Origin of the sequence: Arcicella rigui (assembly GCF_034929435.1) — a bacterium.
GTDB classification, from domain to species: Bacteria; Bacteroidota; Bacteroidia; order Cytophagales; family Spirosomataceae; genus Arcicella; species Arcicella rigui.
The window spans coordinates 1-57,671 of the sequence record NZ_JAYFUM010000014.1; the positions used below are offsets into that span (position 1 = coordinate 1).

The window sequence follows — 57,671 nt, forward strand, 5'->3', positions numbered from 1 at the left end:
GTGTCATAGAACAGGAAATCGGTACCGAAGTACTTCGATACCGATTTACAGATTAAGAATAGCCATTTACAATATCCTATGGATAAGCTTTGCCCAAAATTCGGGATGACTCATGTTTACAGATTAAGAATAGCCATTTACAATATCCTATGGATAAGCTTTGCCCAAAATTCGGGATGACTCATGTTTATGTTTATTTACTTTCTTTAGTTATTAAAATCTACGTCTGGTCGATTTACTCTTATGTCTTTTTTCTTCGCAGCAGTGCTGTTTCCGATGGGTAATTGTAAGGTTAATTTATAGAATCGAACTTCTCTTCGGTTCATAGATTCTTGGAAAGAGCTTGGTTGGTCATATACCGTAATGGGTTTTCGGGAGTTGAAAACATCATTAATCGTAAATAAAACACTTGCCTTATTATTCATAAAACTTTTTCTGATAGCAAAATCCATCGCTTTGATTGACGAACGATAACCTTGTAATTGTGGTGCTTTGCTATCATAATTCATGTTCAATTGTGCCGAAATACTACTTGTTACTTTGTAGCTAATGTTCAATTTGCTATTGTAACGCCACATGGCTTTTTCATAATCTGCTGATTTCAATACCATATTGAATACATTCAAATTGGCTAAAAAATTAAGTTTTTTACCGATTGAAAAAGTTAAGGTATTATCAAAACCCGATTGAATATCTGCTTGAGCATTGATAAATGTAGTGATATAAACCGAAGGGTCGGTAGTAGAAGCCTGTACAATTGGCTTAATCGTATTGTCTTCGTAGATATAGTAAATGCTTGACAACCAGTTTACTTTCCCAAAAGCAGTATTATAATTCAGTTCAGCTGTATTGACAAATTCTGGCTGAATTTTCGGATTTCCAATCGTGATATTTTGTTTATCATTTGCCTGAATTCCTACAAATAATTGTCTAAAATTAGGTCTGCCTACTTTTCTACTAAAGTTCAAACCAATTTCTGATTCGGCATTGATTTTTTTACTGATAGACATCGACGGAAACAACGCTTTAATCAAATTATCGCCATTACTTGCAGGAAATTTATAACCGAAATTTGAATTTGGGTCAAGATTTGAAACACCCGTTAAACTCGATTGTTCAAATCGTAAGCCAGCCGAAAAACTAATATTCTTTTTCCATTTGGTAGAATACATTCCGTAAATGGCGTTGATGGTTTCGGTAATATTGGCATCTTGTGAATAATCTTTTTGTAAAATAAAGCTGTTACTTACTTCATCCAACTTTGAAAAAAGATATTTCTGGTCACGGATATAAGTATAGCTTCGTAGCCCTAACTCAATTTTTGTAGAATCGTTGAGCGGTTTCACATAATCCAATTGTCCTAAAATTTGATTACCAACAGTATTTCCTGCAATTACATCAGTTTCTGGAAAACCTGTTTGATTCTTACCATCGGCAGTCATGGAAGTAGTAAACCAATCAGCGGCATTTGATAAATTATTTCTGGTAAATGAACTGATAAAACTTAAAGATTTTCCTTTTTGTGCAAAAGTATGTTTCCAGTCAAATTCAAGTCCAATATTATTAAAAGTATTATGGGGTTGCGTATTTCTTCCGCCATAACTTAGCAATTGCTCATTGGCATCTAAATTTTGAAACTGTTGATTCGTCTGCGAATTATACTCGCCTTTTACATAAGTACCTGCCAGCGAAAGAGTATTGGCTTTATCAAGATTATAATCAGCCACCAAACGAATATTATGAAAAAGGTTGTTTAATGAAACATTAGTGTTTTGATTATAATAACTTGTCACCGAGCCGTCTGTGGCAAAATTAGTTCTGTAAGCATAGCTATTCAAAGGGTTTTGTGTAGCATTGAAATTGTATAAAGCCGACATATTCCATTTGCCTTGATTCAGGTTTAAATTCACCATGCCATCGTAGCGTGAATTATTCCCAAACCCAACACTTACAGTACCATTATAGCCAGCTTGACGATTTTTTTTCAAAATTAAATTCACAATTCCTCCTGAAGCCGCCGCTTCATACTTTGCCGAAGGGTTTGAAATTACTTCTACCGACTCAATTTGTCCAGCAGGAATTTGAGCTAAACTCAATTGTGTTGGCTTTCCATTGATATAAATGGTAGCCCCCATATTTCTAAGATTCGCCGTTCCGTCAGGATTAATCGTTAAAGAAGGTAAATTTCTAAGTAAATTTTCAGCAGTACCACCAACCGTCGTTAGGTTTCGTTCTACACTAAAAACCCTTTTGTCCATTCCCATCGAAGCACTATTTTTAGTCGCCGTCACGGTTACTTCCTTCAGCATTTTTGGTTCTGGTTGTAAAGAAATGATTCCCAAAGAAGTTTCTTCAGCACCGAGTTGAAGTACTTTTTCAAAATTCTGATAGCCAATAAATGAGATTTTTATTTTAAGATTTTCGGCAGGAAGGTTTTGAATAGAAAATTCACCAGCTTCGTTGGTATTCACACCTTTTAGTAAAATGTCTTCGCCATTAGCTTGGGTTTTTAATACAATAACAGAAGCAAAAGGCAAAGCTTGCTGATTTGAGCCATTGATGAGTTTTCCTGAAATATTATGTTTGTTCTGAGCAAAAGCGAAAACTGTACTCATCACAAGTAAGGCTGTGATTACTAATTTGTTCATATTTTGTGATATAAATGCTGATGTTTGAGAACAAAACTAATCAAGAATTCTGTAAGGAATTTGAAGTTGTGTTGAAATGAACTTTAGCAGCGACATAAAACAAAAGCTTATAGACGAGATAGAACCTGACTAAGTATAATTTCATTAGCAGTCATCGGCAAAAAATGTTTATTTTTGTTTTAAAAGAAACATCAAAATTATGAAGGCGAAGTATGTAAACCCATTTACAGATTTTGGATTTAAGAAAATCTTTGGAGAAGAAGCCAGCAAGCCTCTTTTGATTGATTTTTTGAATGCCCTTTTGCCTCAAGTCTATAAAATAATTGACTTAACATTCAAAAACACAGAACAGCTTGGGCAGACAGAAGATGACCGAAAAGCGATTAATGATATTTACTGTGAAAATGAAAGAGGCGAAAAATTTATTGTAGAATTGCAGAAAGCCAAACAAAATTACTTTAGAGAAAGAACCATTTACTATTCTACTTTTCCTATCGGAGAACAAGCAGAAAGAGGCGAGTGGAATTATCAGTTAAAGGCTGTTTATTGTATTGGTATCTTGGACTTTAAATTTGATGATTATAAAAATGATGCAGAAAAGCATGAAGTAGTTCATACCATAAAGCTCAAGAATCAAAACGGTAAAGTTTTCTATGATAAGCTTACTTATATTTATCTTGAAATGCCCAATTTCAAAAAAACAGAATCAGCTTTAGAAAACCGATTAGACCAGTGGTTGTACTTTATTAAGCATTTAGAAGATTTTCAGCATATCCCTGCCATTTTTAATGATGAGGTCTTTTCTAAAGCTTTTGAAAAAGCTGAATTAGCCAAACTTGGACAAGCAGAATTAGATACTTATGAACATAGTTTGAAAATATACAGAGATTTAAAAGGCGTTATTGACACGGCATTCGACGAAGGAAAGATTGAAGGGAAAAAGGAAGGAAAAGTAGAAGGAAAGAAAGAAGGAATTTTAGAAATAGCACTGAAGATGAAAAGTAAAGGACTTTCTTCAAAAGATATTTCCGAATTAACAGGACTGGACGAAAGTGAAATTGAGAAACTTTGAGCAGATCGTAAATTTGAAAGTATGGTAAGAATCAGATTTGTTCTAAGATAAAAAATTCTCTATCTGGTTAATACAAGTCAAAAATCTTATAGGATTCATGCTATTTTACCAAAAAAAATCCAACATGAACCTAAAGACTTGTTTAACTTTGAGCGTAGCTTTTGCTACTTTATGGGCTTGTAAACCTAAAGAAAAAGAAAACCCACTGCTTGGTACTTGGCAATTAGTGGCGGCAGAAACGATTGAAAAGGATACTTCATATTCTACTTTTAATCCCAAAATAGAAATGATTAAGATTATCAATCCCACCCATTTTGCTTTTATGAATCATTTAGTGAATCCTCCTAAAGATTCATCTAATGCTTTTTCAGCAGGTGGCGGAGTATATACTTTGGTGGACAGCGTTTACACTGAACACTTAGACTATTTTGTTGACAAAAACTGGGAACATAATACGTTTACTTTTAACGTAAAAATCCAAAATGATACTTTAATCCAAAAGGGCGTTGAGAAGATTGAAAAACTCGGAATCGACCACGTGATTATTGAGAAGTATGTGCGGGTGAAGAAATAAAAAAAGTAAGTAAGGTTGTTGCTAAATAAGAAACAACCTTACTTTTTTGAATCTAACTCTTGAATTCTCCAAATTGATTTAGCATCTTTTGCAAGGTCTCTTTGTCTTGCTGAAATTTTCTCTTCACTCCATGATTCATAATTTTCAGACAGTGAATTCGTAATTCTGCTATTACTCTTGTTGAAGAAATTGACTTTATCAGAATACCTCAATACATCAGCACCTTTGTTCAACTTCTTTTCCAATAATGTTAAATTCCCAATCCTATATACAGAACGATTTATAGATTCTTGACTCATTCCCCAAGACTCATCTGCACTTTCGGGTAAAATATGTTCAATCGTATATAAATCGCTTTCAGGGCTTATTTCGTTTTGATATTTATAAGCTTCAATTTTAGATAAAATATATTTTATAATTTTATGATTACGACTTGTATTTTTAAACTCTTTAGTAGAGAAGTCATTTTCAAAGTTTATATCTGAAATGTAAATTGGTTGAAAATCCTGCACTGAAAATTGTTTATTAGCATTTATCTTTAGTGCAATTGAGTTATAAACTTCCTCTTGAGCATTTGGATTGAGTCCCCCAATTATATTGTAGCGGAATGAAATAATTGAGCAAGTTCTTACTAATTTTTTAAAAGCACTCGTATCAAGATTTTTATAGCCAGCCATCAACAATGAATTTGTTTGTCTAATCTGAAATAGCTTTAATTCTCTCAAAGATTCTCTGATTTCAATATTTGTATTCCAAGTCACATCATCTGGATTCTGAATTGCAATATAAATATCAGCAGTGTCACGTAGGTTTCTAACCAAAGCAAATACTTTCTCTTTAGTTGAAATATTTGTTTTTATTGATTTAAAAAGATTCTTCTTTCCTACAGTTTTATTTTCACTATTCCAATAGTATCTAAGGTAGTCTTCAAACTTTTGTTCGCCTAATTTCCCTACAATGCTATTCCAAATATTTTCTAATTCTTCTATTTCAGAAATATGGGGATTTGTTTCATCTACAACCGAAAAAAGGTAGTTTTTTAATAAATCAGAGGAGGAGAGTTGTACACCTCTTGCATTTAACGTTTCAAATACTTTAAACGCATTTATTTGGTCAGTTACCTCAATAACAGTGAAGAATAACTTATCCACAATGTTGTCTATGAATGCAGCTAACTCTTCTCCAGTTTTAAAGTCCTTTTTAATTTTATCATAATACCACATTAAACATTCCCTCATGTGTTTTTCAGAGGAATTAGTATTTCTGAGGGGCAAATCCCTTAAAAGAACTAAATGTTGCTTATAATAATCTTCACTGTTTCTATTTAATTTAAGTTTGTTATTTGAAATAAGTGTTACTGGATCAACATAACCAATGTAACTATTTTGAAGATTTTCTTTACGTCTATGATTTTTCTCTGCATCAACTCCACTTTCAACTAAGTCTTTCAAACATTTTAAAGTTGCTAATATCAAGATACTCAATGTTGTCAATCGCTGTTGCCCATCTATAATGAGAAAGTTTTTATTATTTGAAGTCTGAAGTACGAGATAACCCATGTAGTGTTCAGTTTCTTCATTGGTTAGAAGGGATTTTATGTCTTGCCATAAATCGTCCCATTGTTCCGCCTCCCAAGTATAATCTCTCTGAAATTTTGGAATTTCATATCTCAAACCATTGCCCATTAATTGGCGGTAAGTTTTACTCGATGTGTCTTGAATTCCTTTCATGATTATTAATCTTTAATACTTTACCCTCTTTTGCTTGTAATCTTTAAAATAGCAATTTATAATGGTAATTTCGCTAAAATCCGCTACTGAGCGAGAAATTGATAAGAAAAGTTTACGATAAATTGTATTTACTTTCGGAAATCCCAAAGTACAACTTCCCAAAGTTCCGGATGCGTTGTATCGAAATATTCGTGGATGATTTCAAAACCTACTCTTTTATGTGCTGCCAAAGAACGAGTATTCCTTTTGGCAATTTCGGTAATACAAAGGTCAAATTTATCCGATAATTCAGTTTTGTGTTTGGCGTAAAGTCCATCAAAAATACCTTGTCCACGATAGCCTTCTGCTACGCAAATTTGTCCCATCGCATAATAGCGATAATCCTTCACTAATTTTCCTTCATACTCCAATTCATCCAACATGGTAAACATCGCCGTCAGTACAGGAATATCATATCTAAAACTCTCTGCCATTACTAAAGCATAGCCAACTACTTTATCTCCATCTTTGGCAATAATTTGTGGATAAGCCGCATTCATGCGAGAGAGTAAATCAAAATTATGAACCACCGTAACGAAGCCTTGGTCGTTGGCTACTTCTTCTGAAATATTTCTGGGTAAGTTTTTTTGTTGTAATGCTAATAATTGCCAGATTTCGTCGTCTGTACTAACCGTTGTGAAAATTACGCTCATTGTAAGGAATATTTAATTTAATCGTCTTGTCATTAATGCTTTTATTACTTCATAAAATTGTCGTGGAGCTAAAACTCGCCAATTGACAACGTCTAAAGTTCCACCGAAATTTAAGTAATAATCTAACCTAAATTTTGTCCATTCTTGTTGGACAAAATCTCTAAAATTACAGGCTGCTATCCAACCGTCTTCTACTTCTTCAAACCATTCTGCATAATAATCGTCTTCATAGCTTCCATGAAAATTCAGTACATTTTCGCCTACCAGAATAAACTGGTTGATTCCTTGATTCACGAGATGGTCGATAACATTTCGCTTAAACCACATAATATCGTTGTGCAAAGTATCATTCCATTCGCCAAACATTTCAATAATCACAAATCGTTGTTCGTAATCACAAAAAAGGATTTTACAGTATAAAGTCTCGGATTCAAATTCATCCCAAAATGGATGAATAAAGTATCCATAAATATCATGTTCGTAATAAGAAGTATTATAGAGACGCTCATAAAAGGGCGAACGTGGGTCTTTTGAAGCCACATACAAATTCTCCCAATTATAAAATGGTTCTATGTCTTGCATATTTAATTGTGATTGAGTGAATGGTGATTTAGTGATTATTTTTTTAATTGTGAGTTAGTGATTGTGTTTAAAATTGTGAATGAGTGAGTTGTGATTTAGTGATTGTTTTTTTTAATTGAAATCTGAAAGCCGACATCTGAAATCCGAAACCCGAAATCTAATAGCTTTTCGTCATATCATCAGGAATCACAAAAATGAAATCCGCTGAGTTTTTTACTTTTTCGCTTGGGTTTTCAATGTCGCTGGCTTCGATGGTATTAATGGTCATAATTTTCAAAGCAGGATTTTTTCTTTTCAAATGCCAAACGATGCCTTCAAAATTATTGGAATGATAACTTCCATTATAATGCAAAAAACACTGTTCTTGTTGCCAATTCTTTAAAATAAAATTCGCCATCGTAGCATCTTTAATAATTTGTGCTTTGGTAATATTCTCTGCCGAAATACTTGTGCCACCACTTCCGTGCATGCCGCCCATTTTCATCATTTCTGCGTAAGCAGGCAAAGTTAAGTCAACTTCAATCGGTAGCGGAGCAATGTTCTTTTTGGCATCTTCTGATAATTGATTCAGTGCATCTAAACCTCCTTTTGATACCATACTCGCATAGCGACGAGGAATATTAGTTGCCACAAAATTCAATTTATTTTTCAAGGCAAAATCCAATAAAGGTTTATAATCTGTTTGATAATTTTGCCATACTTTTGCTTCGGTTTCAAATTGTTTGGCGGTAATAAAACCCTTTAAGTACTCGTTCAAAACGGTTTGATTATCGGCTTCAAACATCTCTGCACCCAATACCAATTTTTCTTTTTTCTCTTTGTACAAGTCTTTCGTAACCTGTAATTCAAGCCAATGATTTAAAGAATTATCATGTAATTCACCAAAGAAAACAATGTCGGCTTCTGCCAATTCTTTGAGCATTTTTTGATAAGATGTCTCTTTTAAGCTTTTGTTGTACAACAAATAAGCAGGTTTGTCGGACGACAAAGCACAGGTAAAGAGCATCAAAATTATGGCAGATAAGTACGTTTTCATAATGGTTTTTGTTGGATGAATGTAATAAGAAAATTAAGTCGATACCTTAAAATTAAGGAAATTCATTGAAAATCCGACAGCCGAAATCCGACAGCCGAAAACTAAAAAATATTGCATTTCAATAAAACCCTTTTATTTTTTAATAAACTATGAAAAACACAAGAAGAGATTTCTTAAAAACTTTTGCTGCTACTTCGCTTACAGTTCCGATGCTTTCTGCTTTACAAGCGAATGCGGCTATCGCTCCCGAGAAAAAATTGGGCGTAGCTTTGGTTGGTTTGGGCTATTACGCTACTTATCAGTTAGCACCAGCTTTAGAAAAAACTGCTAATTGTCGCTTGGCAGGAATCGTTACGGGAACGCCTTCTAAGGTAGAAACTTGGAAGAAAAAGTATAAAATTCCAGATAAAAACATCTACAATTATCAAAATTTTGACCAAATTGCCGATAATCCCGACATTGATGTTGTCTATGTGGTTTTGCCAAACTCAATGCACCACGAGTTTACGCTTCGTGCAGCAAAAGCTGGGAAACACGTCATTTGTGAAAAACCGATGGCTGTTTCGGTAAAAGAAGCAGAAGAAATGATTGCCGCTTGCAAGGCTGCCAATGTTCAATTAGCCATTGGCTATCGTTTGCATTATGAGCCATTCACCAACGAAGTAATGCGTTTGGCAAAAGATAAAGATTTTGGGAAAGTTACTTTTATAGAAGCAAGTTTTGGTTTTCCTTTGCGTGACCCAAAAGCTTGGCGATTGAATCCGAAGCTTTCGGGCGGAGGCCCAATGATGGATGTGGGCATTTATGCACTGAATGCCGCTCGTTATGCCACTGGCGAAGAACCTATTTCGGTAACGGCTCAAACAGTAAAAACTCGTCCAGATATTTACTTGCCGGGCATTGAAGAAACGCTTTTCTGGCAAATGAAATTTCCGAGCGGAGCGGTTTCTAATCATACTACTACTTACAACAGTGGTTTGCAACGCTTGTATGTGGGTTATGAAAATGGCAATTTAGAAATGTCGCCTGCTTATGACTATGGGCCATTGAAAGGCAAAACTTCAAAAGGGCCGATGGATTTACCTATCGTCTATCATCAAGTACTTGAATTAGACGGTATTTGCGGAAGTATTCTTGAAAACAAACCGAATATCACGCCGGGTGAAGAAGGTTTAAGAGATATGAAATTGATTGAAGCCATCTTTAAAGCGGCTAAAACTGGGAAGGAAATTAAAGTATAGCTTTAAGCTGTTAGCTTTGAGCAGTGAGCTATGAGCCATGAGCTTTTTATTTGAAAATATAAATCTTATTGCTCAAGGCTTAATACTCAAAACTCATAACTGTGAGCTTTGAGCTACGAGCAATGAGCTTTTTATTTTTATTTGAAATTCTAAATCTCATTTTTTCATTCTATTTAAAAAAACTAAATCTCAAAGCTCATAGCTAAAGGCTCATAGCTAAAATAACCATGAACACAAACGAAAAATTAATCCATACTTTTTATGAAGCTTTTAAGGTAAAAGACTTCAAAACGATGGGAGAATGTTATCATCCCGAAGCAACTTTCAAAGACGAAGCCTTTGATTTGAAAGGTAAAGAAGTACCAGCCATGTGGCGAATGCTTTGTGGCGTTGGGGCAAGTGTGGTTGTAGAGTTTTCGGGTGTTGAAGCGGATGAAAATACTGGCAAAGCACATTGGGAAGCTTGGTACACTTTCTCGCAATCGGGCAATAAAGTGCATAATATCATCGACGCTACTTTTACTTTTAAAGATGGTAAAATCCTGACGCATCATGATAAATTCAGCTTTTATCGCTGGTCTTCACAGTCGTTGGGAATGATTGGAAAACTCTTGGGCTGGACTCCCTTCTTGAAAAAACAAGTAAGAGAAAGAGCGATGGGGAATCTTAAAAAATTTATTGCCAAACATCCAGAATATCAATAAAATGGAAGAAGTAGTTGAACAATTGCTCAATAGAATTGTAGAGGTAGAAAAATACTTTTCAGCTCATTCGGAAGCTGATTTAGCATTAAAAGTAAGTCCAGAAAAATGGTCAAAAAAAGAAGTGTTAGGGCATTTGATTGACTCCGCTCAAAGTAATATCCGCAGAATGGTCGTTGGGCAATATCAAGAAAATGCTCATATCATTTACCGGCAAAACGAATGGGTAAAAGCGGCTGATTACCAACATTATGATACAAAAGATTTAATACAACTCTGGGTACTATTGAATAAACACTTTTGTAGAGTATTGTTGAATTTACCCAAAGAAAATTATCAAACCATCACTAATTGGGGCAACGAAACTACGCCTATGTTAGGGCAAGATTTAGTAACGCTTGAATTCGTAGCCAAAGATTATATCCGTCATCTCGACCACCATTTTTTGAGTTTGGAATGAGGAGTTTGGAGTGAGGAATATTTACCAAATGCAGCTAAAGTGAGTCATTAGTCACATTTTGTTTCTTCCGATACAGCTAAAGTGAGTCGTAAGTCGCATTTTGATTCTTCTGATGCAGATAAAGTGAGTAATGAGTCGCTTTTTGATTCTCCTGATGCAGCTAAAGTGGGTCGTGAGTCACATTTTGATTCTTCTGATGCAGATAAAGTGAGTCGTGAGTCACATTTTGATTCTTCTGATGCAGATAAAGTGAGTCGTGAGTCACATTTTGATTCTTCTGATGCAGATAAATTGAGTCGTGAGTCACATTTTGATTCTTCTGATGCAGATAAATTGAGTCATGAGTCACATTTTGTCTCTTCTGATGCAGATAAAGTAAAATGATTTTCTTTGAATATTTAATTCCAAAAACGATAAAAACAATCTTAATACTTTATGCAATTAATTCCTTTTTTACAGAAAGGCTTCGCTACTTCGAGTAGCCGTATTGCCAAAATTGCTTCGGAAATGAAAGGGGATGAAGTTTTCTTTCGTCCTTACGACAAAGTAAACCATTTGGCTTGGGAGCTTGGGCATCTAACATTTATGAGAAATACCATTATCAAAATCTTAAATCCTGCTGAAAAGTTGAGTGTTTACGAAGGAGAAAAAGAAGCATTTGCTCCGGGTACTTCTTTACTGGCAAATGATGCCTATACTAAGATGGAAGATTTAATCAGCGTTTTTCAAACAAGAGGCGAAAGAATTATTACATTACTGACGGAGATTACTCCAGAACAATGGGAAGCTGAAAGTATTATTAAACTTCCTTTTGGTAAAACAGTGGGCGAGCAAGTCTCATTTTTCTTATTACATGAAAATACACATTATGGAGAAATGAGCTACCTAAAGAACATCATTGTTCGTTTAAGAAATTAAAAAAAGCGGTCTGAAATCTCATTCAGACCGCTTTGCTTTTATAGTTTACCGATTTTACCACTGAATAAAGAAAGTGTAATTCCTACAACAATCAATACAATACTTAGCGCTGCCTTCCAGCAAAAATTAAATAAGCTAATCATTTTAATTTGAAATTTATCCCAATATTAAATCCAATCTTATTGGGTTTGATTAATAACAAAGAATTAGAATCACTTTGTTGATTAAGCGAGTAGCTGTAAGTAGGTTCTATAAACAAAAAGGCATTGTCTCCAATTTGGCGAGTGATTCCATAAGCGATATTCGCAAAACCATTCAACGCCTGACCGCCACTGAGTCTATAAGCTCCTTCAACACCTACATTTATATAATGTGAAAGCGATTCCCCCTTCAAAAAAGTATATTGCAATTCTACTTTAGTGCCTAAATAATTGGCTGATTGTGCATATACTTTACTCACTTCTACAAAACTTGCATCAGCATTTCCATTATCTGAGGACTGAACTACCAACGAGTCGGTTCTTACTTGGTAGTTAAAACTATGGTTAGTTTTAGTAAAAGTAAGTCCTGTTCTGAGCTTCAATCTATCCGATAAAGTAAACACCAAACCAGCTTGTGCATAAACTCCCAAACGGTCGGCATCATCATTAACCACAATTTTGTGGACATAATTAGCATCATTTCCATTTGGAGTAATCGTGTAGTAATTAATCAAAGGCATCGCACTGGCATAAAACTCTACTGGCTTTGGTTCTTTGTAATAAGCAGTAGGTTTTGGCCCTCGGTAGCGAATTTTGGGTGATTTAAAATGATTTAGATAAGGATGAAACAATTTGGGTTGAAGTGCGGATACGAAGTGCTGAGAGGACACATTGTTGTTTTCTTGCGTCTGCCCTGTGTTTTCGTTACGAACACCACTGAATGTTTCGTTGTTTACACGCTCGTTGGGAGAGAATACATCGCCTCTTGGCGTTTTATTGCCTCCGCCACCAAAAAATTTCTGAGAATTTTTTGAAAGTACTGTCTGATGCTGTTGTTGTCTTTCTGTTGTTGAATTTGTTCTTTCTTTAGAGGGCTTAAGGGTTGATTTTTCAGTAAGGATTATTGCTTTATTCGATTCGGTTCTGATTTCATGGGTACTATTATCCGCCGAATTTGATTCTTCTAAAACTTCATTATTTTTTGAAGTACTTAAATCTTCTACGGCTTTACTTTCGTTTGGAGTAGTTTTTTCTTGAGCGGATTGTGGTACTGTATGATTTTCTTTTTCGGCTTTTTCAATTGAAGGAATGTCGTGCTGGTTTTTCATTGAAGAAACAACATAGAGCGACAACCCTGCCAATAAAAGCACGATTGCTACTGAGGCAAATTGCCAATAAGGTAATTTGCGAGTAGGAGTTACAGGAAGTTGAGGCTCTATTTTTTCCCAAAGTAGAGCGTCGGGTTCTGATTCAAAATCAGAAAATGTATCTCGAAAAATGTCCTCAAAAGGGTCTTTTTCGTTATCAATTGCGTTCATAGCTGACAATTCCCATTTGTTTTAATTGCTTTCTAAGCAGTTCTTTCGCTCGTGAGAGTTGCGACTTAGATGTATTCTCACTTACGCCCAACAGTTCACCAATTTCTGCATGATTGTAGCCATCAATGATATAAAGGTTAAAAACCATACGGTAGCCATCGGGTAGTTGATTGATAAGTTTTAGCAAATCTTCGCTTGAAAGATTCGCCAATAGGTTCGGGTAATCATCGTTGCTTAGTACAATATTTTCATAATCCGTATTTTGTTGAAATTTTAAATTAGCATGATAATAATTTATGGCAGTGTGAATCACAGTCTTGCGAACCCACGCCGCTACTGCTTTAGGGTTTTCGAGGGTATGTATATTATTAAATATCTTTACAAATGCTTCTTGGTAGATATCTTCGGCTTCATCTGGCGTGCGAGTATAACGCCGGCAAACACCCATCAACTTGCTTTTGTACAGGTTGTAAAAAGCAGTTTGGGCTTTGCGGTCGTTTTTTTGGCAGGCTTTGACTAATTCCTGTTCGTTTAGCATTTAGTGAGTTTTGAAAAAGTGTCAATAAAGATTAGTTGAATAAGGAATTTCTCTATAAAACTAACCTTTATTTCACTTTTATTTTTTAATTCTTACGGTAAAATTGGCCTTCAAGATGTCGTTGTTAGTAGTGGTTATCACATACTTAAACTGGTCGTTATATTCTTTTCCATCTTGCTGTTTTAGTTTATAGTAAATTTTCTTGTCTTGTATTCGTATCATTCCAAAAGTGGGTTTCGATTCAATACTGATTTCCTTGATAACAGTACAATTTGAAACATACAAAAAGTAAGGAATCTCTATTTCTGTATCTTTCACTTGGCTTGCTGATATTTCCATTTGCCCATTTTTTACATCAGGCTTACATTCTGGCGTATTTCTGATAATTACTTGCACAACCATCTTTTGCGGGTTAGCACCATTTTTATCATAAATCATATATTCAAATAAATCATTACCTTCTTTGTTTGCCGTTTGTGTGTACTCTATATCAGCATTGGCATTTACAATAGCTTTTCCAAATTGTGGCGGAATACTTATTTTTAGGCTTTTTCGGTCATAATTATCACAAATTTTATCGTTTTCGAGTACCTTAATCACCTTCGCAGTGGTATCGTTTTTATCAATGACAAGTATATCAGGGACAAGAATATTTCTACAAGTTGCTCCTTCGATATTGATTTTTACGCCTACTACTTTACACACTGGATTAGTGCCTTTTGTGCAGATTTGATAGAAAAAAATATCATTTTGCTCAAGGTTATTATTGGGTGTATAAAGTACTTTATTGTTTTGAATTACAGCCGTACCAAAAAGTGGTTGTTCGATAATTTTAAAACTCGAAGAATCTACAATGGCATTGCAATACCTGTCGTTAGCCAACACATCTAAGAGCGTAGAAGTATTTACTTTTACCGTAAATACATCTGGAATTGCCCCAGCATTACATGGAACTTGACTAATATTCGCCGCAATATGAATTCTCAGGGTATCACGCTTATCCTTAGCCGGATTTCCATTCATCATTTTGTAAATCAACACTTCTGTTACTTCACTTTTGGTGGAATCAGCTTTATACACTAAGTAACCTGTTTTTGAAAAGGTCATTTTCCCATACACAGGCGTGTTTTCCATCTTTATTGAAGCATATCCTGATGATTTCAACAAAGACTTTGTATCAATCGCTATAAAATTATTGGGTTGGCTATAAAAATCTTTATCTTGAATCAAAGTCACAGTAGAATCTATTGGTTTAATAGGTGGGGCAACTTCTTTTATTTCGTCGCAAGCCCATATTAAGCTCAATACTGTGATTAAAAATATTCCCAAAAATAGCTTCATATTGTTTTTTAGAGTTTAAGATTGGTCAGTAATAATACTGACCAACCATTTCACTCATAATTTACTATTTATCTCTTTTTGCTGCTACAAATTCACCGTCTTTATCAAAATAGACGTAATATTTGTTCGTACCAACGGTAACATAGAGCAAATAAGACTGAATAACATTATCTTTTAAATTAACGCTACCTTTTGTAAGCGACCAACCTGTATAAACTTTATTTAGGTAATCGGTAATTACTTGAGGTAATTCGCTACTTGTGATAGCTTTGTCTTCAAATTTAGGGAAATCAGGTGACTTCGGAGCGTTCACGCTGATAATCTTACCACTGCCATCAAAAGTAAGCGTTGTATATTTTCCACTTTTTGAAATAGCAACGATATAATTACTCACTACCGAGTCTTTCGTTACGACAACCCCTTTTTCAAACTTCCAATCTGCATAATTACTTGAAATATAATCTTTTATCACTTGTGGCAAATCAGATTCACTCAAATATTTATCACTCAATTTGGGTAGTTTAAGTTTTACTTCATTTGTTTTTGTTAAAACTCCATTGTTATCAAAGGTTAATTCGTAAAGTACTTCTCCTTTTTTGGCTGCTACGAAATAGGTTTTTGTAGCATCAGAATTTGTTTTGATAACCGCTCCTACAAAATCATAACCGCTTAATTGGCTTTGGATATTAGCAGGCAAATCTGTTAGCGTTGCCGAATAAGTTTTTGGCGTTTTACCAGATTTCTGTCCTTTCGGTTCTGTAAAAGTAGCCACCAAAGTACCTGTCGCATCAAAAAGTAAAGTAACTTTTTGGTCTTTGTATTCGATTAATACTTTGTATGAAACTGCTCCATTAGCATCTTTTCCAACGGCTATTTTCTCGAATTTATACCCTGCATAATTGGTATTTAAATAGGTTTTGATAGCTTCTGGTAAAGTTACTTTGGTAGAATCGTCGGTAACGGAATAAGTACTTAAAATCTTTCCGTTGGAAGAAACCGTAGCCTCGTGCGAAACACCATTAACAGTAAAATCACAGCCATAAACTTTGCTGGAATCTATCGTAGAAACCACAATGTTGGCTGCTGTTGGATAATCTTGTTTAATGACAGCCGAAACTTTGGCGGCTGAAGTAGCATCTGTCTGAGATTGATTTTGTGCTTGGATGCTCTCTAACTCTTCCTTGCAACTACTAAGCAAACCCACGAAAAGAAGTGAGCAGGCTACAAAAAATATTTTTTTCATAAAGTAATACAAATTTGGTTTTAACAAACACACTATTGTTATGCTTTCTTTACTGAAAAATTTGATCAAGACCTCCATTAAAGAAAATAATTGAGAAGAAATGCACTTCGATAAAAAGACAGGAAGAAAGAAGTAAAGGGTTGCATGAATGTTAAAAATTATTAAAAAAGACAAAACCTCAGCCAAATGTTTTGACTGAGGTTTTTGTTTTTTAGATTTAGGATTTGTGATGTCGGATGTAAAATTAATTAAGTAATCAGGCAGCATTAAATTACTTGTAATACTTTAGGCAATAGACCGTAAGTAAAATAGTTAAAATTAATTTTGACTCATTACTTAAATATTTTTTTGTAAATAATTGATGATTAGAATGTTAAAAAACTAATCACCAATTACTATTTACCAATCACTACTTATTTCGACAAGTATAAATTACGTTCGCCATAAACTTTGCGGAAGAACTCGTCTTTCAATGAATCAATGAAGTAAATGGCTTCACCAGTTGATTTCATTTCTGGTCCTAATTCCATGTTTACATTCGGGAATTTATTGAACGAGAATACTGGAATTTTGATGGCATAACCTTTCTTCACTGGGTTGAAAGTAAAGTCTTTTACTTTCGCTCCTAACATTACTTTCGTAGCATAGTTTACATAAGGTTCTTGATAAGCCTTACAGATAAACGGAACTGTACGAGAAGCACGAGGGTTGGCTTCGATGATATATACTACTTCGTCTTTGATGGCAAATTGGATATTTAATAAACCAACGGTACGAAGTGCCACGGCGATTTTCTTGGTATGTTCTTCGATTTGACGAATCACATTTGGAGATAAATCGAATGGAGGAAGTACCGAGTGCGAGTCACCAGAGTGGATACCTGCTGGTTCGATGTGTTCCATAATTCCGATGATATACACATCTTCGCCATCACAAATGGCATCTGCTTCTGCTTCGATAGCATTTTCTAAGAAATGGTCAAGTAAGATTTTATTACCCGGAATATCTCTTAAAATATCTACTACGTGTTGCTCCAATTCCTCTTCGTTGATAACGATTTTCATTGATTGTCCACCTAATACATAAGAAGGACGAACCAATAAAGGATAACCTAATTTACGACCCAATTCTACGGCGTTGTCGGCATCTTCGCAAACTCCGAATTTAGGGAAAGGAATATTGTTTTCTTGTAAAAGTGTCGAGAACGCTCCTCTGTCTTCGGCTAAATCAAGGGCTTCAAATGAAGTACCGATGATTTTGATACCGTGTTTAGTAAGTTTCTCCGCCAATTTCAAGGCAGTTTGTCCACCTAATTGAACGATTACACCTTCTGGTTTTTCGTGCTGAATGATGTCGTACACGTGTTCCCAGAATACTGGTTCGAAGTATAATTTATCAGCGATGTCAAAGTCAGTCGAAACAGTTTCAGGGTTCGAGTTAATCATAATTGCCTCATAACCTGCTTCTTTCGCCGCCAAAACACCGTGAACACAAGAGTAGTCAAACTCAATACCTTGTCCGATACGGTTTGGTCCAGAACCTAAAACCACTACTTTTTTCTTGTCTGTTTTTACAGATTCGTTATCTAAACTTCCAGAACCTTGCGAGAAAGTAGAGTAGAAATAAGGTGTTTTTGCCTCAAATTCTGCTGCACAAGTATCAACACATTTATAAATACGTTTGATACCTAAGCTGTTTCTTTTCTCGTAAACTTCTGATTCTAAGCAACGTAAAGAGTAAGCGATTTGGCGGTCGGCAAAACCTTTGTGTTTTGCTTCTTCCAATAATTCTTTCGGAACAGAGCTTAAAGTATATTTCTCTAAAGTATTTTCAACTCTTACTAAATCTTCAATTTGGTATAAGAACCATTTGTCGATTTTAGTAGTTTGTTGAATTGTTTTGAAAGAAATACCCATTTTAAAGGCATCGTAGATATGGAAAAGACGATTCCAAGAAGGATTTGCCAAAGAGTGCATGATAGCATCTTGGTCAAGTAATCCTTTACCATCTGCTCCCATTCCATTTCTCTTGATTTCAAGTGATTGACAAGCTTTTTGAAGAGCTTCTTGGAAATTGCGACCGATACCCATTGTTTCACCAACAGATTTCATTTGCAAGCCCAAAGTTTTGTCAGCCCCTTTGAATTTATCAAAATTCCAACGTGGTACTTTTACCACTACGTAATCAAGTGCTGGCTCGAAGTACGCCGAAGTAGTACCAGTAATAGCGTTTGTTAATTCATCCAAGTTGTAACCGATTGCCATTTTTGCCGCAATTTTGGCAATTGGATAACCAGTAGCTTTTGAAGCCAAAGCAGACGAGCGAGATACACGAGGGTTGATTTCGATAGCAATGATTTCGTCTGTTGCTGGATTCAACGAGAACTGTACGTTACATCCACCCGCAAACTGCCCAATCGCATTCATCATTTTGATGGCCATATCACGCATTTTCTGATAAATGGTATCAGGTAAAGTCATGGCTGGTGCAACAGTGATTGAGTCTCCGGTGTGAATACCCATTGGGTCGAAGTTTTCAATCGAACAAATGATAATTACGTTTCCGAGATTATCACGCAATAATTCTAATTCATATTCTTTCCAACCCATGATAGATTGTTCTACCAATACTTCGTGCGTTGGCGAAGCGTGCAAGCCTTTGTTGAGGGCTGCATCAAAATCTTTTGGATTGTTCACGAAACCACCACCAGTACCACCCAAAGTAAATGAAGGGCGAATTACTAATGGGAAACCTGTTTCTTGAGCAATCTCTTTTCCTTCCAAAAACGAGCGAGCAGTACGTCCTTTACAAACGCCTACACCAATTTCAAGCATTTTCAAACGGAATTTTTCTCTATCTTCCGTAGTTTCAATCGCCTTGATGTCCACGCCAATAATACGAACATTGTATTTTTCCCAAATGCCCGAAGCATCACAATCAATCGCTAAATTTAACGCCGTTTGTCCACCCATAGTTGGTAAAACAGCATCAATTGGAGTTCCCTCAGCTTGATGTTTCTCTAAGATTTCAACGATTGACTTCTTGTCGAGGGGTTTTAGATAGACATAATCCGCATTAAGTGGATCTGTCATAATCGTAGCGGGGTTGGAATTAATTAAAGCAACTTTGATACCTTCTTCTCGGAGTGAACGAGCCGCCTGCGAACCTGAGTAGTCGAACTCGCAAGCCTGACCGATGATAATTGGACCTGAACCGATAATCAATACGGACTTGATGGATGAATCTTTTGGCACTTTTTGTATTAGTTTTTGAGTTGGATAGTTTTAATTGAAAGATATTTAAGCTGGTATTAACTTCCCAAGGTTCAATACTTTAGAACAATATCCAAGATTTAAAAATATAAAATCACTGATTTTGGAAAGTGATGCTGTATAATTTTTGAAGAGACAATCATGCGGAGACTAAAAAATGGATAATATTAATCAGAAAACCGATAACCTATCCCCAAAAATTGTACAAAGGTAATAGAAACGAACGAAAGTAAAAGACTAAGATTGTATTTTATGGATTTGTCTATTATCTTCTTGAATTATTTATATTTTAATTTTTCGCTAATTCACTTATGCTATACGTAGCATTTTATAAATGCTTGGTGATTTTTGCTCTACTTGCTTTGTGAAACAATCTTGAAAAATCAGTAGAAGGAATTAACTTTGTTGTACAGAATATTTTCAAATCCTTTTTATCCGCAAAATCATGTCGAATAATGATATTTTAAAAAAGCTAAGAGTAGCCTTGCAATTACGTGACGACCAAATTGTAGAGATACTTAAATTAGTTGATTTCAAGGTTTCAAAAGCTGAAATTGGGGCATTGTTTCGTAATGAAGACCACCCAAATTTTAAACCTTGTGGTGACCAAATTCTTAGAAACTTCTTGAATGGCTTGGTTATTCACCTTCGAGGGCCCAAAGAAGACAAAAAACCTTCGCCAGTAAAGCCCATTAAATAATTTACTGTATTTTACGTTTTTGCCATTCTTGTTGTGCCGATTTGCTAAGAAAAGTCCAAGCTACGAATCTACTTACCTTTTGTCCCTGAGCCATCTCTATGGTTTTTACTTCCAAAGCTTTTACTTTTTTTAGCATATTATACACTTTGGGCAAAGTGGTTTTCTTTGAAATCAGAGAAGTAAACCAAAGACAATTTTCTGAAAAAAGAGTACTTTCTTCCACCATCTTACAGGCAAAAGCCTCTTCACCACCCTTACACCAAAGTTCTGCATTTTGTCCACCAAAGTTCAATGCTGCTTGGGGCTTTTTACCCAGATTTTTCCATTTTCGAAGTGTTCCAGCATTCGCCTCAGCCGCCGAAGCGTGAAAGGGAGGATTGCAAAGGGTTAAGTCAAAGCGTTCCTCAGGCTGAATAATTCCTTTAAAAATATGTTGTGCATTATTTTGCCAACGACATTCTATGGCATTTTTCAATAAAGGATTCATGTCAACAATCTTTTGTGCAGAAGCGATGGCTGTTTTGTCAATATCACTTCCCACAAACTGCCAATTGTACGAACGATTCCCAACGATTGGGTACACACAATTTGCCCCAGTACCAATATCCAATACCTTAACTGTACTGCCCGTAGGAATATTTCCATGGTTTGTTTCCGCCAATAAATCTGCCAAGTAATGAATATAATCAGCTCGTCCGGGAATAGGCGGACACAAAAAATGTGGTGGAATATCCCAATACTCCAGACCGTAAAAATGTTTCAACAAAGCCAAATTCAAACACTTTACAGCCGAAGCATTTGCAAAATCAATACTTTCAATTTGATATTGATTAATAAACACATACTCAGCCAATGCTGGACAAGTGTTAATCAGAGCCTTGAAATTGTAAGAAAAGCGATGAGGATTGCGAGGATGCAAAGCGGTTTTTTCAGTCCGAATATGTACAGAATCGTTTGACAAAACTTCAAATTTTAAATGATTGTGTACAAAGATACGAAAATGGGGATTTAGCTGGGGTAAATTATGAAAGTTGTCTTGGGGGGCAATATTAAAAGATACTCTTTCCTCACCACTAAACCATTTTAGTTTTTCACAAGTTTGTATCGTACTTTGTCAATCTTTACGATTTCGCCTGCGTCTTCGTCGCCAGTTGTGCTGTATAGATAAGTAGTATCCTTTAGTTTTTTAAAAGCAAAGCCTTTTGAACGGTCTGTATCAATATTAAAAATAACTTTATCAAGCATTGCCACAGGGCCACCCAAATAATCGGTCATTACATAGTAGGTCTTGAAAGCGGGATAGCCAGTCAACGTGCCATCACTTTTTAAATATACTTTTCTTAGGGTTTCTGTACTGTCTATCAACAAATAATTCCCTACAAATAATCGCTCATTTACAGCATATTGCAAACCCCAAGTAAGGTCTGTGTCAGGTTGTGTAGTTGCTACTTTATCAAATCTTCTTTTATCAATCAGTTGCTTGTTTTTATTATAATGATTGAGCCACAAGAAAATTTCATTTCCGATACTTTCATAAGATAGTTCATAGAAATTAGTTTTTTCTTCATAGTCGGGCAAGTTAGTTTTTAGACTATTCCGATTTTGTCCCTGACGAAAATAAGCGGTGAAATCATATCCTTCATGGTTATTCCAGCTTACGCCAATACGCATACTATCGGCGTGAGTAATTTTGTCAATAACCATCGTAACTACGCCTTCTAATTTATCGGAAGATTTTAAGGGAGATTTTGTTTTTTCGATAGCCTCAAGATAATCCGACAAAACCCAAACGCCTTTGAAAACCGTATTGAAATTTTGCCTCAAACTATCAATCGAATTAGGTTCATCAGTAGTAGTACTATTATCAGTAGAACAACCAGTAAAAATGACCAAAGCCAAAAGTAAGTATATCAATGCTTTCATGGGTTTGCTATTGTTAGATAAATATCAATCAATATACAATATTCTCTAACAGATTCAAGATTGAGGTTTAGACTTTTAATTGTTTCTTTTTGAAAGAATATTGTTGGTACGAGTAACGCTTCTGGTACTTGTACCAATTAGAGAAAGTTTTTTGCTATTACGAAGAAAATATCAGGAAATAAGTAGCCTACTTTATTAGGGTATTGTATTTGTATTTTCAACTATATAGTTTTGATATCTATTCAAGGCAGTAAATAGAAATTGTTTTTTTAACCAATCTTCCATTTCTAACTTCATTCCTTCTTTTGCAAACCTATCAATATCTCGTTGAACTGTTACATTATTTGATACATATGCTTCAATAAAACCTTCTTTAAAACCTTTATTACGTTTTTCCAACTCTTTACCAAGATTTTGTAATTTTATAACTCTTTCACTTAGAGATTTTTCTCTTTGCATTAATTGCATTTCTTGCAATGAATTTATTTGATTCTTTATTTCTGATTTTTCCGAAACCGCAATTGTTTTTTCAGATAATGCTTCTAAAAGTCTTACTTTAGCTTCTTCTGATTTTTCTTTAAGGTTATTTTTTTCAGATAAAAGTTCCTCTGTTAACAATTGATATTTTTTTCTCTCTGCTTCAGCGTACTCAATTTTTTCTTCTTGTTTTTGCCATATAGTAATTGAAGTTCCAATAAATGCTATTATCAACGTTACTACAATAGATATAAACTGAGTTTGCTTCCAAATAGGTTTTTTCAATATTAAGATTTCTTCTTTTAGTTTCAATTTCTGTAGCTCTTCCACCGAAAGAATATCAAGTTGAGTTTCGTTTGCCATTTTTCCTTAATTAGTCTATTAGAAATAAGTTTCTATTTTAGGTATTAGCCCCTATTAAATCTTTTCAATCATCATGTATATCTTCGCAAATAAACGGCTTGTTACTGATGAGATATAAGAAAATAGAATACTAAATATATTCTAAATCTAACATTTTCTTGCCCAACATACAAACTCCATTTTCATTAATCGCTCAAAAACTTATTAAACGGTATTTTACCTAAATTCTTTACCTTCATCCATATTTTCACTTATGTTTTTACACACTATTCACACAAGAAAAGTAAATTCAGAATGATATTTCTAAGTAAAATATTCTCTTTATCTTTCCGTTCTAATTTTCAAATCAAGAAACAACTCAACGATGAAATATTGCTTGTTATTTATTGCCATTATTTTTACTTCGACTGCTTTTGCTCAACAATCTACTAAAGATACTAATCTTATTTGCTGGTCTAAAAACAGACGTTTGGAGGTAGCTGATTTTCAGATGAAAGTAGCTCCACAAGTGAACTCTTTTTCATCGGCACAATTTAGCTACGATTACAAAGTGGTTTCAATGTTTATATTGCCGAAAGACTACAAAAAGAATATTACTAACTGCTTTGTGAAGAATGCCTCATGGATTAATACTGCTAAGAATACCGACACAACATTAAGATACCAACAAACATTATTTGACTTAGGCGAAATCTATGTAAGACAATTCCGCAAGTTTGTGTTTGATAATCGGAAGAAATTGGCTTTTGGGAAGGTAAATGCAGATGATGCGAACAGTCAGATTATGAATAACCTTGCCAAAAGAAAAGCGGAGTATAATACAGATACAAATTTTGGTACAAACCCAGAAAAGCAAAGAGCTTGGGAAATTACAATTTTTAAAGAATTGGAAGCTTTGAAAGAATTTTCAGTAGAATGATTGTTTTTATTCATGATAAAACGAATGGGGAATTGCAAGACTTGCAATTCCCCATTCGTTTGTAGTCGGGATGACAGGATTTGAACCTGCGACCACACGCCCCCCAGAAGTATAACAGTTATATTTTAATAGTTTTCAATTTTATCTAATTATCTATAAATTAATAATATAACTATTTTTATCTTTCTATTACTTGCAATTATTCATGGTTATTTACTACATTTGTTTAAACTATGTTTAAACCAAAAAAATAGTTTAAACAAATCAAATCAGAATAAATCGTAAGAAAATGACCTCAGCGAAAGTACTTCTCTTCACATCAAAGCTACTTAAAAATGGCGAATATCCAATTGTATTAAGATTAACCAAAGACCGCAAATTCAAGTATATAAGTCTTGGTTTTAGTTGCTCATTAGACCTTTGGGATGATAAAAACAATTACCCCAAAAAGAAACACCCAAACCACAAAGAAATGACCATAACGATTCATTCTGTACGGAATAAAGCCAATCGTGAGATTTTAAATCTGGAAAATCAAGGGAAAGAATATTCTTTAGAGGAATTAGCCAACATACTTCAAGCTGAAAAGAAGAGAAAGTCTATTACCATATTCAATTACTTTGAAGAGATAATTAGCAAAAAAGAACAATCTGGTAAAGTTGGTTATGCCAATGCTTTTATAGAGTCACTTAATAAACTCAAGACTTTTAGAAATGGGAAAGATTTAGAGTTTTCTGATATTACTTTCAATTTTTTAAAGCAGTACGAAGATTGGCTAATTTCTCAGAAACTAATGCCAAATACCATTTTTTATTACCTAAGAACCTTGAATACTTTGCTTGGCTATGCTAAAAAAGAAGAGTTAGTAAAGCCCGACTACTACCCTTTCAAGGATTTTGGGTTTGCTAAATATCGAAATGTAAAAACAAAGAAAAGAGCGATTACAAGAGATGATATGCTTTTAATAATCAATCAAGAGTTACCTGCACAATCTCGCCTTGCTCGTTCTCGTGACTTTTTCTTATTTAGCTATTATTGTGGTGGCATCAACTTTGTGGATATGGCAAACCTTAAATGGACGAATATTATCAATGGGCGATTAGAATATACTCGCCAAAAAACAAATGAAGCGTATAGTATTATAATCCTCCCTCCTGCTCAAAAGATTTTACAATATTTTAGAGAAACGAATTTCGTGCGTCAGGATTCTTACATTTTTCCGATTCTTTCAGACTTCCATAAAACGCCACAACAAATGAGAGACCGCATTCATAAAGTGAACAGGCAAACCAACGAAGACTTGAAAGAGGTTGCTAAAATGTTGGGAATTAATGAGACAATAACTACTTACGTAGCTCGACATTCATTTGCAACTATTCAGAAAAAAAGCGGTACACCAACAGCCATTATTTCAGAAATGTTAGGTCACGATTCTGAAAAAACAACCAAAATATATTTGGATTCATTCGGCAATGATGTACTTGACGAAGCAATGAAAAACCTTTTGTAATTTAACCATAAACAAACTTCAAAGCTATAATTAAGATTGGGCAATTGCTGATTGCCCAATCTTATTATATTACCTTCTCCATCGTGTATTCAAGAATAAATAGCTGATATTACCAATGAAAATTAATTATTGCCATAGAAACTTGAAGAGCTAAGAATAATTATCCAGACAGTGTCTGGACAATTAGAGGAAATACAATCATACCCTCCAGAAACACTACTTTCACACTTGAGCTTTCTCATTTTGTGGCACTAATCCAATTAGATTCTAATACTAAAAGATGCTTTTACGGAGTCCAAATCGTTCACAAATCATCGTCGGTTAGAACCTTAGAAAGAGCTATCAATACATTTCTTTTTGAAAGAACAGGCTTGTCTTCTGATAAAAGAGGCGTGATTGAAACGTTTAATTGAAGAGGATATGAAAAGGTAATATTCGTTGGTTTAATAAGTAAAGTACATTTGATAGTTAATGGAAGATTAATTATCAAATGTACAGGAAAAATTATTTGATATTCTACATGATTCATCATGCAAAAAAAAACGTTATAATAATTAATGTTTGCTCAAAAAGAATAAATTCTAAATCAATAGAATAATTATAAGGCTAATTAATTATTATTATAAAATGATTAATTTAGAATGTATTTTTGTTCAAATAGCCCCCATCTATTACAAATGAATTCAAGTAAATATCAAGAAATAACATCAACTGATGAACTTTTCAATCAACCTAACACTCTAACTGTCGGAAATTATCCAGTATTAACTGCTCTTCAAGAATTACCTTATGACCGTCTTTCGACATGGAAAGATTTTGAAAGATTGTGTTTAAGATTAGCACAGGCTCAAGATAATACTAAAATAAATGACACACAGCTTTATAAAAAAGAAGGAAGCAAGCAAGAAGGGATTGACATTTTCAAACTTTATAGAGAAGATGGAACTTATGATGTTTATCAATGTAAGAAGTATCTAAAAATTTCAAAGAAAAATATCAAAGATGCTATTGACGAGGTCAAAAAGAATTCATTTTGGGGTAAAATAAGGAATTTTTTTATTTGTACAAATACAGACCTAAGTACTTATGATGATATAATTAACGAATTAAAAATTGAACTGCATTCTGAAGGAATCAATTTAAATATCTGGGATTCAAAGCGTCTTAATATAGAACTCAAAGCATTCCATCAATTAGTATTTGAGTTTTTTGATGGTGGACAAGAACCAAACTTTGTCAAAGCTTTTTGTGGTCATGATAAACTTGATAAGTTACATTATAATATTAAAAAGAAGGTTTATCCACCTGTTCCTCATTATATAACCAGAAGATTAACAAAGCTAAATGATACTCAATTGTATAAGCAGGATTCAATTGAAGGTTCATTAATTCAACTCTTTGAAAAAAAAGAAAAACCTCTAAAAATTATTCTACTAAGTATCGCAGGGGATGGTAAGACATCAGAATTAAAACAACTTGCTCATCATTTTTCATCGGATGAGTCACCTGAATCTTTATATCCGATTCTGATTAGACTTAGAGATTATGTTCATGAAGACCTTTATGAATTATTAACAAAATACTGTAAAGAATGGGAGAAAATAAATCAACAAAGATTATTAATAATTTTTGATGGTTATGATGAGGTGAAAGAAACAGTAAAAGATGATTTAAGAAGGCGAATAGGTCGCTTAAATGAGACTCATCCATTGATTAATATTGTAATATCCTCAAGAAACAACGGAATTTCTAATTTTGAACAATTTGAAGTTTACTATCTTCAAAAGCTTAGCCTATATAGCGAAGTCCATCAATATATTTATCAACAATTACAGTATAGGACAGAAGAGTTTATGAATCTAATTCGTACTAACAAAATGAATGATTTGTTAGTAACACCTTTTTATTTGATTAAGCTCACCCAACTTTATAACGAATCACCTAATAATTTCCCTGACAATAAAACTGAAATCTTTAATAGAATTATAGACCTAATTAACAGAGAAGAAATTTCTTCTGGCAGAATTTCAAAATCTGACTGGGAAGATATTGAAATTAAACAAGACTTTCTGCTTTCCAAGTTAGCAACTATGATGCTACTGATGGGAAAGAATATTTTAGAATCCAAAGAATATAGAGAAGGATTTATTAATGACGATAGGAAAATAATAGAATACTCTCCACTAATAAGTAAAAAAGAAAGCAAAATTGAATTTTCACATAACTTATTTCAAGAATATCTTGTCGCCAAACTTTTAGCAAGACAGTCATTTGACACCATAAAAAAATGTATATCCTTTGAACCAGATTTTATAAAAGTAAAGCCTAAATGGACGAATACATTATCATCATTGTTCAGCCTGTTACCAGAAGACTCCGATGTTTTTAAAAATCTATTAGACTTCATCATTAAGTCTGACCATACTTTATTGATAAGGTTTGAATTGGAAAAAATTTCGTTAGGACTACGTTATGGCATTTTCAAAAAGATTATAGAAAGCCCAGAAAGAGATTATCTAAACTATGACTCTGGAGAACTTATTAAATTCGCTGGCATATATGAAAATCCAGAAGTAGTTAAATACCTTATTGAGAATATCTCTATCAATAATCCTAAACTTACAAGAGAACTTATTTACTTATTGAAATTTGCTGACCCTGACGAGTTATTTGGGTTAAAAGAAGAAATAGCTAAAGCATTGAAAAATGTTCTCCAAATTAATACCTATGATTGTGAAATACATGAAGATGCTCTTAGGGTATTTTATCGTCTTAAGTTAGCAAATAAAGAATTTGTAGAGTGGTTAATGAATACAAAACCATCGTTTAAATATAAGAATGTATTAAGTATAGTTTTTCAAGTTATAAACCAATTAGACTTGGTCGATAAATATATTAGTTTTTATTTAAAATGTATTCCAATATGCAATAATGAGTTAATTAAAAATGGTGTAAGAAGAAGCACTGGGATTAGACTTGATTTTTATGAAGGTATTCACAAAGTTGAGTTAGTATCTTCTCTACACAAGATTTTAATTTACATGATTAAAAATCACAATGAACTTGAAAGAAGAAGTAAAATATTTTGTGATGAAGATTTTAAAGGTACTTTTTTTGAAAAATTTACAGTTCAATTGATTAAAGGGTATAATTCGGATAGTAAAATATTAAATAAAGTCCTGAAACTCCTTGAACAAAGATTGAATAAATCATACGATAATATGTTTTTTGCAAAATGCAAACCATTTTTTGAGAGGACAAATACAACAGAAAAGGCTTTTTGGTACTTCTGGGAAGGTGCAAACAAAAACGATGTTAAATGGTATGTTCGCAATTGGTTTACTTGCTGGATAACTAAGCCCATTATTGACAAATGGGTCGTAAAGTATAAAAAAGGTACTTTTAATGATATTGATGTTGGGCAATTTAAGTTCGATTTATTAGCGTTAAGGGAAAATGAACTGCTTGAATACTTTCTCAGAGAGATTAATCTACATTCAAATATTTTTCACGAGTATCCAGTATTTAAGCATGATAACTACGAAGATTACAGAAAACAGAAAGAATTAAATGACTTAGAGCTATTATTGAATAAGACTAAGTTTAAAGAGTGTATTTACTCTGTGTTAAAAGATTTAGGAGACGACATCACATTAAAAAGAATTACAGATTTTGAATATGAAAATAATACTATTAAATGCAACTTACCTTATGAATATCTTGAAAAACTTTATAGAGATAACGGGAAAATAGATACCAACAATATTTTTAATGATATAGATAGTGACGAAAGCTGGACATGGTATGTTTTAAACCAACTTGATAGAAGATTAAATATCCAAGAAGAAGAGCTACCGCTTAAACATATTGACTATATTAAAGATTGGTGCTATTCTTTATTGCCATCTCTCAATTTCAAGACTGCCAGATTTCTTGAAAATGGACAAGAATATTATAGAACCCTTGAATATAACTTTGCTCATTTTTTTCAAAAAATAGATTTAGTTATTCCTCAAGAAACAATGTTAGATATGATTTCTTTTGACATGAGTGATATTCGAGAAATTGAATATAGTGATACTAACCCCAAAAGAGTAAAATCAATATCTGATATAGTGATTGAGAAAATTGGTAATGAAAGTATTATCAAAAGAAGAATCTTAGAAAATTTGCAAAATAATGTATTAGTAACAAGTGTTTTGCCCAATCATTTCCGAATATGTAGAAAATTAAAAATTAAGGAAGCTACACCATTTCTATTAGATACAATAAAAAAAGAAATTCTTAGTGACTACACAACAAAAATAACGATTGAAATATATTTAGTATTGAAAGGTTCTATTATCGATTTTGCTTTTAAGCTTTCAAACTTTGACGTCCAAAATGATTCAGACTGGTTTGTTTTAGAAAAACTATCGACACATAGTAAATATTTACAAAAGACTAACAGGATACTGGAAAACTGTCTTAGTGAAGAGCTAAGTGAGGACAATCGTTTCAAGGCAATGAATCAGTTGATTTTGAATAGTCATATTCTCGGATTAGAAGAATTAAAGAATTATGTAGAAAAAAAGGGTGATGAGCTACATGAAAAAAAAGAGTGGATTACATCGATAGCTAAGATACCATTCAATGATTCATTTTCAATTTTAGTAGAACTTTTGGAGTTGGCTGTTGCAAATAGAATAAAGAAAAAAGAAGGCTTTTATAGAGGAGATTTAGATACTTTAATATTTGAAATATTTAAAAAGTACTCGTTAAATAATGAAAGTTATTTTAATCAAATTAGAGTAGCAGTAAATAAATATATCGAAAAAGGAAACGATGTATTTTGGAGTTTAAATAAAAAGCTTCGAGAGTTTGAAGAAGACTATTACATGAATAAAATAGATATTTCCACAATTTCCCAAGTGAATGTATTTAGTGATAATATTAATTTAAGGTATGATGTATAAAATAAATAGAGTTTAAATATAATAAGCTAAAGTGATTGCATTTGCTTAAATTATTATGTAAATCAAGAATGTAAACAGTAGGAAAATTCACCTCAATTCAAAACCATTAAAAAAATAGGTGTATTCCCTGAACTATACTACTATTTAACAATGTGATAAATCTTTTAAAAATGAACCAGACACAACAAGATGAAACTCTTTTAGAAAAATTTGAAGTAGAAATTAGGGAGGCGGGGGATTGCACAGTAATAGATTTCTTGAAAGAAATCTCACCGTATGAGTTTGAGTTGGAAAATATGCGGCATCAGCAAGAATGGGATAATTTATTACAAAAACTTAAATATCGTTCATCTATCGAAAGGAGGAAAGAGTTATTAAATCTTGAATTAGATTCAACCATAAACTATCTTGATAGTAATGAAGAAGGAGAGCTTAGACATATTTTCGGCGATTTGAGCCAAACAAAGCTTCACAATGTAATAGAAAAGGTTAAATCTATTGCTCAAGTTTTTATGAAATCACATGAATGGAAAATATTAGACTACAAACAAAAACAGCAATTTCTGGCTATTAAAAATCTAAAAAGTGATTTGATAAAAGAAAATATGCCTTATAGACAAGCGTACAGAATTTTATTAACAAAAATGGGCTTGCGAATATTAACCGATAAAGAAAAGAAAAAAGAAAATATTACACTCAACCGTCAGGTTTCGCAATTAATTAATGGATTATTTTACGACCATTTTCAAGTTGAGTTAAACAGAAAAATTCAAATAGAATTAAAGAATTATTTACCCGAAAATCATCATCAATTGCTTGAAGTTAATCCATCAACTAATGAGCTATCAACATTAAGCAAAATAGAATGGAACGGTACACAAAAGGAATTAGCAGAATTATTTGTTGAATTATATCGTAAAAAATGGATAGACGAAATTCCGACTAAGCTAATTAAACAATATTTTACTAAATCAAATACTATTGAGCAAGTACTAAAACCTACACAAGACAGCAAAACAAAAGAAAATATCTATGAAGGCATCTATACAACAAAGTACAAAGCACGCTTCGATACAATTAGACAAAATACTGAAAAACAATAGATTACATAATAAAGTCGTTACGGTAATCATTACGGTAATGACTTTTTTTTTACCATTCCATCAACTTTGTCATGTAAAATTAACAATAAAAACATGACAGAAACAATTCTAATAGCCTTCTCTAAACATGAGTTCAAGGAACTCATAAAAGGCACAATTCAGGAAGCAATGAGTGAGCAAACGAACTCCTCAAAAGGTAAAACTTTCCAATCACACGAGTATCTCTCTATTGATGAGGCTTCAAGTTATCTTCAACTCCCTAAAAACACATTATATAACTATTGCCATAATAATATTATTCCTTATCACAAAAGAGGAAAGAGAAACTATTTCCTTAAAGCTGATTTAGATATATGGATGGCTTCAAATCGTAAAAAGTCTGCTCGTGAAATTCAAGAAGAAACCCTGACTAAACTAAAGAAAGGAGGTGTACAGTGAATCATCTATCTTCCTTAAAGCAAATCATTATGGAGCGTAGGAAGCTTTTAGAAGCCTACGCCCAAAAAGCAAATGCCAATGTTATTCACATCAATCGTGAGAACAAATTAATACAGTCTCTTACAGAAATCTATAATGAGTTTAGTCTCCTTAAACATCAAGATTTGTGGAAAAGTATTGAAAATAATTGGACTTTTTTGGAAAATAGTGACGATAATTTTTCTGGAATTCAGATACAACTTCGTACTCATCCAGAAGGCTTGTTGTGTAATTTACCTGTAAACCTCTATGAAAATGGACTTTAAACCTATCACTAAAAAAAACGTATCTCTTGAAGGGCAAGATTCCTCTCAAGGATTACTAATAGTACAGTCAGCGAATGAATGTATCCAGAAGGCAAAAAATCAGCCTATACCTCTAAAACTATGTGGAAATTTTTGGTTTGAAGGTGAGGTCTGTATTCTTTTTGCTGATACCAATGTGGGAAAATCAATTTTTGCAGTTCAAGTGGCTGATAATATTAGTAAAGGAAAAAATAAAGGTGTTTTCAAGACAGAAACCCAACCTCAAAAAGTATTGTACTTCGACTTTGAATTAAGTATTAAGCAATTCGAGAAACGATACTCTATTGAATGGGAAAACCATTATTTGTGGGATAATAACTTTCTACGAGTTGAAATAAACTCAAATTATTCAGATTTTACTGTTTTTGAAACACAACTCTTTGCAGAAATAGAAATACAGATTATCAAAACCCAATCAAAAATTTTGATTGTAGATAATATCTCTTTTCTAAGCATGGAGTCAAACGAAAGTAGTAAAAGTGCTTTACCCTTGATGAAGTACTTAACGAAACTAAAAAACCAATTTAAACTAAGCCTTTTAGTCTTAGCTCACACGCCTAAGAGGCTCAATCCATCAAATCCGATGACGATAAATGACTTATCAGGTAGCAGGCAAATAGCCAATTTTGCCGATAGCGTTTTTTGCATTGGCAAAAGTAGTCAGGGAGCTTCAATCAGGTACATCAAACAATTAAAGGCACGTTCTTGTGCCATGACGGATGAGGTTTGGACTTGTGAACTATCTAAACCATACAATTTTTTAGGCTTTGAATTTATCTCAAATGATTATGAACAAAAGCATCTAAAGCCCAAAAAAGAAGCAGAGGAAGAAATGAAAAGTATTATCGTAAGTATGAAAGCTGAGAACCCAGAAGTCTCAATGAGCAAAATCGCAGACGAATTAGGAGTACATAAAATGAAGGTCAAAAGAATGATTGATAAGTACAGCTTATAATTTTCGTCACAATCGTCACAGCCGTCACACTTGTGACAACTGTTACGACTGTGACGGTTTCAAAATAGAAAACAATGGAAACACCCAAATACAAAGCCATGACTCGCACTCAACTGGCACAACGTTATCAAGTATGTCTGAAGACTTTTAATAAAATGCTTGCAAAAATACCAGACTTTATCATTGACAAATCAACAAGAATACTTACACCCAAAGAAGTATTAATCATCATTAACCACCTTGGCGAACCACCTGATTAACCTGTATAAACTATCAGGAATTAACTTGAATTAATCTGAATTAACCAAGATTAACCCCAATTAACCCGAAAGCGGTTTATTGGGGTTAATTATTTTTATACCGTCAGAATTAATGAAGATTAATTCAATGAAGTAAATCAAGGTTAATTTTTAAAAATAGAAACATGAACGAAATTAGAACAGGAAGAGCATTACAATTGGAAGGTCTCCAAAATGCTACCAACAAAGTTACACTTGGCTTTAAGTGTGATGCTGGCACAAAAATTCAGTTAGCTCAAGAAGCTCAACAAATAGGGATGACATTAAGTGAGTATGTAGATACCCTTATTGCAAGTAGAAAATCTAAAACGCCACCAAGTCTCAGTAACACCTCTGAGTTAGCAACGAAAATAGATTTTTTGCAAAGAGAGATTCAGAACCTAAGAAAAAAAGTAGGGTTTTATGAAAACGATTTACTGAAAAAAGCTTTTCAAACTCGTCAAGGTCAGCGTTTGGAATACAAAAATATTCATGGTGAAAAGGTAAGTAAAACCATCAGTCAGATTGAAGATATTTATACCATTTTATTAGACTCAGTAAAACTATCGTAACTATGTTTGAAGTAATATCACATCCGTTTGCGGAAGTAACAGAAGGTTTATCGGGTATCGTAGTCGAAAGAGCTTTAGAGGTTGTTACTCCAACTAAAAGCAAAGGCTTTAGCTTTTGGCATTTCCTTTTAGGCATATTAATCATTGTTTTTGGTGTAGGTCTTTATCTTGTCTTTTACTATTTTCCTAAAAAGAAGAAGGAAGAGGAAAGGTTGTTAAAAGAATCGAAAAAGATTAAAGACGAGTCTTTATTGAAACCTTACTATAATTAATGTTTAAGCTAAATATTATTTCAAAGGTCTGATGATTTCTTATAATTCAGACCTTTGTAACCTTTTTGTAAATATATCACCTGATAATTAGTACCTATTTAAACTATTAAACTCACTAAAATTTTACTTTGCTTGATTCTGTAATGTCTCATTGTACTAACGTGAATTGAAATTCATATTAGATAATTAGGCTAATTGTTGTTCCAACTTATCTTTCCATCTTTCCCAATCAGGACATAAGCTATTAAGTAAATTATAGAAATCTTTTGTATGATTATAGTAAACAATATGACACAATTCATGAATTATTACATATTCAATACATCCCTTATGTGCTTTAATGAGATTGATGTTTAATGTTATTTTTCCAGCTTTGTTACAACTACCCCATCTTTTGTTCATTTGTCTTATCTCTAAAACTGGACTTATTGTCTTATACTTTTGAAATAAAATTATGTTTTTATTCAAAAAATCGCTAAATAAAATTTTCGCTTTTATTTTGTACCAATTATTTAATACTTTTTCTGCTGAAGTTTTAGTATCTGTAAAAACTATCATCTCCCCTCTATAAATCTTTACATCATTACTCGTATTAGGAACAATTTTTAGTTTGTATTGTCTTCCTAAGTATAAATGTGTTTCACCATTAACAAACCTACGTTCTGGAATATTAGGTTTGTATCTCTCAAAGAAATTTTGCTGTTTTAATATCCAACCAGCTTTTGATTTGACTTTTTCTTGAATATCAAATAGACTTGAATTTAATGGTGCTATCACATTAATATCGCAGTTAGGTAATACTTGTATTCCTAATGATTTTCTATTACTAAAAGTCAAATGGTATTCAATGACTTTACTACCGTAATTTACTTGATGAATAGAGTCTGGCATTATATGTATTTAAGTTTAGCTATTTTAATGACTTCTTCTATCAAAGTATCTATCTTTTGAAATGAAAATTCCAAATTGTATTGACGCTGCTTTTCATATAGTAAATCATCTAAAGCATTTTTCACTGATTTATCTATTTCTTCATTTTTCTGCCAATCAATAATTAGTGTATCAAATTCATAGACTACACTTTTGATACTTTCCTCTATTTCTATTGCAATCATAGCCGTTATATTTTTAGAATCTGGATAATTCATAAAACTATCATTCAAAACGGTATTTATTTGATTATAATAGGCAATCACTGTTGGTTTCTCTTGAATTAATGTAGGTACATTTTCTTGTCTCCCTGATAAAAATTGATTCTCAAGGTCTTTAGCTCGGGTGAGGTATTCAGCCTCGTTAATTCTGTGTTGGTGGTAGTCATCTATCGCTTCTTTGATTAATGCTGATAGCTTTTTATAGTAGATACTATCATCATTCATCTTTACATTGATTGCCTTTATTGTTCTGGTTGCTATATGGTCTGCTTTGGCAGCATTTCCATGTAGTTTCTCAACCTCAGCTTCTCTTTTTTCTTTATCAAAAATATCTACCAATGCTGTTATTTTCAACACATCTCCTTCGGTCGTGATGTGTTTGTCTATCAGTTTTTGTACTTGTGGTTCATATTCTTTGTAATCTATATCATCAAAGTACCGACGTTTTACATCTACTCTCAATTGTAAGAAAAACTTACTATCTTTTTTATATTTATCTATCAGTCTTTCATTACTTATATCATTGAACTCGAATGATGTCATGGCTAATTTAAACAAACGAATAAATACCGATAATTTGTCATAAAAATGATGACGAATACTCTCATCTTTTAATAAAAGTGCATAAGCTTCCGCATCATATTTATTTTTTATTTCCTTAAAAATCCCCCATAATTCGCTGTGGGCTTGTGGTAGTTTTTCAAGTTCTTTATTAATATTTGTAATTGTACCTACCAATTCATGTTCATCAAAATCATTTAAGCCACTGTATGTATTTAAAGCAGTGTCTAAATTTTGCAAATTTCCAAAATAATCAATGATTAACCCATATTCTTTTCCTGCCGCCACTCTATTCACCCTTGCAATCGCTTGTAATAGAGTATGTTCTTTTAAGCTACGGGTAACATAAAGTACTTGGTTATTAGGAGCATCAAAACCCGTTAATAGTTTATCAACTACAATAATTATTTCAGGGTTCTCTTGTTTTTTAAAGGCACTAATAATAGATTTTTCATAGTTTTCTTGTTTGCCATATTTACTCATCATGGCTTTATAAAACTTCAAAACTATATCTTCATTTTCTTCATAAGCGTCATCATGGTTTTCTCTTGTATCAGGAGCAGAAATCAGTACTTCACAGCTAACTTTACCTATTTCCTTTATGTATTCTCTGTATTTAATCGCTATCGTTTTATTAGGTGCAATTAATTGACCCTTAAATCCTGTGCCTTGAATATTATCTACAAAATGTTCTGTAATATCCCAAGCTCTTGCATAAACAATTTGGTCAGCCTTATTCAATTGGCTTTTAGTGCTATATTTCCGTTTTAATTCAGCTTTGCCATATTTTGTCAATGGTTCTGATACTTTATCAAAAAAGGTGTCCAGTGGTTTTTCATTAACTTCTATAAGATTGTGCCTCCCTTCATATAATAATGGAACAACTGCCTTATCTTCAACAGCATCTGTAATAGAATAAACATCTATTATCCCACCAAATTTATTAGCCGTACTTTTTTCTTTTTTCATTAAAGGTGTACCCGTAAAAGCTACGAAACACGCATTAGGGAAGATTTTTTGCATTTTCACATTGAATGTTCCGTATTGACTACGATGCCCTTCATCTATTAGTACAAAAATATTTGTCGAAGTAAAACCTTCTTTAGCTTGATTTACAGCGGCTTCAAATTTATGTATCAACGTTGTGATAACAGCATCTGTGGGACTATTGATTAAATCTACTAAGTGTTTTCCTGTTTGAGCTTCTTCTACTGCTACATGACATTTTTGAAAGGTCTCTGTTATTTGTGTATTTAGGTCAATTCTATCAGTAACTAATATGATTTTAGGATTTTTGATATTAGGATTACTTGCTATCATCTGTGCCAACATAACCATAGTTAGAGATTTCCCACTTCCCTGTGTATGCCATATCACACCACCTGTTCGTTTTCCTTTTTCATCAACCTTGCTAATTTTTTTAAGCGTTTCTCTTATAGCAAAATATTGTTGATAACGAGTTATCTTTTTTACACCATCATCATAAATAATGTAGTTGAAAAGTAAATCTAACAGGCGTTCTTTCCGACATAGGCTAAATAGTAATTTGTCTTGCTCGGTTATTAAAACCTCTTGTTGCTCTAAATGATTAAAATAGCTAAATACATTCCTAAATCGTTGATTAAAAATAGCCGTTCTTTCGTCGTTTGGTAAAAGTCTATTTTTCAGTTCTCTAATCTCAGAGGCATATTTCTCTTCCTCTTCTTTAGTCCTAAAAACTTCTTTCCATACACTCCAAAACTCCTTTGAAGTAGCTGTTGTAGCATACTTCGCTTCACTAACAGACAAAGAAACAAGCAAATTACTGTATTGATATAAAGCCCTTATTCCGTCATCCTTTTGATTGCGAAAGTGTTGGGAAATACCTAATTGGACAGGAGCATCATTGCCTTGTGTAACATTACTCTTACATTCAATTATCACCATTGGAATACCGTTCACAAACAATACAATATCAGGTCTGTAATGGTCATTCCTATTACTTCGTAATACACTAAATTCTTCTGTTACATGAAATATATTATTGTTAAAATTCTTCCAGTCAATGTATTGAAATGAAAAACTTTTTTTATCATTTAAGACAGTTTGTTCTAAACTTTTTCCCAAGGTAATAAGGTCATAGAAAACTTGATTAGCCTTGATAAAACCATCTTGAATGGGCAATTCTCGAAGAGCAGTAATAGCAGCATTAATATTACTATTAGAAAAAGAGAACTCTTTGTCTTTGTAATGTATCGTATTAATTTGTTCCAGTTGTTTTTTCAGTATCGGTTCAAGCAAAACGTTACTTGTTCTACTTCCACGAAGTTCAAGAGCTTCTTCTGGCGTTAGATAATAGAAACCCATTTTCATCAGCAACATTAATGCTGGTATTTGACTTATATGGTCTTCTTTGTAGCTTGGAACATCCATTGTATTATATTATACCTCTTTTTATTGTAGCACTTTGTTAATACTCAATCTATTACTACATCATCCTTTATATTGTACTTACTTTTCTTGTTTTTAAATTAGAATATTAATACCTTTGCATTGTTCATTCTACCATGTTAGGAGAATTGAATTTCGAAGCTCGATACACCCAGATGTGTACCGAGCTTTGCGGTTTAATAGATTTCTACTAATCTTTTCTTTCTTTTCTTCTCTATTTGCTTTACTCCTCCTAATTTTTCTGAAAGATAGTATGCTGTAAGTAAGTAATAATCTAATTTACTTCGTTGAGGTTCTAAAACGATTATATACTTTTCTACATGGTCATAGATATAAGTCCTTATTACATTTTTTCCTCCTATTCTATCTTCATAGCTAAACACATCTATGTTTTTCAAGGCTTTTTCCTGTATGTGATGCCATATCCAATGTAATCTTTTTGACCGTTCTATATCAAAAAAGCTTCTTTTCTTCACGGTCTTACCATCTTCACTCCTTACTTCCTCTGATTGATGAGTCAGATGACTAAAAAGTGTTTCCATACTTGGTTGACCTTCTATTTTGAGAGGTCTAATTATTTTTGTCCTGAACAAAAATGCTTCATTACTGGCTATATCTCTTTCAAAAATTGCTTTTAAAGAATTTATTCTTTGAGGTTCAGTAAGATGCAATAACTCCAAATGCTGGTTGTATATCTTAGTTAAGTTGAATGGCATTATTTCAAGTCAATAAAAAATAAATTAAACTTACTTTCATCTTTAAAGGTCTTCTGTGTGATAGGTCTGCCACAATGTCTTTCTATTTTTTCTATAATGTTATTCTTAGCAGTAACCCTGTTTAATCCTCGAAGCTTATAGTTTATCGCTCCCATCAACACATCAGATAATTGCATTAATTCACTTTCATAAGACCTTATCACTTGAAGCGTTCTAATATTGTGATAATCTCGTTCTAAATACTGTTTTAGGCTTCTTGCTTTCTTATAGCTATGCGTATCTTTTATGTCAATGTAGATATTATAGTTGTTTTCAGGAAATATTTTCTTGGTTAAAAGTTGGAAATACATTTTGTCATAAAAATCATCATGGCTTTGTCCAAAGGCTTCATGGTTAAGTTTTGATTTATCAATAACAATAGCTCTAAATTGCAAATCAGTCGCAAAAAAATACTCAATTACTTGATTATAAAAAGGATACTGAGATTTAGAAATAGAACTCCATTTCATTTCACCTTTGTAATGATGTTTTATTTTTAACTCCCTTATATTCTCATTATGAATCTTTAACTGATGATAAGACGTACTGATAAAAGATAGCAACATATAGGGTTGCCCATCTTTTTCAATGTGTGTGCTTTCATCGCAATAAAAGTTATATGTTTTGGTCATTCTATTAGTAATTTTTATATCATCAATATTAATTCTTAGTAGCTGATTTGCAAACTACCCTTTTGTTTGTGAAGCGATGCTTGACTTTGGACAAGTTCTTTCTACTACAATTTTACCCTTTTCTAAATAAGTTCTTAGAAAGTCCCTTTAATTACTTATAAAAAATTCAGCACTTTCATTGATAGCTTCTTTTTTAGTGTCAAATACCTTTGGGGTCTTTTTATTATTTTCACTTGTATGTTTCCACAAGTCGCCTTTCTTTGTTAAATGACAGTTTTTTATGGTTAAAAATTATTTTTACTAAATCGTTTTCCAAAAATCATAGTCCAAATATGGATAGCTTCTTGTTCGTCCATTTTTTTAATAGCTCTTTCAGCTGTCTCAGCTAAATTCCTAAGTTTCCCTAAAAAATAGATTTTCTGGTTAATTGATAATCTATCCATCAAATCATCATTAGGAGGAGTTGGATTTATACATTCAAAACTCTTATCAACCTGTTTGTACATTGCCTTTGTCGTTTCATAAAACGCAATATCATCCCTCTCATGTGGGACATAGTTTTCAGTAGCCCATACAGTTATTGCCATTCCACTTGGCATTTTTTGAGATTTTGAATTAGCCCAAAATTTAAAGTATTTTACTATTCTTACCAACTGTGGTTTCCCTGCTTTTTCTTTTTTAAACCAATTGCAAAAACCTAGTGGGTCAGTAGGTAGCCAGCGGTCTTTTGTACCTAAAAATGGATATTTATCTTTCTTGGTCTTATAGTAAATAGGTAAATCTACATGATACTCACTTGCATAAATTACTCTGAGACACTTATCTTTTTTAATCATACCACCCAACGTATGCCCTTCCAAGGCACGGTAAATATGATTTTTAATGGTTGCAGGGGTTAAATTTGGTTCTCTTAAAAACCAAATACCCACATCAATATCATAAGTTCCATCTTTACCCACTACGATTGTTCCCATCTTAAATGAACCTTGCACTTGGGTGCTGAAATAGCATAACTTGTCTATCTTCGTTAGATAATTATTCAATTTCGCATTCAAGGCTAACATTGATTTTGACAATCTTTCCTTTTTTAAAGGTGTTAGAGAAATCGCTTTTTCAAATTTCAAGAATTGACTTTGTACTTTTACGCCATTATGAGATTTAGGATTACGCATATTTACTTTGAAAAACTTTGAAGTATTACTGAAGCATTTTTTTGAAATTCTCGTGAGGCTTTTTCAGCAAGTTTATCTAATTTGAACTGGTTTGTTTCATCCAACTGTATATCACAAGTTGAGTCCAATTCAGTATCTATTCTATGGTAAATAAAGTTAGAGGTCTCTTGTTTATCAACACCATTCTGCAAGAGACTGATTAGATTTTGAACTTGTTGAGATTGCCCTTGCATAAAAAGTTCTATTAATCTTTTTTTACCCCCAGAGAACATCCAATATATTATGCCCCAATTTTCTCTTTGCTTATTATCAGTAATACCTGCATCACAAAATTTTTGATGTCCTGTGCCAATAGATAAAACACTCAAGTCCTTTAAGTCCTTATTGAATGATTTTTGTGCTTCAACGATGGCTGTTAATGTCGGATTATTGCAAAAAACACCTCCATCTACTTTATTATGAAAAGGTTTCTTTAGTCCGTGTAAGTCTTCGTAATAACTACTATAAGGATTAAAAAAGGTAGGAGCTGCCGAAGTTGCTAATGCGGCTTGATAGGCAGGTATATGATAATCTCTGACAAATTTTGGGTGATATTTTGATTTCAAAACTGATGGGCAACCTTCTTGCAAATCATAAATGGGTACGCAAGTTGGAATTTTACAGTGGGTTAATCGTGGGTCTTTGCCATTTTCGCCATTATGTACTTCTTGAAACTTTGTACGAATAAGGTTTTCGAGTGCATCTCTCTCATGGTTTGATTTAAAAATGGATTTCCAAAAACCTTTTCTATTACCAAATATTGTTTTGGCATTATCGTAGTAAAGATTGTAAACCTCTCTTGCAGGAATACCGAGCGACAAAGCAATAGCCATGATACCGCCCGTAGAAGTACCACATATCAAATCGAAATTTTGATAAACTTGCCAATTAGGATTACCCTCTGCCTGCAATTTAGCCTCAAATTCCGCTAAAAACATGGCAGGAAAAATTCCTCTAATTCCACCTCCATCAATGGATAGTATTTTAAATCTCTTTTCAGTCATTTAGATTTACCCTTACTTTACCCGTTAATAACTGTTGCATTAAACCTTTCTTTTGATTTTGTAATTGAGTGAGTTTTTCTTGGTACTGATTTAGTTCCAAAGCTGCGTTATCTAAAATATTAGCTATTGCCTTCTGTTCAATTACATCTGGAATTTTTACTTCTAATTTTAAAAAATCAGTTTTACTCATTACTCGATTTCGACCAGCACCACCTGGAGAAATTAATTCTAACAAAAACTTAAAATACTTTTGTAAGATAAAATGCCTAAAAAAATCACAAATAGCATTTTCATTTTTAAAAGTGTAAGTTGGGAAACGATGTGATACCAATCCCCCCTCATCTTTTTTGCTCACGATAGCAACTGCTTGTTCCCATGCAAAGGTAATATTTATGATAAGGTCATTTTCTTTTACTTCATATAGTACATCCATTCCTACATTATCAGGGTCAATATCCGTTTTATGGAAAATTCCTTTACCATGACTACGAAGCCCTAATGCCAAATAATTGCCTGTTGGTTTTAAAATTTCTCTCGGTGTAAAAGTCAAACATTCGCTCAGTGGTGTTAATTTCCATTTCTTCTCAAAACCCTGCACCCTTACTTTTCCCGTCAATAACTGTTGAGCCAACCCTCTATTTCTTTCTTTCAATTGTTCAATAACATCTTTACATTTATCAATTGCCTCATCCCAAGTAGAAAGTATTTTGGCAATTTTTTCTTGTTCGGGTAATGTAGGAATTGGTATTAGAAGTTTTTGTAAGTTCCCTTTTGAAATTCCATAAACAGATATACCCGTTGCTATTTTTTTTAACTCAGTATTTACTTTGGGATTATTGAATATATATGTTCTAAATCCCTGTACAGTTCTATTTGAATAATCTCTCACTAAAAATGTATGTAACCCTGCCACAATTTTTTTTGAACCTACATTCTTGACTTCTATACACTCTCCAACACCTTCATAATCTTCGGAGGTATCAGCAATAATTAAATCACCCTCTTGAATAAAATTGAAGCTTTGATTGGATAGCATTTCATCTTTGATGTAAGGTAAATGTTCGCTATTACAATCAATTATCTCACTTTTAAATTTAGAATGAATATCACCATAATGAATATTTTGTATTTCATTGAATGTTCTACGGTCAGTCATACTATCTCTTGAAAAAGAATTAGTAGGAAAAAACTCAAATACACTATCGAATTTACTCACCTCCCAATTGCTGGGAATCAATCCAATGGACGTTTGTTTGTACTTCGTTATATCTTCACTCATCTTATTTTTTCTTGTTTTTTGAAGGTAGATGTATTCCGCCACCTGTCCATTCGCCAGTACCTAACCATATTTCATAATGATAAAGCCAGTCATACGCCCAAGGTATAATGGTTTTTGTCAATGCCATTGATTTATTCCACTCTTTTCCATCGGGGAAATAAAGGCATAATTTCTGTATTTTTTGGTCGTAGCAATGAGGTAACTTACTTTCATTTTTTGCCAAAGCTAAAGGTTTAGGGTTCGTTACATACAAATTAGGCATATCAGTGATATTATACTCTAATCTGATTTTATAATCATCCCCAAGCGGTGATGGGCTTATGGTATGTACCCAGATTAACGATTGTCCATTCCGTGTTTCCAACAGCGAGTCTGGATACATTTTACGGATTAAACCAGCCTGAATAGGTATGCTTAATACTTTTATTCTATTCGTTATTCCCATAGAAATTATGAGGTTTGATGGTGTTTGCTCCTAAAGCGGTAATTCCTACTTTGGTGTCAAAACGATTACTTCCCTGTTCGGTTAATATTCTTGTATTATTTCCAAGATTAATAAATGTAGTATTTACAACATCGTCACCAAATGATTTAGATAGGGATTCCTGTATTCTGAATTTACCTTTCAATTGACTTGCATCTTTTATATCTCTACGCACAGCATTCAGCCATTTGTAAAAATTCACTTCTTTTTCAGGATACTCTACCCACTTGTCAGCAAAGTTTTCTTCTGGATTTACAGGGTTGGCAATATGCTTATAGTATTTTCCTGTTTTGGAATCATACTTTGTTTCGATATAATTTTCCATTGATTCAATTATACTATATAGAGAATCCAGTACATTGGTCTCCTTATTATAGGCATATCCAGAAAGTGTAGTAATGATTACAGATATAGGTTTATCTTTATTTCCTTTAAACATCATATCTCTATGACGTTTTAATATCTGTACTGCTCTTTGTAATGGTAACTTATTCGTTTGATATTTAGGAACAGGTTTTAAGGATTCACTCAAAAGTATAGACTTTTGAATATTTAACTCTGCTCTATTCAAAAACCACTGTGCATACCCAAAAGGATTACTTTTTAACCAATTTTCTGGATTTGTTTCCCATGAATAATTAAGCAACTCTGTATCCGTAATTCTAATTGCCAAGCTATCAACATTCTCTTGAGAAAAGCTACTTGATAATGATTTTTCAAGAATTATCTCATAATCCTTCGAGATAATTGCAGGTAAAATATCCATGTGATATTTATCATCATTTTTTGAAGAAGTTCTATATTTCAACGTCCAACATCTTCTACCCTCTTCATCCATTAATGACTCATAAGTTTTATGTTTTTCAATTTGCTGACCAACTATGTCCTTTACATTCTTTTGTGTCCAATAAGGTGCTTTACCAGATAGCTGACAAACCAAATCTAAATCCATATCGTCATCTTTATTAATAGGCTTTATTGTTGTACCAATAATGATTGACCCTTGTGGCAACACTTTGGGATTATATGGTTTTAGCAGAGAATCATCTTTTGTAAGCCATCCACCAACAGCATTATAACTTGCAACTGCGGTATTAAACTGCGTTTCAGAAATATCTAAAGAACTACCTAATTCTGTTAATATTTCGTTGAATTCTTTTTTCTGTTCTTCGGTAAGCATATTATAATAAATTTAATTCTTTTAAATAGTTTTCCATTTGTAGTTCTATTTCATTCAGTTGGCTTTTTAAAGCTATAATATTGGCTTGAGTCGCTTTAATGTCAACTTCTACTTCTTCCTCAAAAGTATCTACATAACGAGGAATATTGAGGTTATAATCATTTTCAATAATATCGGTAATCGTTGCTCTATAACTATATTTCTCTTCTATTACTTCTCCTTTTTCTGTATTGAGCGGAGAAATAACTTTAAAAGATTTAAGCGTAGAAACAATATGCTCTATGTCTTTCTCTCTAAGCTTATTTTGATTTTTGCCATTTTCATACTCTCGACTGGCATCCACAAACAAAATATCTTTGTTCTCACCTTTACCTCTATTAAAAATCAAGATAGCGGCAGGTATTCCAGTACCGAAAAATAGATTTGCAGGTAATCCAATTACAGCTTCTAATAAATTTTCATCAATCAATTTTTTACGAATTTGTCCTTCGCTACTACCTCTAAACAATACACCATGAGGCACAATAACCCCAACCTTTCCTGATTCTTCATAGGTTGTTTCAATCATGTGTGAGATAAAAGCATAGTCACCTTTACTTTTAGGTGGTACTCCTCTATGAAAACGATTAAATTGGTCAGCAACAGCCGTATCAGCTCCCCATTTGTCCAAACTAAATGGAGGGTTCGCTACGACTATATGAAACCTCATTAATTGGTCATTCTCTAATAACTTCGGATTATTGATAGTATCACCCCACTCAATAGTTGCACTATCTTGTTCGTGGAGAAACATATTCATTCTGCACAATGCCCATGTACTACCATTATTCTCTTGCCCATAAAGAGAATAGTTTTTACCTCCAACTTCTTTTGCAACCTTAATCAATAATGAGCCAGAACCACAAGTAGGGTCACAAATTCGATTTCCCGGTTGAGGTTCAACCAATTTAGCTAAAAGAGTACTAACTTCGTTTGGGGTATAGAATTCACCTGCTTTTTTTCCTGCTTCACCTGCAAATAATGAGATAAGAAACTCATAACTATCACCAATGATGTCGTTACCTTCAAGATGAGATGGTTGTAAGTCTAAATTAGAGAAATCAACTAATAGATTTTTTAAGATTGTATTTCTTTGTTTCGTCAGACCAAAAACAGCTTCGGAGTTAAAAGAAATACTACGAAAAACCATTGCTAATTTCGAGCGATTGGAATCTTCAAGTGCCGTCAACCCAATATCAATAATTTCACCAATATTCGCTTCATTTCGCAGTTCATAGATGTAGTCAAAATTACTTTCTTTAGGAAGGATAAAACGCTCTCTTTGTAATTGTCGTTGTACCATTTCTTCATTATCAGGATATTTAAAACGATACTGCTCAACTTTGTCTTTCCAAACATCAGAGAGATACTTAACAAAAAGTAGGGTTAAAATATAATCTTTGTACTGCCCACTTCCCATCACAGGTCTGAGGCTATCACAAGCTTTCCATACGATGTTATTGATTTCTTTTTGAGTAATTTTATTTTCTGCCATGCTAATTAATAGTCTTTGAAAGTACTGTTTGAAATAATGTTTGTTTTTCTTTTAAAAGCCTTTGGGTTATCTCAATATCCATGAGATAAAGCTTTTGTAAAGCAACTATTTTTTCTTGTTGCTCGAATGTAATTAGATTAAATGTAAAATCTGCTAATTCCCCCTTTCTAATAGACGGAATAGAAGTACCAGCTCCTGATTGTTGAAAATGTAATAAATTTTTGGGGTGATTTAATACCGCTACTAAATAGCTTGGAAGTATTTTTGTTTTATCTGGTTTGATTACAAAAAATATAGATGAAGCAACAGTTTTTCCCCATTCGGTTTGATATTCAGTTGCAAAAAAGCGAAAGCCTTTGCTTACAAAAAGGATGTCACCATCTTCCAGTAAGTTGTCGTTCGTTCGTTCACCGTCTTCGACAAAAGTATCATTTTCGCCTACTAATTGCCCAAAATGATTAAATTGCTTTGCTTGTAAGTATGGTATTGTACCTTCACTACTTGGCTGTGTATAATAACCAAACTGAATTTTTGCTATATCTTTTAGTTGTACCTGCATTCGATAAAATATTATAATACAACAACTACTTCTATGCTCCTTAAAGTTCCCTGAATTGAAATTTATTTTATTGTAGATTTATTCAAAAAATAAAAAGACTAAGGTTTTAGAAAAATCTTAGTCTTTTTGATAGTAAGCTATCTGCTTAAGCAGTCTCGGCTAATGTGTTAAATTTGTTTAAACCATATTTAAACCGAAAATAAAAAAGGAGCTGCAATTTCTTGCAACTCCTTGATTTTCAGTAGTCGGGATGACAGGATTTGAACCTGCGACCACACGCCCCCCAGACGTGTACGCTACCGGACTGCGCCACATCCCGTTTTTTTGAGGGTGCAAATCTAAAAAACATATTTATTTTTTCAAATTAACACCCTCAAAATTATTATCTATTCATCGAAACTAAGAATTCTTCGTTGTTTCTTGTTCCTTTCATTTGTTGTTGTAAAAACTCCATTGCTTCCACAGAGTTCATATCGCTCATGTGTTTTCTTAAAATCCATACTCTTTGAAGCGTCTCTTTGTCCATCAACAGGTCTTCTCTACGAGTACCAGATGCTGTAACATCAATGGCTGGGTACATTCTACGGTTAGCCAACTTACGGTCGAGCTGTAATTCCATATTACCTGTTCCCTTGAACTCTTCAAAAATTACTTCATCCATTTTAGAACCAGTATCAATCAAAGCAGTAGCGATAATCGTTAATGAACCTCCATTTTCAACATTACGGGCTGCTCCGAAGAAACGCTTCGGTTTGTGAAGTGCATTGGCATCCACACCACCTGATAAGATTTTTCCTGATGAAGGAACGACAGTGTTATACGCACGAGCTAAACGAGTAATTGAATCTAAGAGAATCACCACATCGTGTCCGCATTCCACCATTCGTTTTGCTTTTTCTAAAACGATACTGGCTACTTTTACATGGCGTTCGGCTTGTTCGTCAAAAGTAGAAGATATTACTTCTGCCCTAACGCTACGTTGCATATCTGTTACCTCTTCTGGACGTTCGTCTATCAGCAAAATCAATAAATATACTTCTGGATGATTTTTTGAAATAGCGTTAGCAATCTCCTTCAAAAGTACTGTCTTACCAGTCTTGGGTTGTGCTACAATCATTCCACGCTGTCCTTTTCCAATTGGGGCAAACAAATCAAGAATACGAGTTGAATACTGGTCTGGACGAGAAGAAAGCTTCAATTTTTCTTCTGGGAAAAGTGGCGTTAAATATTCAAAAGGAATTCTATCTCTGATTTCTTCAGTAGTTTTTCCATTGACAGATTCTACTCTCAAAAGAGCGAAATACTTCTCTCCTTCTTTAGGAGGACGGATAGAACCACGAACTGTATCACCAGTTTTTAAACCAAATAATTTGATTTGTGAAGGTGAAACATAAATATCATCTGGCGAAGCTAAATAGTTATAATCAGCCGAACGAAGGAAACCATATCCTCCATCTTGCATGATTTCAAGTACACCTTCATTCTCAATAATTCCGTCGAACTCACGAATTGCTTGGTTGTAAATTGGTTTTTTAAATCCATTTCCACCATGTCTTGAGCCTTCATGACGATTTTCTGGTGCTTCAACTGGAAGCCCAGCTGGCACATCATGCGTAATGAAAGAAGTATCTATTACAAACTCATCTTCAGCCTCAATCGGGAAATCTACGATGGGTTCTTCATCAAATTCATAAGAAATCTCAGGCGTGATTTCTACTTTTGGTTTTGGTTCACGCACTGGTTTTGGCTTACTTGGCTCTGCAAATACAGGTTTAGGAGTTTCTTTTACCTCATTTACTTTATTATCGGTATCCTCTTTTGTAATGCGTTGTCTCTTTGGGCGGGGAGAATCAGAAGGCACAGGATTATCTTTCCTTACTTTCCTTTCAGTTTTGTTATCGTCTTGCATAGTGCTTTTGGTGGAAGGTTTGCGGTCTTTAGTGGGAGTTACCGCTTGTTTGTCAAGAATTTTGTAGATGAGTTCTTTTTTGGGAAGGTCATTAACATTGGAAATGGCATATTCTTTGGCAAGCTCATGAAGCTCTGAAATCAGCATCATGTCTAATTCTTCAATTTTGTACATAAAAATTAAATTGATAGACTATCTACAAAAAGTCTTTTCTAAAATTGTGGTTAAATTAAATTTTGTATCTTCTTAAAAAGATTTAAAAACTTCAAGGTTAAATTGGGAATACTTGCTATGTGGTGGATGAATGATGTTAAGCACGTACTAATCAAAGTCTTAACGGGAGAAAAACACAGAACTGTGAATCGTTTTGCAATGTTAATTCCAATATTTTAAATTATCAAACTTTTAAGAGTATTTTTTAATAATTTATCTCTTGTTAAGATTTTTTGTAAAATCTTTATTATTCAAAAACTTCACTGAATACTCATAAAAGCACTTTTTCACAAGTATCATAAAAACCAAGTTTGTTATAACGTTTCGATGAAAAAACTGCTAAACTTGAATAGAAGCTTTTTTTATTGAGAATAGCCTGTTATTTTTGTGCTATCAAACCAGAATATCACGGAAATATGAATCGCAAAAACTTTTTAGCTATCGCCAGTATCGCTTTGTTAGCCATCTCTTGTGACTATCAGAAAAATAATAACATCAAACAAGCAGACCCTAACGAAGGTGATGAATATGTATATGGTGTTCATCCAGATTCGGCTGCTCGTCAGACAAAAAATAAATATACTGCAAAACCAGAAAATGAAGTTAGAGCTATCAAAATTCGTGAGAAATTATTCAACGATAGCACAAATGCACAAGGTAACTAATAAAATTTATTTGCTTACTGGTACATTAATATAATAAGAAAAAGCGTTACAATGAAGATTGTAACGCTTTTCCCATTTCTTAACATTTTCCCAATCCATAACCTATAATGAATATAGCAATCGTAACTGGTTCAGCCGGCTTAATTGGTAGTGAAGCAGTTTCTTTCTTTTCCGACAAATTTGATTTAGTAGTTGGTATTGATAACAACATGCGTCAATACTTCTTCGGTTCGGAGGCATCTACCGCTTGGAATCGCAACCGTTTAGAAGAACAATTTTCAAACTACAAACACTATCAAGCTGATATTCGTGAGGTTTCACAATTAGAAGTAATCTTCAAAGAATTTGGTACTGATATTAAATGTGTGCTTCACACGGCTGCTCAACCTTCTCACGACTGGGCTGCTAAAGAACCATTTACAGACTTTTCAGTGAATGCAAACGGAACATTAAATATGTTGGAAATGACCCGTTTACATGCTCCAGAAGCTGTTTTCATCTTTACTTCTACGAATAAAGTTTATGGCGATAACCCCAATTATTTGCCTTTAATTGAAACTGAAACTCGTTATGAGATTGATGCCAGCCACCCATACTTTGAAAACGGTATCGACGAAAATCATAGCATCGACCACACCAAACATTCACTTTTCGGTGCTTCAAAAGTTGCGGCAGATGTTTTGGTACAAGAGTACGGTCGCTACTTTGGCATGAAAACGGGTATTTTCCGTGGAGGTTGTTTAACTGGACCAAACCACTCAGGTACTGCTCTTCATGGCTTTTTATCATACTTGATGAAATGTGCTATCACTGGCAACCATTATACTATTTTCGGTTACAAAGGAAAACAAGTACGTGATAATATTCACTCTTACGATTTAGTGAATATGTTCTGGAATTTTTACCAAAATCCACGTCCTGGTGAAGTATATAATGCAGGTGGTGGTCGTTTTGCCAACTGTTCGATGCTTGAAGCCATTGCCATCTGCGAAGAAATGACTGGTAAAAAAATGAGTTATAGCTATTCTGAAACCAACCGTATCGGCGACCACATTTGGTATGTTTCGGATTTGTCTAAATTCAAATCACACTATCCAAATTGGAATTGGACTTTTGGCTTGAACGAAACATTACAACAAATCCACGACGGAATTGCTTCTCGTTTGTAAGTAGCAATAAGTAAATAGTGATTAGTAGTTTGAAACACAAAAATCTAACTATCAACTATTTACGACACACAAAGCGTTGACTAAATTATAATCAGTACTTAATATTTCACTATTTAAGTACTGGTTATTAGATATTTCCCCTAAATAATTGATAAAAATAAATGAAACTAAGTGTAGTTATTCCTGCTTACAATGAAGAAGAGTCTATCCCTGAAACGCTAAAATCTTTGTATGAAACCTTGAGTTTTCATGCCATTGACCATGAAATTTGCGTTGTGAATGACAATTCAAAAGACCGTACTGAGGCAGTTTTACAAGAACTTCAACAAGAAATACCTACGTTAGTTTACTTTACCAATAAAGGTCCTAACGGATTTGGTTATGCCGTCCGCTATGGTCTTGAAAGATTTTCGGGCGACTGTGTGGCTGTAATGATGGCAGATATGTCTGACGACCCAAACGATTTGGTGAAATTTTATCAAAAAATGCTCGCTGAAAATGTAGATGCAGTTTTTGGTAGTCGTTTTGCTAAAGGTGGAAAAGTAATAGATTATCCACCTCTTAAACTTTATATCAACCGTGTTGCCAATCTTATTATCCGTTTATTAACGGGTATAAAATACAACGATACTACCAATGCCTTCAAACTCTATAAAAGAGAGACCATTGAAGGAATTAAGCCTTTTCTTTCTCCACATTTCAACCTGACAGTTGAGTTACCATTAAAAGCTTTCGTTAGAGGATATACTTTTGCCATTGTTCCTAATAGTTGGACGAACAGAAAGTACGGTGAGTCGAAACTGAAAATAAAAGAAATGGGAAGCCGATACTTTTTTATTTTACTTTATTGTATGATTGAAAAGTCCTTTTCTCGTGGTGATTATATGAAGAAAAATCATAAAAAATAACTTTTTAAACTGGCTACTTGCGATACAAAATAGCTAAAAACAACACCCCAAATTACAGCAAAAAGGAGCATTGAAAACCATATTTTTTTTACTTCTACTTTAAAAGAAAGGGCAAGAAGTGTTCCGCCGATTGGAGTGAAAAATAATGGTGTGAAAAAAGCGATTCCCAAAATACCAAGTTTTTTCCAAATTTTCACTGCAAAACGAGTACGTTTTGAAAATAGTTTTGCAGGAGTTTTTCGGTACTTGGCAATTAAGCGTTGAACGGTATTTCCTAAAAAAATCACAATCGTAACGGCCGACATCATCCCTATTACACAACAAATGGCCGTTTCCCACCATGTCAAATCCAATGCTATTCCTGCAATTGGACCATTAAAAAATTTGATAGCGGTTGCTACCATTACCGTAAAGTATTTCCCGAAACTCATGTTTATATGTTAGTATTTGTAGCTTAGTTATTATCTTTATAATTGGCTTATTCATCTATCAAAAGATGGAAGCATTAAGTTAATCATTTAGAACTAACACACGAAGGTATCAATTCTCATAGGATATGACCAAAACATTTCAAAGATTATGTATAAAAAAATACTAATTCTTACTTTAGTGATTTGTACTTTAATAAGCGTTTTTACTCAAGCTCAAAGTGTTTTTGTTCCTTTAAATCAAGATTACGAACACTTAATTGATAGATATGAAATAAAACGTGGGAAATTCTCAGAAGGTTTTCATACTACTGTTAAACCATATACTCGCAAAGGAATTATTCAGTTGGTTGATAGTGTCAAGAACGATAAGTCGATTTCGCTTTCTTCAAGAGATGAATTTAACCTTGCATATCTTCAAAATGATAGCTGGGAATGGTCTAAATTGAAAGATGCTAAAATCACAAAAAAAGCACTTTGGAATGTTTTTTACGAAAGGAGAGCCGATGCCTATTCAAATTCTGATGATATATTAGACCTCCACGTAAGTCCTGTTTTAAATCTTGAATTAGGAACTGTATCAGACGGCTATCAAAACCGAACGAGCTTGAATACTCGTGGTGTTGAAATCAGAGGAATGATTAATAAGAAAGTAGGTTTTTACTCTTTTGTTTCTGAAAATCAAGCCTATATTCCTGAGTACGTAAAACGTTTTGTAGATAATTATAATCAAAATGAATTTCGTTTAGCAGCTTTACGTTTGGCTGGAATGCCCGGCGAAGGACTCACGAAAGAATTTAAACAAAACGAATACGCTACCGATTTTTTTACTGCACGTGCTTACATTACTTTTCAAGCTACTAAAAATATTCAGATTCAGTTTGGACATGACAAGAATTTTATCGGAAATGGTTTTCGTTCAATGATTCTGTCTGATAACGCTGCCCCAAGTTTATTCCTCAAAATCAATACTCATATCGGAAAATTCCAGTATCAAAATCTTTTTACTCAATTGATTTACACGGGCTTACTTCCAAGCAGTCAGATATATCCTAAAAAATATATGAGTATGCACCATTTGAGCCTGAATTTGTCTAAAAGTTTGAATATTGGTATTTCAGAAAACATTGTTTTTGAGCGTGATAGCACCAATGGAGGAGCTTTTGATTTGAATTATCTCAATCCTGTTATTTTTTATCGTTCAATCGAAAGCTTTCAAGGAAGTGGCGACAATGCTTTTATTGGCTTAGATTTCAAATGGAATTTTGCCAAACATTTTTCAGTCTATGGCCAATTAATGTTGGATGAATTTATCGCAAAAGAGATTTTTCGCTCTTCTGGTTTTTGGGCAAACAAGTACGGTACGCAAGCGGGTATTAAATATATTGACGCTTTCGGAATCAGTAATTTAGACCTTCAAACTGAAATTAATACTGCCAGACCTTATACTTATAGCCATTTTAGCGGTTCAAATTATACACAATATAATCAAGCATTGGCACATCCGCTTGGGGCAAATTTTATCGAATGGAGTAATATTATTCGTTGGCAACCTCTGAAAAAACTCAATGTGGTTGCTCATATTATCCGTGCTAAATTTGGTGAAGACCCTTCCAAAAGTGAAAACTGGGGACAGGATATTCAAAAAGATTATGATTTTAGAAGTAGAAAAATACTCTACAATGATGATTACGGCAATTTTACTGGACAAGGACGAGCAACCAATACAATGATTTTCGACCTCAGAACTTCGTACCAACTCAAGCATAATTTCTTTTTAGAATTCCACTTTCTTCATAGAGATTACAAAAGTGCCAACCCAAAGCTAAACTATACAACGTCTATCAAATCATTCGGTATTCGCTGGAATATTCCTTATCGTCAGATGTTATTTTAAATTACTTTCTTTGTCTTTACTTCCATAATCAGTAGAAACGACGGCAAAACCTTTCGACTCGTTGTGAAGACGGTCAAAGGAAGTAACATAATACGAGTATCCATGAAAACGTTCGGCTGAAAAATCTTCAAAAGAGTTTTTCTTGCCGAGATAGAGCATTTTATCGAGTCGGTTAAAATCTGGTACTTCATTTTTCTCGAAACGATAAAGGGCAAAATAATAATTCTCATCATTATCACTGGCTTTTTCACCGGGTTGCCAAGTAAGAATCGGGAAACCAAAATCTTTTTTGACTGCAATTACTTTCTGCGGAGCTAAAGGTGGAATGCTATCTTTCCAAGGCATTGGCGGAACAATGGCTGGATAACGATAAAAATCTGTTCTCAAAGAATCCTGAAAACCACCGTAGTTTTCGGTTAAACTTTTGGAACTATAAAAAATCCCCCCTTTTACATTCGTAATATTTCTATCAAAACGGATTTGTTTTGAAGCCTCCGTAAGCGACCAGCCTGCTTTTATTTTATAAATTCCATGCCCGATGTAGAGATGTCGCCCAAAACTATTTGCTGCCCACCATGAAGTAAGTTCATTGTAAGGTACTTTTGGATGTGCCTGATGAAAGTATATTTGCGGAGCGATATAATCTATCCAACCCAGTTCAACCCACTTGCGAGTATCGGCGTACAAATGGTCGTAAGAAGTTTGTCCAGCTTGCGTCATCGAGCCATTGGTAGTTTTGGGGCTATAATTTTTCCAAACACCAAATGGACTTATCCCAAACTTTACTCGTGGTTTTGTTTTTTGAATGACTTTACTGATTTGGTAAATCAAAGAATCAGTATTACTTCTTCTCCATTGCTGAATGTCTTTGATGCCTCCGTTGTATTTTTTGAAAGTTTCTGCATCTTTCAGTACTTGTCCAGTTACTTCATAAGGATAAAAATAATCGTCAAAATGGATACCATCAACATCATAGTTTTTCACAATTTGCTCTACTACTTCAGTAATGTAAGTGCGTACTTCTGGTATCCCAAAATTTAGTAATTTTTGTCCATCATAAGTCAACATCCACTCAGGTTTTAGATTACTGATATGGTCTGGAGCGAGCATATTTGATTTTTTTAAAGTAGCTCGATTGAGGTTTAGCCAAGCATGAAATTCCAAATTACGGTTATGGGCTTCTTCAATCATAAAGCTCAAAGGGTCATAGAAAGGAGTCGGGAATCGACCTTGTTGTCCCGTCAAAAATTCTGACCACGGTTCAATGCCCTTGGCATAATAGGCATCACAAGCGTCTCTTACTTGTACCAAAACAGCATTGAGATTCGATTGTTTGTGTTCGTCTAAAATCCGAATAAAATCTTGTTTTTGAAGTTCTGAATTATATTGTCCACGCTTTGGCCAGTCGATATTTTCAACGGTGGCAATCCAAGCTGCTCTGAACTCATATTTGGGTGGCTTACTAAGCTGGCGATATTTCTGTGAATGGCAACTGATGCAAGTAAAAAGAATGAACGAGCAAAAGTGTACGATGTGATTAATCATATTCAAGTAAAGAACTCTTAGGAATGATAGTTCGGGAAATCCTCTTAAAAGGGTAAACTTAATAATGTAAAAATAGGAAATTATTGAATAGAGCAGACGAAAAACTATGATTTGTTATACAACTCATAGAAGTAACAGATTCAAATACTTGTACAAATCACTACTATTCAAGCAATTAATAATTTAACAAGCTGATTATGTTCTGAAAATGTGCAATATTAGTATCGAGTAGTCAGCTTTCTGCAAATCGGATTTATCTTACTTTAAATTATGTTTATTTCTATTCGATAACTCAAACAACAATTGTGTTTTGTAATAATCTGACAGCCGAAAGCTAAAAGCTGATTGCAAAGAATGTAAGCTACTTCATTAAAACAAAAAGAGATTGTACCGCTAAAAAGTACAATCTCTTTTTTATGAAACCTACAAGTTTAATCTTCTAAAGTAAACATATAGCCAACACCTTTCAGGGTTTTGATATAATGTTCTGGAATTTTTTCTCTGAGTTTTCTGATGTGAACATCCACTGTTCTTTCTACAACATATACATCAGTTCCCCATACTTTTTCCAACAATTCGTCTCTATTGAATACTTTATTTGGATGTTTTGCTAAAAAAGAAAGTAGTTCAAATTCTTTTTTGGGCATTACCAAAGCTACTCCGTTGTTCAATACGCTGTAATTAGTACGGTTAATAACCAATTGCCCAATTTCGATTTTTTCGTCGCCTTCAATTTGCTGTGCATCCCTTCTTAATAAAGCTCTGATTCTACTTACTAAAGCACGAGGTTTAATGGGTTTTACGATATAATCATCAGCCCCCACATCAAAAGCGGCTACTTCTGTATATTCTTCTGCACGAGCTGTAAGGAAAAGGATATACACTTCTTTGAACTCTGGCATCAGACGAAGTCGTCTGGCGGTTTCGATACCATCTTGACGAGGCATCATTACATCCAATAAAATCAAGTCTGGTTTAAAAGACTTTGCTACTTCTAATGCCTGAATACCATCCATTGCAGATTGTGTTTCGTAGCCTTCTTTTTGAAGGTTGTACTCCAACAATTCAATAATATCTGGGTCGTCATCAACCAATAAAATTTTGGGAATAGGTAATGCGTTTGCCATATTTTTTTCCTTGAGCTAAGATGATTTTATTAACAATTCGTCAATATTAGCTCTCTTATTATTAATGCAAAATTAACAATCTTAATATTACGGAATTGTTAAATCTAATGAGTAAGCCTTATGCTTGCATAACATTTTTTTGTCGGTCTTTTGGCAAAGTAATACAAGTATTTTCTGAATCTTGTCCTTAGTTTATGGTTTTTCAATATCAATGAAAAGCAACTCCCCTGCTTCGTTGCTAATCAACAAGTGTTTATTATCCAGAAAAGTAATTGCCTCTGTTTGGTTATAAATGAATTTATAACATTTCTTAGGATGCCTAAAATTAATCTCCTGATTTTCAACACCAAAAAAGAGTACTTGCCCGTAAGTTACCAAGGCGAATGTCTTTTCATCGGGACTGATTGCCGCCCCAGTAACCATTGTGCTAATCTTTATTTGGTCTTTGGGCAACAAAGCATAATTTCCCGAATACTTTGGCACAGCATATAGTTTCACCAAATTATTACCTCTATTTTTAGAAAATAAATAAAGGCTATCGCCTTTGGCAAAAAAAGCTTCACAGTCAAAATTCTTGTCTATATCTTCGGGCGGGAATTTCTCTTGGTCGGCATAATGAAAACGAATAGGTTCTAAAAGAGTAGCCGTTTTTTC

At 33.5% G+C, this 57,671-nt stretch carries 52 protein-coding genes and 1 tRNA gene (1 of these 53 running past the window's edge); 22 read left to right on the forward strand and 31 right to left on the reverse strand.

The genetic code is table 11. The features are described from left to right. Positions 1–206 precede the first annotated feature (206 nt). Entirely contained in the window at positions 207–2,648 is a 2,442-nt protein-coding gene (locus VB248_RS12340) for a TonB-dependent receptor domain-containing protein (protein ID WP_323297091.1), read from the reverse strand. A gap of 199 nt (positions 2,649–2,847) precedes the next feature. On the opposite strand from VB248_RS12340, the gene VB248_RS12345 reads away from it, so the two are divergent. Beyond that, the gene (locus VB248_RS12345) at positions 2,848–3,720 is read left to right on the forward strand and encodes an Rpn family recombination-promoting nuclease/putative transposase (RefSeq protein WP_323297092.1); all 873 of its coding nucleotides are present in this window, start codon (positions 2,848–2,850) and stop codon (positions 3,718–3,720) included. A gap of 124 nt (positions 3,721–3,844) precedes the next feature. Next, positions 3,845–4,294: a hypothetical protein gene (locus VB248_RS12350; RefSeq protein WP_323297093.1), complete on the forward strand. Its 450-nt coding sequence runs from the start codon at positions 3,845–3,847 to the stop codon at positions 4,292–4,294. Between the two features lie 38 nt (positions 4,295–4,332). Here the strand turns inward: VB248_RS12350 and VB248_RS12355 are convergent, their stop codons facing one another. From VB248_RS12355 to VB248_RS12370, 4 genes are all read right to left on the reverse strand, one after another. Further along, the gene (locus tag VB248_RS12355) at positions 4,333–6,024 is read right to left on the reverse strand and encodes a DUF262 domain-containing protein (RefSeq protein ID WP_323297094.1); all 1,692 of its coding nucleotides are present in this window, start codon (positions 6,022–6,024) and stop codon (positions 4,333–4,335) included. A gap of 128 nt (positions 6,025–6,152) precedes the next feature. After that, positions 6,153–6,716, reverse strand: coding sequence for a GNAT family N-acetyltransferase (locus VB248_RS12360; RefSeq protein WP_323297095.1), 564 nt, complete (start codon positions 6,714–6,716; stop codon positions 6,153–6,155). Between the two features lie 12 nt (positions 6,717–6,728). Further along, on the reverse strand, positions 6,729–7,298 hold the full coding sequence (locus VB248_RS12365) for a hypothetical protein (protein WP_323297096.1): 570 nt from the start codon (positions 7,296–7,298) through the stop codon (positions 6,729–6,731). 157 nt (positions 7,299–7,455) lie between these two features. Next, positions 7,456–8,334: a ChaN family lipoprotein gene (locus tag VB248_RS12370; protein ID WP_323297097.1), complete on the reverse strand. Its 879-nt coding sequence runs from the start codon at positions 8,332–8,334 to the stop codon at positions 7,456–7,458. 149 nt (positions 8,335–8,483) lie between these two features. Between VB248_RS12370 and VB248_RS12375 the strand changes: the two genes are divergently transcribed. The 5 genes from VB248_RS12375 to VB248_RS12395 all read left to right on the forward strand — a co-directional run bounded on the left by VB248_RS12375 (position 8,484) and on the right by VB248_RS12395 (position 11,654). Next, entirely contained in the window at positions 8,484–9,575 is a 1,092-nt protein-coding gene (locus VB248_RS12375; protein WP_323297098.1) for a Gfo/Idh/MocA family protein, read from the forward strand. 227 nt (positions 9,576–9,802) lie between these two features. Continuing rightward, the gene (locus VB248_RS12380) at positions 9,803–10,279 is read left to right on the forward strand and encodes a nuclear transport factor 2 family protein (protein WP_323297099.1); all 477 of its coding nucleotides are present in this window, start codon (positions 9,803–9,805) and stop codon (positions 10,277–10,279) included. A 1-nt stretch (position 10,280) separates the two neighbouring features. Further along, positions 10,281–10,736 (forward strand): DinB family protein, encoded by a 456-nt coding sequence (locus VB248_RS12385; protein WP_323297100.1) that lies wholly within the window; start codon positions 10,281–10,283, stop codon positions 10,734–10,736. 81 nt (positions 10,737–10,817) lie between these two features. Next, positions 10,818–11,120, forward strand: a complete 303-nt coding sequence (locus VB248_RS12390) for a hypothetical protein (protein ID WP_323297101.1) — start codon at positions 10,818–10,820, stop codon at positions 11,118–11,120. Between the two features lie 51 nt (positions 11,121–11,171). Continuing rightward, complete coding sequence (locus VB248_RS12395; protein WP_323297102.1) at positions 11,172–11,654, forward strand: DinB family protein; 483 nt, start codon at positions 11,172–11,174, stop codon at positions 11,652–11,654. 139 nt (positions 11,655–11,793) lie between these two features. On the opposite strand, the gene VB248_RS12400 is transcribed toward VB248_RS12395, so the two are convergent. The 5 genes from VB248_RS12400 to carB form a co-directional block, all read right to left on the reverse strand. Then, positions 11,794–13,173 carry a hypothetical protein gene (locus VB248_RS12400; RefSeq protein WP_323297103.1) on the reverse strand — a complete coding sequence of 460 codons (1,380 nt, stop codon included), beginning with the start codon at positions 13,171–13,173 and terminating at the stop codon, positions 11,794–11,796. Next, positions 13,160–13,711 carry an RNA polymerase sigma factor gene (locus VB248_RS12405; protein WP_323297104.1) on the reverse strand — a complete coding sequence of 184 codons (552 nt, stop codon included), beginning with the start codon at positions 13,709–13,711 and terminating at the stop codon, positions 13,160–13,162. The genes VB248_RS12400 and VB248_RS12405 overlap by 14 nt, the downstream gene beginning before the upstream one ends. Before the next feature lie 78 nt (positions 13,712–13,789). Continuing rightward, positions 13,790–15,052 carry an Ig-like domain-containing protein gene (locus VB248_RS12410; RefSeq protein WP_323297105.1) on the reverse strand — a complete coding sequence of 421 codons (1,263 nt, stop codon included), beginning with the start codon at positions 15,050–15,052 and terminating at the stop codon, positions 13,790–13,792. A gap of 64 nt (positions 15,053–15,116) precedes the next feature. Next, on the reverse strand, positions 15,117–16,295 hold the full coding sequence (locus tag VB248_RS12415) for a PepSY-like domain-containing protein (RefSeq protein WP_323297106.1): 1,179 nt from the start codon (positions 16,293–16,295) through the stop codon (positions 15,117–15,119). A gap of 413 nt (positions 16,296–16,708) precedes the next feature. Then, a complete protein-coding gene (gene carB / locus VB248_RS12420; protein WP_323297107.1) occupies positions 16,709–19,549 on the reverse strand; it encodes a carbamoyl-phosphate synthase large subunit in 2,841 nt (946 codons plus the stop codon). 463 nt (positions 19,550–20,012) lie between these two features. On the opposite strand from carB, the gene VB248_RS12425 reads away from it, so the two are divergent. Next, positions 20,013–20,267 carry a DUF1456 family protein gene (locus VB248_RS12425; protein WP_323297108.1) on the forward strand — a complete coding sequence of 85 codons (255 nt, stop codon included), beginning with the start codon at positions 20,013–20,015 and terminating at the stop codon, positions 20,265–20,267. A 1-nt stretch (position 20,268) separates the two neighbouring features. Here VB248_RS12425 and rlmF read toward each other — a convergent pair whose 3' ends face one another. The 3 genes from rlmF to VB248_RS12440 form a co-directional block, all read right to left on the reverse strand. Beyond that, positions 20,269–21,228, reverse strand: coding sequence for a 23S rRNA (adenine(1618)-N(6))-methyltransferase RlmF (gene rlmF / locus VB248_RS12430; protein ID WP_323297109.1), 960 nt, complete (start codon positions 21,226–21,228; stop codon positions 20,269–20,271). A gap of 122 nt (positions 21,229–21,350) precedes the next feature. Continuing rightward, entirely contained in the window at positions 21,351–22,190 is an 840-nt protein-coding gene (locus tag VB248_RS12435; protein ID WP_323297110.1) for a hypothetical protein, read from the reverse strand. A 195-nt stretch (positions 22,191–22,385) separates the two neighbouring features. Next, positions 22,386–23,030 (reverse strand): hypothetical protein, encoded by a 645-nt coding sequence (locus VB248_RS12440; protein WP_323297111.1) that lies wholly within the window; start codon positions 23,028–23,030, stop codon positions 22,386–22,388. Positions 23,031–23,394: 364 nt separating this feature from the next. Between VB248_RS12440 and VB248_RS12445 the strand changes: the two genes are divergently transcribed. From VB248_RS12445 to VB248_RS12490, 10 genes are all read left to right on the forward strand, one after another. Beyond that, positions 23,395–23,949: a hypothetical protein gene (locus tag VB248_RS12445; protein WP_323297112.1), complete on the forward strand. Its 555-nt coding sequence runs from the start codon at positions 23,395–23,397 to the stop codon at positions 23,947–23,949. Positions 23,950–24,238: 289 nt separating this feature from the next. Beyond that, entirely contained in the window at positions 24,239–25,459 is a 1,221-nt protein-coding gene (locus tag VB248_RS12450; protein ID WP_323297113.1) for a site-specific integrase, read from the forward strand. A gap of 677 nt (positions 25,460–26,136) precedes the next feature. Beyond that, on the forward strand, positions 26,137–30,414 hold the full coding sequence (locus tag VB248_RS12455) for an NACHT domain-containing protein (protein ID WP_323297114.1): 4,278 nt from the start codon (positions 26,137–26,139) through the stop codon (positions 30,412–30,414). Between the two features lie 152 nt (positions 30,415–30,566). Beyond that, entirely contained in the window at positions 30,567–31,517 is a 951-nt protein-coding gene (locus tag VB248_RS12460) for a hypothetical protein (protein ID WP_323297115.1), read from the forward strand. Positions 31,518–31,610: 93 nt separating this feature from the next. Then, entirely contained in the window at positions 31,611–31,955 is a 345-nt protein-coding gene (locus VB248_RS12465; RefSeq protein WP_323297116.1) for a helix-turn-helix domain-containing protein, read from the forward strand. 29 nt (positions 31,956–31,984) lie between these two features. Continuing rightward, a complete protein-coding gene (locus tag VB248_RS12470) occupies positions 31,985–32,260 on the forward strand; it encodes a hypothetical protein (RefSeq protein WP_323297117.1) in 276 nt (91 codons plus the stop codon). Further along, positions 32,250–33,254: an AAA family ATPase gene (locus tag VB248_RS12475; RefSeq protein ID WP_323297118.1), complete on the forward strand. Its 1,005-nt coding sequence runs from the start codon at positions 32,250–32,252 to the stop codon at positions 33,252–33,254. Before VB248_RS12470 ends, VB248_RS12475 begins: the two co-directional genes overlap by 11 nt. Before the next feature lie 74 nt (positions 33,255–33,328). Then, positions 33,329–33,514 (forward strand): hypothetical protein, encoded by a 186-nt coding sequence (locus tag VB248_RS12480; protein ID WP_323297119.1) that lies wholly within the window; start codon positions 33,329–33,331, stop codon positions 33,512–33,514. A gap of 164 nt (positions 33,515–33,678) precedes the next feature. Beyond that, the gene (locus VB248_RS12485; RefSeq protein ID WP_323297120.1) at positions 33,679–34,104 is read left to right on the forward strand and encodes a hypothetical protein; all 426 of its coding nucleotides are present in this window, start codon (positions 33,679–33,681) and stop codon (positions 34,102–34,104) included. Between the two features lie 2 nt (positions 34,105–34,106). Next, the gene (locus VB248_RS12490) at positions 34,107–34,376 is read left to right on the forward strand and encodes a hypothetical protein (RefSeq protein WP_323297121.1); all 270 of its coding nucleotides are present in this window, start codon (positions 34,107–34,109) and stop codon (positions 34,374–34,376) included. Positions 34,377–34,562: 186 nt separating this feature from the next. On the opposite strand, the gene VB248_RS12495 is transcribed toward VB248_RS12490, so the two are convergent. From VB248_RS12495 to rho, 14 genes are all read right to left on the reverse strand, one after another. Continuing rightward, a complete protein-coding gene (locus VB248_RS12495; protein ID WP_323297122.1) occupies positions 34,563–35,267 on the reverse strand; it encodes a M48 family metallopeptidase in 705 nt (234 codons plus the stop codon). Beyond that, positions 35,267–38,500, reverse strand: coding sequence for a type I restriction endonuclease subunit R (locus VB248_RS12500; protein WP_323297123.1), 3,234 nt, complete (start codon positions 38,498–38,500; stop codon positions 35,267–35,269). Before VB248_RS12500 ends, VB248_RS12495 begins: the two co-directional genes overlap by 1 nt. 194 nt (positions 38,501–38,694) lie before the next feature. Then, positions 38,695–39,234 carry a hypothetical protein gene (locus tag VB248_RS12505; RefSeq protein ID WP_323297124.1) on the reverse strand — a complete coding sequence of 180 codons (540 nt, stop codon included), beginning with the start codon at positions 39,232–39,234 and terminating at the stop codon, positions 38,695–38,697. Further along, the gene (locus VB248_RS12510; RefSeq protein WP_323297125.1) at positions 39,234–39,905 is read right to left on the reverse strand and encodes a DUF3800 domain-containing protein; all 672 of its coding nucleotides are present in this window, start codon (positions 39,903–39,905) and stop codon (positions 39,234–39,236) included. Before VB248_RS12510 ends, VB248_RS12505 begins: the two co-directional genes overlap by 1 nt. A gap of 147 nt (positions 39,906–40,052) precedes the next feature. Next, positions 40,053–40,187: a DUF2188 domain-containing protein gene (locus tag VB248_RS22590; RefSeq protein ID WP_407652907.1), complete on the reverse strand. Its 135-nt coding sequence runs from the start codon at positions 40,185–40,187 to the stop codon at positions 40,053–40,055. Positions 40,188–40,189: 2 nt separating this feature from the next. After that, a complete protein-coding gene (locus VB248_RS12515; RefSeq protein ID WP_323297126.1) occupies positions 40,190–41,077 on the reverse strand; it encodes a nucleotidyltransferase in 888 nt (295 codons plus the stop codon). 2 nt (positions 41,078–41,079) lie between these two features. Beyond that, entirely contained in the window at positions 41,080–42,120 is a 1,041-nt protein-coding gene (locus tag VB248_RS12520; protein WP_323297127.1) for a CBASS cGAMP-activated phospholipase, read from the reverse strand. Next, positions 42,113–43,399 carry a restriction endonuclease subunit S gene (locus VB248_RS12525; protein WP_323297128.1) on the reverse strand — a complete coding sequence of 429 codons (1,287 nt, stop codon included), beginning with the start codon at positions 43,397–43,399 and terminating at the stop codon, positions 42,113–42,115. The genes VB248_RS12520 and VB248_RS12525 overlap by 8 nt, the downstream gene beginning before the upstream one ends. A 1-nt stretch (position 43,400) precedes the next feature. After that, positions 43,401–43,844, reverse strand: a complete 444-nt coding sequence (locus tag VB248_RS12530; RefSeq protein WP_323297129.1) for a hypothetical protein — start codon at positions 43,842–43,844, stop codon at positions 43,401–43,403. Beyond that, positions 43,828–45,063 carry a nucleotidyltransferase domain-containing protein gene (locus tag VB248_RS12535; protein WP_323297130.1) on the reverse strand — a complete coding sequence of 412 codons (1,236 nt, stop codon included), beginning with the start codon at positions 45,061–45,063 and terminating at the stop codon, positions 43,828–43,830. Before VB248_RS12535 ends, VB248_RS12530 begins: the two co-directional genes overlap by 17 nt. A gap of 1 nt (position 45,064) precedes the next feature. Continuing rightward, on the reverse strand, positions 45,065–46,597 hold the full coding sequence (locus VB248_RS12540) for a type I restriction-modification system subunit M (protein WP_323297131.1): 1,533 nt from the start codon (positions 46,595–46,597) through the stop codon (positions 45,065–45,067). 1 nt (position 46,598) lies between these two features. Then, on the reverse strand, positions 46,599–47,156 hold the full coding sequence (locus tag VB248_RS12545; protein ID WP_323297132.1) for a restriction endonuclease subunit S: 558 nt from the start codon (positions 47,154–47,156) through the stop codon (positions 46,599–46,601). A gap of 245 nt (positions 47,157–47,401) precedes the next feature. After that, positions 47,402–47,475 (reverse strand) — tRNA-Pro (locus VB248_RS12550). A 63-nt stretch (positions 47,476–47,538) separates the two neighbouring features. After that, entirely contained in the window at positions 47,539–49,239 is a 1,701-nt protein-coding gene (gene rho / locus VB248_RS12555; protein WP_323297133.1) for a transcription termination factor Rho, read from the reverse strand. Positions 49,240–49,694: 455 nt separating this feature from the next. On the opposite strand from rho, the gene VB248_RS12560 reads away from it, so the two are divergent. From VB248_RS12560 to VB248_RS12570, 3 genes are all read left to right on the forward strand, one after another. After that, positions 49,695–49,943 carry a hypothetical protein gene (locus VB248_RS12560; protein ID WP_323297134.1) on the forward strand — a complete coding sequence of 83 codons (249 nt, stop codon included), beginning with the start codon at positions 49,695–49,697 and terminating at the stop codon, positions 49,941–49,943. Positions 49,944–50,050: 107 nt separating this feature from the next. Beyond that, positions 50,051–51,112, forward strand: a complete 1,062-nt coding sequence (locus VB248_RS12565) for an NAD-dependent epimerase/dehydratase family protein (protein WP_323297135.1) — start codon at positions 50,051–50,053, stop codon at positions 51,110–51,112. 161 nt (positions 51,113–51,273) lie between these two features. Continuing rightward, positions 51,274–52,020: a glycosyltransferase family 2 protein gene (locus VB248_RS12570; protein WP_323297136.1), complete on the forward strand. Its 747-nt coding sequence runs from the start codon at positions 51,274–51,276 to the stop codon at positions 52,018–52,020. Here VB248_RS12570 and VB248_RS12575 read toward each other — a convergent pair. Further along, positions 52,008–52,451 (reverse strand): small multi-drug export protein, encoded by a 444-nt coding sequence (locus VB248_RS12575; RefSeq protein WP_323297137.1) that lies wholly within the window; start codon positions 52,449–52,451, stop codon positions 52,008–52,010. The genes VB248_RS12570 and VB248_RS12575 overlap by 13 nt on opposite strands. A 148-nt stretch (positions 52,452–52,599) precedes the next feature. Between VB248_RS12575 and VB248_RS12580 the strand changes: the two genes are divergently transcribed. Continuing rightward, complete coding sequence (locus tag VB248_RS12580) at positions 52,600–54,345, forward strand: hypothetical protein (protein ID WP_323297138.1); 1,746 nt, start codon at positions 52,600–52,602, stop codon at positions 54,343–54,345. Here the strand turns inward: VB248_RS12580 and VB248_RS12585 are convergent. From VB248_RS12585 to VB248_RS12595, 3 genes are all read right to left on the reverse strand, one after another. Beyond that, the gene (locus VB248_RS12585) at positions 54,337–55,890 is read right to left on the reverse strand and encodes a glycoside hydrolase family 10 protein (RefSeq protein WP_323297139.1); all 1,554 of its coding nucleotides are present in this window, start codon (positions 55,888–55,890) and stop codon (positions 54,337–54,339) included. The two genes, VB248_RS12580 and VB248_RS12585, sit on opposite strands and share 9 nt — an antisense overlap. 431 nt (positions 55,891–56,321) lie before the next feature. Then, the gene (locus VB248_RS12590; RefSeq protein ID WP_323297140.1) at positions 56,322–57,017 is read right to left on the reverse strand and encodes a response regulator transcription factor; all 696 of its coding nucleotides are present in this window, start codon (positions 57,015–57,017) and stop codon (positions 56,322–56,324) included. A gap of 192 nt (positions 57,018–57,209) precedes the next feature. Next, positions 57,210–57,671 carry the 3' portion of a hypothetical protein gene (locus VB248_RS12595; RefSeq protein ID WP_323297141.1) on the reverse strand. Its footprint extends 390 nt past the window's final position, so only the last 462 of its 852 coding nucleotides appear in the window; its start codon lies beyond the right edge, outside the window — the gene reads right to left on this strand; its stop codon occupies positions 57,210–57,212.

Coding starts and splice junctions, on each gene's coding strand:
- VB248_RS12410 (WP_323297105.1), bottom strand. CDS start 15,052: ATGAAGCTATTTTTGGGAATATTTTTAATCACAGTATTGAGCTTAATA.
- VB248_RS12520 (WP_323297127.1), bottom strand. CDS start 42,120: ATGACTGAAAAGAGATTTAAAATACTATCCATTGATGGAGGTGGAATT.
- VB248_RS12345 (WP_323297092.1), top strand. CDS start 2,848: ATGAAGGCGAAGTATGTAAACCCATTTACAGATTTTGGATTTAAGAAA.
- VB248_RS12350 (WP_323297093.1), top strand. CDS start 3,845: ATGAACCTAAAGACTTGTTTAACTTTGAGCGTAGCTTTTGCTACTTTA.
- VB248_RS12445 (WP_323297112.1), top strand. CDS start 23,395: ATGAAATATTGCTTGTTATTTATTGCCATTATTTTTACTTCGACTGCT.
- VB248_RS12465 (WP_323297116.1), top strand. CDS start 31,611: ATGACAGAAACAATTCTAATAGCCTTCTCTAAACATGAGTTCAAGGAA.
- VB248_RS12540 (WP_323297131.1), bottom strand. CDS start 46,597: ATGGCAGAAAATAAAATTACTCAAAAAGAAATCAATAACATCGTATGG.
- VB248_RS12580 (WP_323297138.1), top strand. CDS start 52,600: ATGTATAAAAAAATACTAATTCTTACTTTAGTGATTTGTACTTTAATA.
- rho (WP_323297133.1), bottom strand. CDS start 49,239: ATGTACAAAATTGAAGAATTAGACATGATGCTGATTTCAGAGCTTCAT.
- VB248_RS12565 (WP_323297135.1), top strand. CDS start 50,051: ATGAATATAGCAATCGTAACTGGTTCAGCCGGCTTAATTGGTAGTGAA.
- VB248_RS12355 (WP_323297094.1), bottom strand. CDS start 6,024: ATGAAAGGAATTCAAGACACATCGAGTAAAACTTACCGCCAATTAATG.
- VB248_RS12405 (WP_323297104.1), bottom strand. CDS start 13,711: ATGCTAAACGAACAGGAATTAGTCAAAGCCTGCCAAAAAAACGACCGC.
- VB248_RS12475 (WP_323297118.1), top strand. CDS start 32,250: ATGGACTTTAAACCTATCACTAAAAAAAACGTATCTCTTGAAGGGCAA.
- VB248_RS12360 (WP_323297095.1), bottom strand. CDS start 6,716: ATGAGCGTAATTTTCACAACGGTTAGTACAGACGACGAAATCTGGCAA.
- VB248_RS12435 (WP_323297110.1), bottom strand. CDS start 22,190: ATGAAAGCATTGATATACTTACTTTTGGCTTTGGTCATTTTTACTGGT.
- VB248_RS12370 (WP_323297097.1), bottom strand. CDS start 8,334: ATGAAAACGTACTTATCTGCCATAATTTTGATGCTCTTTACCTGTGCT.
- VB248_RS12470 (WP_323297117.1), top strand. CDS start 31,985: ATGGAGCGTAGGAAGCTTTTAGAAGCCTACGCCCAAAAAGCAAATGCC.
- VB248_RS12495 (WP_323297122.1), bottom strand. CDS start 35,267: ATGCCAGACTCTATTCATCAAGTAAATTACGGTAGTAAAGTCATTGAA.
- VB248_RS12450 (WP_323297113.1), top strand. CDS start 24,239: ATGACCTCAGCGAAAGTACTTCTCTTCACATCAAAGCTACTTAAAAAT.
- VB248_RS12340 (WP_323297091.1), bottom strand. CDS start 2,648: ATGAACAAATTAGTAATCACAGCCTTACTTGTGATGAGTACAGTTTTC.
- VB248_RS12560 (WP_323297134.1), top strand. CDS start 49,695: ATGAATCGCAAAAACTTTTTAGCTATCGCCAGTATCGCTTTGTTAGCC.
- VB248_RS12535 (WP_323297130.1), bottom strand. CDS start 45,063: ATGCTTACCGAAGAACAGAAAAAAGAATTCAACGAAATATTAACAGAA.
- VB248_RS12570 (WP_323297136.1), top strand. CDS start 51,274: ATGAAACTAAGTGTAGTTATTCCTGCTTACAATGAAGAAGAGTCTATC.
- VB248_RS12395 (WP_323297102.1), top strand. CDS start 11,172: ATGCAATTAATTCCTTTTTTACAGAAAGGCTTCGCTACTTCGAGTAGC.
- VB248_RS12590 (WP_323297140.1), bottom strand. CDS start 57,017: ATGGCAAACGCATTACCTATTCCCAAAATTTTATTGGTTGATGACGAC.
- VB248_RS12485 (WP_323297120.1), top strand. CDS start 33,679: ATGAACGAAATTAGAACAGGAAGAGCATTACAATTGGAAGGTCTCCAA.
- VB248_RS12500 (WP_323297123.1), bottom strand. CDS start 38,500: ATGGATGTTCCAAGCTACAAAGAAGACCATATAAGTCAAATACCAGCA.
- VB248_RS12515 (WP_323297126.1), bottom strand. CDS start 41,077: ATGCGTAATCCTAAATCTCATAATGGCGTAAAAGTACAAAGTCAATTC.
- VB248_RS12380 (WP_323297099.1), top strand. CDS start 9,803: ATGAACACAAACGAAAAATTAATCCATACTTTTTATGAAGCTTTTAAG.
- VB248_RS12545 (WP_323297132.1), bottom strand. CDS start 47,156: ATGCAGGTACAACTAAAAGATATAGCAAAAATTCAGTTTGGTTATTAT.
- VB248_RS12480 (WP_323297119.1), top strand. CDS start 33,329: ATGGAAACACCCAAATACAAAGCCATGACTCGCACTCAACTGGCACAA.
- VB248_RS12585 (WP_323297139.1), bottom strand. CDS start 55,890: ATGATTAATCACATCGTACACTTTTGCTCGTTCATTCTTTTTACTTGC.
- VB248_RS12525 (WP_323297128.1), bottom strand. CDS start 43,399: ATGAGTGAAGATATAACGAAGTACAAACAAACGTCCATTGGATTGATT.
- VB248_RS12490 (WP_323297121.1), top strand. CDS start 34,107: ATGTTTGAAGTAATATCACATCCGTTTGCGGAAGTAACAGAAGGTTTA.
- VB248_RS12505 (WP_323297124.1), bottom strand. CDS start 39,234: ATGCCATTCAACTTAACTAAGATATACAACCAGCATTTGGAGTTATTG.
- VB248_RS12400 (WP_323297103.1), bottom strand. CDS start 13,173: ATGAACGCAATTGATAACGAAAAAGACCCTTTTGAGGACATTTTTCGA.
- VB248_RS12510 (WP_323297125.1), bottom strand. CDS start 39,905: ATGACCAAAACATATAACTTTTATTGCGATGAAAGCACACACATTGAA.
- VB248_RS12365 (WP_323297096.1), bottom strand. CDS start 7,298: ATGCAAGACATAGAACCATTTTATAATTGGGAGAATTTGTATGTGGCT.
- VB248_RS12375 (WP_323297098.1), top strand. CDS start 8,484: ATGAAAAACACAAGAAGAGATTTCTTAAAAACTTTTGCTGCTACTTCG.
- VB248_RS12575 (WP_323297137.1), bottom strand. CDS start 52,451: ATGAGTTTCGGGAAATACTTTACGGTAATGGTAGCAACCGCTATCAAA.
- VB248_RS12530 (WP_323297129.1), bottom strand. CDS start 43,844: ATGGGAATAACGAATAGAATAAAAGTATTAAGCATACCTATTCAGGCT.
- VB248_RS12385 (WP_323297100.1), top strand. CDS start 10,281: ATGGAAGAAGTAGTTGAACAATTGCTCAATAGAATTGTAGAGGTAGAA.
- VB248_RS12415 (WP_323297106.1), bottom strand. CDS start 16,295: ATGAAAAAAATATTTTTTGTAGCCTGCTCACTTCTTTTCGTGGGTTTG.
- VB248_RS12425 (WP_323297108.1), top strand. CDS start 20,013: ATGTCGAATAATGATATTTTAAAAAAGCTAAGAGTAGCCTTGCAATTA.
- VB248_RS12440 (WP_323297111.1), bottom strand. CDS start 23,030: ATGGCAAACGAAACTCAACTTGATATTCTTTCGGTGGAAGAGCTACAG.
- VB248_RS12455 (WP_323297114.1), top strand. CDS start 26,137: ATGAATTCAAGTAAATATCAAGAAATAACATCAACTGATGAACTTTTC.